Annotated in this window: 58 protein-coding genes (2 of these 58 only partly in view); 22 read left to right on the top strand and 36 right to left on the bottom strand. The window is 37.0% G+C overall.

Annotated elements, in window-relative coordinates:
* The 3 genes in view from ACLBWE_RS01130 to ACLBWE_RS01120 are tightly spaced (at most 13 nt apart) and all read right to left on the bottom strand, a layout consistent with a single transcriptional unit that may run on beyond the window.
* A protein-coding gene (locus ACLBWE_RS01130; RefSeq protein WP_447600608.1) for a 2-oxo acid dehydrogenase subunit E2 crosses the window boundary here: on the bottom strand, nt 1-22 show its start. Its footprint begins 1,517 nt before the window's first position; only the first 22 of its 1,539 coding nucleotides appear in the window; it begins with the start codon at nt 20-22; its stop codon lies off the left edge, out of view.
* Between the two features lies 1 nt (nt 23).
* On the bottom strand, nt 24-1,043 hold the full coding sequence (locus tag ACLBWE_RS01125) for an alpha-ketoacid dehydrogenase subunit beta (RefSeq protein ID WP_416657737.1): 1,020 nt from the start codon (nt 1,041-1,043) through the stop codon (nt 24-26).
* 13 nt (nt 1,044-1,056) lie between these two features.
* Nucleotides 1,057-2,019 (bottom strand): thiamine pyrophosphate-dependent dehydrogenase E1 component subunit alpha, encoded by a 963-nt coding sequence (locus ACLBWE_RS01120; protein ID WP_447600606.1) that lies wholly within the window; start codon nt 2,017-2,019, stop codon nt 1,057-1,059.
* Nucleotides 2,020-2,380: 361 nt separating this feature from the next.
* Between ACLBWE_RS01120 and lipA the strand changes: the two genes are divergently transcribed.
* Nucleotides 2,381-3,367: a lipoyl synthase gene (gene lipA, locus ACLBWE_RS01115; protein WP_447600604.1), complete on the top strand. Its 987-nt coding sequence runs from the start codon at nt 2,381-2,383 to the stop codon at nt 3,365-3,367.
* Nucleotides 3,368-3,523: 156 nt separating this feature from the next.
* The gene (locus tag ACLBWE_RS01110) at nt 3,524-4,663 is read left to right on the top strand and encodes a transcriptional regulator (protein WP_424612964.1); all 1,140 of its coding nucleotides are present in this window, start codon (nt 3,524-3,526) and stop codon (nt 4,661-4,663) included.
* A gap of 48 nt (nt 4,664-4,711) precedes the next feature.
* Here ACLBWE_RS01110 and ACLBWE_RS01105 read toward each other — a convergent pair whose 3' ends face one another.
* A complete protein-coding gene (locus tag ACLBWE_RS01105) occupies nt 4,712-5,464 on the bottom strand; it encodes a TenA family transcriptional regulator (protein ID WP_003651630.1) in 753 nt (250 codons plus the stop codon).
* A 319-nt stretch (nt 5,465-5,783) separates the two neighbouring features.
* Between ACLBWE_RS01105 and ACLBWE_RS01100 the strand changes: the two genes are divergently transcribed.
* Entirely contained in the window at nt 5,784-7,013 is a 1,230-nt protein-coding gene (locus ACLBWE_RS01100) for a GGDEF domain-containing protein (protein ID WP_348949323.1), read from the top strand.
* 302 nt (nt 7,014-7,315) lie between these two features.
* Here ACLBWE_RS01100 and ACLBWE_RS01095 read toward each other — a convergent pair whose 3' ends face one another.
* The 8 genes from ACLBWE_RS01095 to ACLBWE_RS01060 form a co-directional block, all read right to left on the bottom strand.
* Nucleotides 7,316-8,041, bottom strand: a complete 726-nt coding sequence (locus ACLBWE_RS01095) for a hypothetical protein (RefSeq protein ID WP_004642725.1) — start codon at nt 8,039-8,041, stop codon at nt 7,316-7,318.
* Nucleotides 8,042-8,373: 332 nt separating this feature from the next.
* Complete coding sequence (gene aroC / locus ACLBWE_RS01090) at nt 8,374-9,465, bottom strand: chorismate synthase (protein ID WP_017389561.1); 1,092 nt, start codon at nt 9,463-9,465, stop codon at nt 8,374-8,376.
* A 12-nt stretch (nt 9,466-9,477) separates the two neighbouring features.
* Nucleotides 9,478-10,482 (bottom strand): 50S ribosomal protein L3 N(5)-glutamine methyltransferase, encoded by a 1,005-nt coding sequence (gene prmB / locus ACLBWE_RS01085; protein ID WP_003651622.1) that lies wholly within the window; start codon nt 10,480-10,482, stop codon nt 9,478-9,480.
* 237 nt (nt 10,483-10,719) lie between these two features.
* Nucleotides 10,720-11,925 (bottom strand): tryptophan synthase subunit beta, encoded by a 1,206-nt coding sequence (gene trpB / locus ACLBWE_RS01080; protein ID WP_447600599.1) that lies wholly within the window; start codon nt 11,923-11,925, stop codon nt 10,720-10,722.
* 37 nt (nt 11,926-11,962) lie between these two features.
* A complete protein-coding gene (locus ACLBWE_RS01075; protein WP_045432574.1) occupies nt 11,963-13,150 on the bottom strand; it encodes a vWA domain-containing protein in 1,188 nt (395 codons plus the stop codon).
* 15 nt (nt 13,151-13,165) lie between these two features.
* Nucleotides 13,166-14,017, bottom strand: coding sequence for an AAA family ATPase (locus tag ACLBWE_RS01070; protein WP_004642719.1), 852 nt, complete (start codon nt 14,015-14,017; stop codon nt 13,166-13,168).
* A 29-nt stretch (nt 14,018-14,046) separates the two neighbouring features.
* Entirely contained in the window at nt 14,047-14,433 is a 387-nt protein-coding gene (locus ACLBWE_RS01065) for a hypothetical protein (RefSeq protein ID WP_003651617.1), read from the bottom strand.
* On the bottom strand, nt 14,426-14,731 hold the full coding sequence (locus tag ACLBWE_RS01060) for a YcgL domain-containing protein (RefSeq protein WP_003651616.1): 306 nt from the start codon (nt 14,729-14,731) through the stop codon (nt 14,426-14,428). Before ACLBWE_RS01060 ends, ACLBWE_RS01065 begins: the two co-directional genes overlap by 8 nt.
* A gap of 471 nt (nt 14,732-15,202) precedes the next feature.
* Here ACLBWE_RS01060 and ACLBWE_RS01055 point away from each other — a divergent pair, with 471 nt between their 5' ends.
* On the top strand, nt 15,203-15,367 hold the full coding sequence (locus ACLBWE_RS01055; RefSeq protein ID WP_002113596.1) for a hypothetical protein: 165 nt from the start codon (nt 15,203-15,205) through the stop codon (nt 15,365-15,367).
* A 68-nt stretch (nt 15,368-15,435) separates the two neighbouring features.
* Here ACLBWE_RS01055 and ACLBWE_RS01050 read toward each other — a convergent pair whose 3' ends face one another.
* From ACLBWE_RS01050 to ACLBWE_RS01040, 3 genes are all read right to left on the bottom strand, one after another.
* Entirely contained in the window at nt 15,436-15,771 is a 336-nt protein-coding gene (locus tag ACLBWE_RS01050) for a hypothetical protein (RefSeq protein ID WP_447600595.1), read from the bottom strand.
* A 158-nt stretch (nt 15,772-15,929) separates the two neighbouring features.
* Nucleotides 15,930-16,196 (bottom strand): hypothetical protein, encoded by a 267-nt coding sequence (locus ACLBWE_RS01045; RefSeq protein ID WP_004642715.1) that lies wholly within the window; start codon nt 16,194-16,196, stop codon nt 15,930-15,932.
* A gap of 96 nt (nt 16,197-16,292) precedes the next feature.
* A complete protein-coding gene (locus ACLBWE_RS01040) occupies nt 16,293-17,144 on the bottom strand; it encodes a LysR family transcriptional regulator (protein WP_447600593.1) in 852 nt (283 codons plus the stop codon).
* A 118-nt stretch (nt 17,145-17,262) separates the two neighbouring features.
* Here ACLBWE_RS01040 and ACLBWE_RS01035 point away from each other — a divergent pair, with 118 nt between their 5' ends.
* Nucleotides 17,263-17,946, top strand: a complete 684-nt coding sequence (locus ACLBWE_RS01035; RefSeq protein WP_447600591.1) for an FMN-dependent NADH-azoreductase — start codon at nt 17,263-17,265, stop codon at nt 17,944-17,946.
* Between the two features lie 454 nt (nt 17,947-18,400).
* Here the strand turns inward: ACLBWE_RS01035 and ACLBWE_RS01030 are convergent, their stop codons facing one another.
* The 5 genes from ACLBWE_RS01030 to ACLBWE_RS01010 form a co-directional block, all read right to left on the bottom strand.
* Nucleotides 18,401-19,525 (bottom strand): ribonuclease D, encoded by a 1,125-nt coding sequence (locus ACLBWE_RS01030; protein WP_004642712.1) that lies wholly within the window; start codon nt 19,523-19,525, stop codon nt 18,401-18,403.
* A gap of 328 nt (nt 19,526-19,853) precedes the next feature.
* Nucleotides 19,854-20,450 carry a recombination mediator RecR gene (gene recR, locus ACLBWE_RS01025; RefSeq protein ID WP_017390620.1) on the bottom strand — a complete coding sequence of 199 codons (597 nt, stop codon included), beginning with the start codon at nt 20,448-20,450 and terminating at the stop codon, nt 19,854-19,856.
* Between the two features lie 9 nt (nt 20,451-20,459).
* Nucleotides 20,460-20,789, bottom strand: coding sequence for a YbaB/EbfC family nucleoid-associated protein (locus ACLBWE_RS01020; protein ID WP_004642711.1), 330 nt, complete (start codon nt 20,787-20,789; stop codon nt 20,460-20,462).
* 281 nt (nt 20,790-21,070) lie between these two features.
* The gene (locus ACLBWE_RS01015; protein ID WP_017390619.1) at nt 21,071-21,304 is read right to left on the bottom strand and encodes a hypothetical protein; all 234 of its coding nucleotides are present in this window, start codon (nt 21,302-21,304) and stop codon (nt 21,071-21,073) included.
* Nucleotides 21,305-21,498: 194 nt separating this feature from the next.
* Nucleotides 21,499-22,686 carry an O-succinylhomoserine sulfhydrylase gene (locus ACLBWE_RS01010; RefSeq protein WP_347018331.1) on the bottom strand — a complete coding sequence of 396 codons (1,188 nt, stop codon included), beginning with the start codon at nt 22,684-22,686 and terminating at the stop codon, nt 21,499-21,501.
* A gap of 135 nt (nt 22,687-22,821) precedes the next feature.
* Between ACLBWE_RS01010 and ACLBWE_RS01005 the strand changes: the two genes are divergently transcribed.
* The 5 genes from ACLBWE_RS01005 (at nt 22,822) to ACLBWE_RS00985 (ending at nt 27,573) form a co-directional block, all read left to right on the top strand.
* Nucleotides 22,822-23,907 (top strand): alpha/beta fold hydrolase, encoded by a 1,086-nt coding sequence (locus ACLBWE_RS01005; protein WP_005040948.1) that lies wholly within the window; start codon nt 22,822-22,824, stop codon nt 23,905-23,907.
* A 10-nt stretch (nt 23,908-23,917) separates the two neighbouring features.
* Nucleotides 23,918-24,790 (top strand): NAD(P)-dependent oxidoreductase, encoded by an 873-nt coding sequence (locus ACLBWE_RS01000; protein ID WP_447600587.1) that lies wholly within the window; start codon nt 23,918-23,920, stop codon nt 24,788-24,790.
* A 719-nt stretch (nt 24,791-25,509) separates the two neighbouring features.
* Entirely contained in the window at nt 25,510-25,779 is a 270-nt protein-coding gene (locus ACLBWE_RS00995) for a YARHG domain-containing protein (protein WP_003651599.1), read from the top strand.
* Between the two features lie 18 nt (nt 25,780-25,797).
* A complete protein-coding gene (locus ACLBWE_RS00990) occupies nt 25,798-26,211 on the top strand; it encodes an HIT family protein (RefSeq protein ID WP_004642705.1) in 414 nt (137 codons plus the stop codon).
* Nucleotides 26,212-26,466: 255 nt separating this feature from the next.
* Entirely contained in the window at nt 26,467-27,573 is a 1,107-nt protein-coding gene (locus tag ACLBWE_RS00985; RefSeq protein ID WP_447600584.1) for a porin, read from the top strand.
* Nucleotides 27,574-27,681: 108 nt separating this feature from the next.
* Here ACLBWE_RS00985 and ACLBWE_RS00980 read toward each other — a convergent pair whose 3' ends face one another.
* Together ACLBWE_RS00980 and ACLBWE_RS00975 are read right to left on the bottom strand one after the other, a co-directional pair.
* The gene (locus tag ACLBWE_RS00980) at nt 27,682-28,272 is read right to left on the bottom strand and encodes a YidB family protein (RefSeq protein ID WP_424611996.1); all 591 of its coding nucleotides are present in this window, start codon (nt 28,270-28,272) and stop codon (nt 27,682-27,684) included.
* Between the two features lie 99 nt (nt 28,273-28,371).
* Entirely contained in the window at nt 28,372-28,833 is a 462-nt protein-coding gene (locus ACLBWE_RS00975) for a DUF6231 family protein (protein WP_045432601.1), read from the bottom strand.
* A 39-nt stretch (nt 28,834-28,872) separates the two neighbouring features.
* Here ACLBWE_RS00975 and ACLBWE_RS00970 point away from each other — a divergent pair, with 39 nt between their 5' ends.
* Nucleotides 28,873-29,742 carry a DUF2797 domain-containing protein gene (locus tag ACLBWE_RS00970; protein ID WP_198078578.1) on the top strand — a complete coding sequence of 290 codons (870 nt, stop codon included), beginning with the start codon at nt 28,873-28,875 and terminating at the stop codon, nt 29,740-29,742.
* A 44-nt stretch (nt 29,743-29,786) separates the two neighbouring features.
* Here ACLBWE_RS00970 and ACLBWE_RS00965 read toward each other — a convergent pair whose 3' ends face one another.
* From ACLBWE_RS00965 to ACLBWE_RS00950, 4 genes are read right to left on the bottom strand one after another with little or no spacing between them, the layout of a single operon-like run.
* Nucleotides 29,787-30,905, bottom strand: coding sequence for an ABC transporter permease (locus ACLBWE_RS00965; RefSeq protein WP_447600581.1), 1,119 nt, complete (start codon nt 30,903-30,905; stop codon nt 29,787-29,789).
* A gap of 4 nt (nt 30,906-30,909) precedes the next feature.
* Nucleotides 30,910-32,034: an ABC transporter permease gene (locus ACLBWE_RS00960; protein ID WP_447600579.1), complete on the bottom strand. Its 1,125-nt coding sequence runs from the start codon at nt 32,032-32,034 to the stop codon at nt 30,910-30,912.
* 10 nt (nt 32,035-32,044) lie between these two features.
* Nucleotides 32,045-33,808 (bottom strand): ATP-binding cassette domain-containing protein, encoded by a 1,764-nt coding sequence (locus ACLBWE_RS00955; RefSeq protein ID WP_447600577.1) that lies wholly within the window; start codon nt 33,806-33,808, stop codon nt 32,045-32,047.
* Nucleotides 33,798-34,817: an HlyD family efflux transporter periplasmic adaptor subunit gene (locus ACLBWE_RS00950; protein WP_348949354.1), complete on the bottom strand. Its 1,020-nt coding sequence runs from the start codon at nt 34,815-34,817 to the stop codon at nt 33,798-33,800. Before ACLBWE_RS00950 ends, ACLBWE_RS00955 begins: the two co-directional genes overlap by 11 nt.
* Before the next feature lie 118 nt (nt 34,818-34,935).
* Between ACLBWE_RS00950 and ACLBWE_RS00945 the strand changes: the two genes are divergently transcribed.
* Nucleotides 34,936-35,583: a CerR family C-terminal domain-containing protein gene (locus ACLBWE_RS00945; protein ID WP_348949356.1), complete on the top strand. Its 648-nt coding sequence runs from the start codon at nt 34,936-34,938 to the stop codon at nt 35,581-35,583.
* Here the strand turns inward: ACLBWE_RS00945 and lpxB are convergent.
* Complete coding sequence (lpxB, locus tag ACLBWE_RS00940) at nt 35,580-36,755, bottom strand: lipid-A-disaccharide synthase (protein WP_348949358.1); 1,176 nt, start codon at nt 36,753-36,755, stop codon at nt 35,580-35,582. The two genes, ACLBWE_RS00945 and lpxB, sit on opposite strands and share 4 nt — an antisense overlap.
* Before the next feature lie 221 nt (nt 36,756-36,976).
* Here lpxB and ACLBWE_RS00935 point away from each other — a divergent pair, with 221 nt between their 5' ends.
* The 6 genes from ACLBWE_RS00935 to ACLBWE_RS00910 all read left to right on the top strand — a co-directional run bounded on the left by ACLBWE_RS00935 (nt 36,977) and on the right by ACLBWE_RS00910 (nt 43,555).
* The gene (locus ACLBWE_RS00935; protein WP_348949360.1) at nt 36,977-39,115 is read left to right on the top strand and encodes a TonB-dependent siderophore receptor; all 2,139 of its coding nucleotides are present in this window, start codon (nt 36,977-36,979) and stop codon (nt 39,113-39,115) included.
* A gap of 66 nt (nt 39,116-39,181) precedes the next feature.
* Complete coding sequence (locus ACLBWE_RS00930) at nt 39,182-39,481, top strand: hypothetical protein (protein ID WP_348949362.1); 300 nt, start codon at nt 39,182-39,184, stop codon at nt 39,479-39,481.
* Nucleotides 39,474-41,030, top strand: a complete 1,557-nt coding sequence (locus ACLBWE_RS00925; RefSeq protein WP_348949364.1) for a PepSY-associated TM helix domain-containing protein — start codon at nt 39,474-39,476, stop codon at nt 41,028-41,030. The genes ACLBWE_RS00930 and ACLBWE_RS00925 overlap by 8 nt, the downstream gene beginning before the upstream one ends.
* Nucleotides 41,027-41,308 (top strand): DUF1634 domain-containing protein, encoded by a 282-nt coding sequence (locus ACLBWE_RS00920; protein WP_348949366.1) that lies wholly within the window; start codon nt 41,027-41,029, stop codon nt 41,306-41,308. The genes ACLBWE_RS00925 and ACLBWE_RS00920 overlap by 4 nt, the downstream gene beginning before the upstream one ends.
* 153 nt (nt 41,309-41,461) lie before the next feature.
* Nucleotides 41,462-42,349 (top strand): sulfite exporter TauE/SafE family protein, encoded by an 888-nt coding sequence (locus tag ACLBWE_RS00915; RefSeq protein WP_347018347.1) that lies wholly within the window; start codon nt 41,462-41,464, stop codon nt 42,347-42,349.
* A gap of 117 nt (nt 42,350-42,466) precedes the next feature.
* The gene (locus ACLBWE_RS00910; RefSeq protein ID WP_447600572.1) at nt 42,467-43,555 is read left to right on the top strand and encodes a 3-deoxy-7-phosphoheptulonate synthase; all 1,089 of its coding nucleotides are present in this window, start codon (nt 42,467-42,469) and stop codon (nt 43,553-43,555) included.
* A gap of 101 nt (nt 43,556-43,656) precedes the next feature.
* Here ACLBWE_RS00910 and ACLBWE_RS00905 read toward each other — a convergent pair whose 3' ends face one another.
* The 8 genes from ACLBWE_RS00905 to ybaK all read right to left on the bottom strand — a co-directional run bounded on the left by ACLBWE_RS00905 (nt 43,657) and on the right by ybaK (nt 52,353).
* Nucleotides 43,657-44,397: an adenosylcobinamide-GDP ribazoletransferase gene (locus ACLBWE_RS00905; RefSeq protein ID WP_447600570.1), complete on the bottom strand. Its 741-nt coding sequence runs from the start codon at nt 44,395-44,397 to the stop codon at nt 43,657-43,659.
* A gap of 108 nt (nt 44,398-44,505) precedes the next feature.
* Nucleotides 44,506-46,077, bottom strand: a complete 1,572-nt coding sequence (locus ACLBWE_RS00900) for a histidine-type phosphatase (protein ID WP_447600568.1) — start codon at nt 46,075-46,077, stop codon at nt 44,506-44,508.
* 124 nt (nt 46,078-46,201) lie between these two features.
* Complete coding sequence (locus tag ACLBWE_RS00895; protein ID WP_447600566.1) at nt 46,202-46,801, bottom strand: histidine phosphatase family protein; 600 nt, start codon at nt 46,799-46,801, stop codon at nt 46,202-46,204.
* Nucleotides 46,794-47,849 carry a nicotinate-nucleotide--dimethylbenzimidazole phosphoribosyltransferase gene (gene cobT / locus ACLBWE_RS00890; protein ID WP_447600564.1) on the bottom strand — a complete coding sequence of 352 codons (1,056 nt, stop codon included), beginning with the start codon at nt 47,847-47,849 and terminating at the stop codon, nt 46,794-46,796. Before cobT ends, ACLBWE_RS00895 begins: the two co-directional genes overlap by 8 nt.
* Nucleotide 47,850: 1 nt before the next feature.
* On the bottom strand, nt 47,851-48,369 hold the full coding sequence (cobU, locus tag ACLBWE_RS00885) for a bifunctional adenosylcobinamide kinase/adenosylcobinamide-phosphate guanylyltransferase (RefSeq protein WP_447600562.1): 519 nt from the start codon (nt 48,367-48,369) through the stop codon (nt 47,851-47,853).
* Entirely contained in the window at nt 48,357-48,983 is a 627-nt protein-coding gene (locus tag ACLBWE_RS00880; protein WP_447600560.1) for a 2'-5' RNA ligase family protein, read from the bottom strand. Before ACLBWE_RS00880 ends, cobU begins: the two co-directional genes overlap by 13 nt.
* Nucleotides 48,984-49,088: 105 nt before the next feature.
* Nucleotides 49,089-51,236, bottom strand: a complete 2,148-nt coding sequence (gene mtlD, locus ACLBWE_RS00875; protein WP_447600558.1) for a bifunctional mannitol-1-phosphate dehydrogenase/phosphatase — start codon at nt 51,234-51,236, stop codon at nt 49,089-49,091.
* A 649-nt stretch (nt 51,237-51,885) separates the two neighbouring features.
* Nucleotides 51,886-52,353, bottom strand: coding sequence for a Cys-tRNA(Pro) deacylase (gene ybaK / locus ACLBWE_RS00870; RefSeq protein ID WP_004642683.1), 468 nt, complete (start codon nt 52,351-52,353; stop codon nt 51,886-51,888).
* 190 nt (nt 52,354-52,543) lie between these two features.
* Between ybaK and ACLBWE_RS00865 the strand changes: the two genes are divergently transcribed.
* From ACLBWE_RS00865 to ACLBWE_RS00850, 4 genes are all read left to right on the top strand, one after another.
* Nucleotides 52,544-52,846: a hypothetical protein gene (locus ACLBWE_RS00865; protein ID WP_447600555.1), complete on the top strand. Its 303-nt coding sequence runs from the start codon at nt 52,544-52,546 to the stop codon at nt 52,844-52,846.
* A 232-nt stretch (nt 52,847-53,078) separates the two neighbouring features.
* The gene (locus ACLBWE_RS00860) at nt 53,079-54,452 is read left to right on the top strand and encodes an ABC1 kinase family protein (protein ID WP_045432626.1); all 1,374 of its coding nucleotides are present in this window, start codon (nt 53,079-53,081) and stop codon (nt 54,450-54,452) included.
* A gap of 229 nt (nt 54,453-54,681) precedes the next feature.
* Nucleotides 54,682-55,965 (top strand): acyl-CoA dehydrogenase family protein, encoded by a 1,284-nt coding sequence (locus tag ACLBWE_RS00855; protein WP_447600960.1) that lies wholly within the window; start codon nt 54,682-54,684, stop codon nt 55,963-55,965.
* Nucleotides 55,966-55,988: 23 nt separating this feature from the next.
* Entirely contained in the window at nt 55,989-57,194 is a 1,206-nt protein-coding gene (locus ACLBWE_RS00850; protein WP_447600553.1) for an acyl-CoA dehydrogenase family protein, read from the top strand.
* A gap of 110 nt (nt 57,195-57,304) precedes the next feature.
* On the opposite strand, the gene ACLBWE_RS00845 is transcribed toward ACLBWE_RS00850, so the two are convergent.
* A protein-coding gene (locus tag ACLBWE_RS00845) for an alkane 1-monooxygenase (RefSeq protein ID WP_198078600.1) crosses the window boundary here: on the bottom strand, nt 57,305-57,671 show its 3' end. Its footprint extends 857 nt past the window's final position; 367 of the gene's 1,224 nt are visible here — the last part of the coding sequence; the start codon falls outside the window, past its right edge; the stop codon is at nt 57,305-57,307.

The following is a 57,671-nucleotide window of genomic DNA, read 5'->3' as shown; positions in this document are numbered from 1 at the left end:
CCAGCGTTTTAATTTCGCTCATCCTAAGCCTCCAATGTTTTTCGCACAGCTTGCTCAATACGCTCTACACTTGGAATCCATTCTTTTTCTAAAACTGGTGAGAATGGAACAGGCGTATGTGGTGGCGTTACGAGTTCAACAGGTGCTTTTAAATAATGGAAACCTTTCTGTGCAACTAATGCAGCAACATCATGACCAAAACCACAGCGTGCCGCTGACTCATCCACAATCACAACACGCCCTGTCGATGCCACAGACTCTAAAATTCCTTCTTCATCAAGAGGAGAAATTGTTCGAGGGTCTACTACTTCAACCGAAATACCATCTTTTGCTAGCTTATCTGCTACTTCATTAGCGCGGTGTACCATCAAACCTAAAGCAATAATGGTTACGTCTGTACCTTCACGGGTGTAATTTGCTACCCCAAAAGGAATGGTATAGGCTTCATCAGGAACATCACCTTTAATGTCATAGAGCATTTTGTGCTCACAGAAAACGACAGGGTCATCATCTCGAATAGCCTGAATTAAAAGTCCTTTCACATCATATGGGCTAGATGGGACCACAACTTTTAAACCTGGAACTGCGGCAAATACGTTATATGGTGACTGAGAGTGCTGAGCTGCTGCAGAAAAACCTGCACCAATCATACCTCGCACCACCATTGGCGCTTTTGCTTTTCCACCAAACATGTAACGGAATTTAGCGGCTTGGTTATAAAGCATGTCATGACACACGCCATAAAAATCCATAAACATTAGATCGGCAACAGGACGTAAACCAGTTGCAGCAGCGCCAGCCGCCATACCAATAATTGCAGATTCAGTAATTGGTGTATCAATAACACGCTCCGAACCAAATTCTGTCCACAAACCTTTAGTTACACCCAGCACACCACCGAAACCTTCAAGCTGGTTATCTTCGGTATTTTTACCGCCATGTCCACCGCGTACATCTTCCCCCAACACGAACACAGTTGGGTCACGACGCATTTCTGATTCAATGGCTTCTTTAATCGCATTACGAAAACTTTTATTTGGCATCTTTACTATTCCTTTAGTAAGAGACATAGACGTCGGTAAGGAGTTGTTCTGGTTTTGGATATGCCGCAGCACGAGCTTTAGCAACTGCATCATCAACGTTTGCCTTAGACACTGCATCAATCTCCTCTAATTTAGCTTCATCAATTTTGCCTTTAACTTTTTCTCGGAAAATTTTCAAAGGGTCTTTATTTTCTTTAACAAAGTCGACTTCCTCTTTTGAGCGAATGAGCCCTGGATCACCTTCAAAATGTCCATAAAAACGGTTAGTAATGGTTTCAATAACACTTGGCCCTTCACCACGGCGTGCACGTTCAATGGCAGTTTGAGCCGCTTCATATACAGCAAAGAAATCGGTACCATCGACTTTAACTGCCGGCAAACCAAAACCTGCTGCACGCCCAGCAATGTCTTTACTACCTACCGCGTAGTCATGACCTGTACCCTCACCAAACCCATTATTCTCAAAGACAAAAATCACAGGAAGTTTAAGTACGACAGCCATGTTCATCGCTTCAAAGGTAAGCCCCTGATTTGAACCACCATCACCTGTAAAAGAAAGCCCAACACCGCCTGTCTTTAATGTTTTAGCTGTTAGTGCAGCACCAATTGCCAAAGGAGGTCCACCACCCACAATCCCGTTGGCGCCCAGCATGCCTTTATCTAAATCGGCAATATGCATAGAACCGCCTTTTCCTCGGCACAGCCCATCATCTTTACCGAAAATTTCCAGCATCATGCCGTGAATATCACAGCCTTTTGCAATACAGTGTCCATGGCCACGATGGGTTGAAGTGATGTAGTCTTTATCTGTTAAATTCTCACAAATACCGACTGCTACAGCCTCTTCACCACTATATAAGTGAATAAAGCCGGGAATATCACCATTGGTATTTTCTTCGTGAAGTCGATCTTCAAATTCACGAATATCACGCATGCTTTTATATGCTGCGAGTAATTGCTCTTCCGTTAATTGCATATCCTTTTCCTTTATTATCTTGATTTTAAAAATCAACCAAGTTTCAAGCGAAAATACTAATTCGCTATAAATACTTAAACTCAAATTCAATAATTGATCTATTAGACCAAAAAGTTTTTATTTAAAATATTTCCAATTAAATTATTAATTTCAAAAACTTAACAACTCAAAATAAATTTAAAAAAATTTTATAATTTTCATTAGCTTGTAAAACAAACCTTTAACCAACCTTTGTTATTTTATAATACTCGCCACACCCTGTGTTTATAATTAATTGTGACTTATTAAGGAAATTTAAATTAGTCTTTAAATTAAATAGGCAGGAGTTTAAGTAAGTTTTAAATAAAATGGAATTATTAATATGGATTTTAAAAGACAAGTGGAAACTGGTATTAAATTACGGGGAGCTGATAAAGTCGCCCGTATTCCAATTAAGGTTTTACCAACAGAAGAGTTGCCAAATAAACCTGAGTGGATTAGAGCAAAAATTACAGATTTTGAAGAAATTAAACGTATAAAAAACCTTTTACGTCAGCAAAAGTTACATAGCGTTTGCGAAGAAGCGGCATGTCCGAATTTACCGGAATGCTTTGGTGGAGGTACAGCAACGTTTATGATTATGGGTGATATCTGCACCAGACGTTGTCCATTCTGTGATGTCGCTCATGGTCGCCCAAAACCCCTAGATGAAGATGAACCTAAACATTTGGCCGAAACGGTCGCAAACTTAAACTTAAAATATGTAGTGATTACCTCTGTAGACCGTGATGATCTACATGATGGTGGCGCTGCTCATTTTGTAAAGTGCATTGAAGAGATCAGAAAACGCTGCCCAGAAACTTTAATTGAAATTTTGGTACCCGATTTTCGCGGTCGTTTAGAGACAGCTCTTTCAACTTTGAGTTTATCTCCTCCCGATGTCTTTAATCACAATATTGAAACTGTTCCGCGTTTATATAAAGCAATGCGCCCAGGCTCAGACTATCAGCACTCATTGGAACTACTAAAATGCTTTAAAGCATATTGTCCAGATATCAAAACCAAATCTGGTTTAATGGTTGGATTAGGAGAAATTGAAGCAGAAGTACTTGCCCTACTGAACGACTTAAAAGATTATCAAGTAGACCTTATTACCATTGGACAATACTTACAGCCTTCAAAATCACATGCACCTATTCATCGTTTTGTAAGTTTACAAGAATTTGAAAGATATACGCGACATGGCAAACGGCTAGGTTTTAAAAATATCTGGAGTGCTCCTATGGTCCGTTCAAGCTACTTTGCTGACCGACAATATTTTGGAGAAGAAGTACCAAAGCCTTTTAGTCGAAAAGATGTCTTATCTTAAAGATCATGTAATTAACAAAACTTATCCAATAGGCTAATGGTCAAGACTTATAAAAGTATTTAATGTAAGGAGATAACGAGGAAATAGTCACAATAAAAAAGTTATAACGGTTGAGCGGCTACGGATACGCCATTTCAATGATAAAGGAATTTCGATATGGATATGTCAGAACAATTATCATCGCCTCTTATAGATACTACGCCGTCTTTATTTCGGCCAGAAAAGTCATCTCATTCTCAATATTTAGGAAAAAAGCCATCAGTTGACCTTGAAGCGGCTCCGTTATTTGACCTAACCGAAGAATGGGAACATTCACTATTCGGACGTTCTATTCATGAGTGTCACCGAAACTTAATGCACATTGCCGAAGATGCCGATATGGCAATTGGTGTGACCGACCCACATGGCACTCTACTTTGGACATGGAGCAGTCATCCAATGCGCTCTTCGGCAGAGCAAGTTCATTTTGTTGAAGGCGGCCAATGGTCTACTCAGGCAGTAGGACAAAATGCAATTGGTTTAGCATTAAATACTCATTCAGCTAACTGCGTTTACTCACACGAAAACCAAATGAATAGTGTAAGAGATTGGGTCTGCTATGCAGCGCCGATTACCGATGCAAACACAGGCCAGTTTTATGGGATTATGAATTTATCGACTAAATATCAAAAGCATAACTCATTGGGAATTTTAGCCGTTGAGAGATGTGCGGACATTGTGAAACAAGCAATTCAGCTTCACCAAAAAAATATTTTATACATTAAGGCCTTTGGAACTCCAAAAGTTCAATATAACCAACGCAGCCTAACTTTAACTCAACGTCAAATTGAGATTCTGTGCATTCTGACACTGTGCCCTGAAGGAATTAATCTTGAAGAGCTTCACTATTCTTTATATGGCGATCGGCCTGTAAGTACGACCACTTTAAAAGCAGAACTTTCTCAACTCAGAAACTTAATTCCCGATGTGATCGAGTCTCGTCCTTACCGACTGAACTGTGAAATTCAATGTGATTTTTTAATGGCGGAGCAAGCATTAAATTTGGGTTTCACATCGACAACACTAACGCTTTATAGAGGGAGTTTTTTAGCTAAATCGGAAAGTCCATTTTTGTGTGCATGGAGAGACTGTTTTGATGCCCGTTTAAGTCACGTAATCTATCAGATTGAAGATGTTGATCAATTATTACGAGTGGTAAGCCGTGTTCCTGACCGTGTCGATGCAGTGGAACGTTTGCTAGAGTTATTACCCGAAGAAACGCCTTATCGAACAAAACTGTTAAAACTACTCGAATAAAATAAAAGGGAGAATATCCATACGATATCCTCCCTTTTTAAGATAAGATCAAGCAGAGGCTTGAAGCTGTACCTTATAACAATCGTCTAAGGCTAATTCATAATACCGCAGCCCTTCTTCCGCAGCATGAAAAGCTTTTTGCTGCCAGTCGGGACGATCATTACATAAACGCTTAATCAGCTCCATGGCTTCATAAGGATGAAGATCATCATAGTGAGCATGCGCACGCAACCAAGCTAAAGAACGTTTATCAATCGTTACTTCAGGATGATCAGTATAGGTATGAATACCCTTATAGACCTGAATCGACCAATCCCCAGTTGCCCATTCAATTGCCAGATTTGTTGCAGCAAGGCATTCTGCTAAATTACCGCGATGACTCATATTCCATAAGAAATGATTCACCGCATTCATCGCAGCTGGCGGTCGTACATGATCAAGCTCATCAACAGTTAAGCCAAAACCTCCAGCCCAGTCGCGATACCATTTTAAGTGTCGCTCTTCTACCTTAATATTCTGGATTAACCAATCTCGTGCTTCTGTAACGCCAGGTTCAGAAAACCCCGTTGCTTTGCCTAACGCCCCTGCCATATATGACGGGAAATGCGCGACTAATGGATAGAAATTAAGTAAAGCATAACGGAAACTATCTAGGCTCAATCCCCCATTGGCCATTTCCGAAAAAAACGGATGTTTACTCACCCGTTCTTTCGCTGGTAGCAGGTCATCCCAGAACTGCTGTGACCATCCATTATGCGGTGTAATTTCTAAATGCATTCCATATTGATTTAGAGCAGTCATTGCTAATTTTCCTATTTATATGACAGCAATCATCTGTATTTCACGGTATAAGTCTATCCGAAAATGATAAAGATACAATCGTTAATCGACCATTTGTAACTTTTTTCGATGGATTGTGAATCTTTAGATAATTGTTACGCTAATCGTTGAAATGTCGTGATTTTTATCACATTTAACTCAGATAAAAATCATTACTTTTTTAAAAAAACTGTATTATTATTTTGAATAAATCACACATTATATAATCAATATTTTTAGATGGAACTTTACTAAAATAAGTCTCATTTTATGACAACTTCCAATATAGTGAGCATTAATTATGAAGTTGCAGGGTTCCAATATATTGGGACAGGAACAAATAGATTTATTAACCACACGAGGATTAAATTTCGTATGGTTTCCAAAGCAGCTTGAAACGATTTATCGTTTTCAATACCAAAATGGTGCTGCCTATGAGTTCCGCTATAGAGCGCCTATTATTTTAATATTATATATATTTTTAAGCTTTGGTATATATCAAGTTTTACCAACTGAGCAAGTTTTACCCTGGTTTAGCTATTATTCTTGGGTAGGTATAATCATTCTTATCGCCTGGATTTTATCATTTATTAAAAAATTAAATCAGTATTTTGATTATTATGTAGGAGTCGGTTCAGCTTTAGCTGTGGCAATTACCTTTATTTTAATTAACGTAATTGAAAATGGCCAAGATAATGTTCTTTTTCATGCAGCGATGATGTATGCGATTGTGATTATCTATGGTGCGGTAGGTATGCGCTTTTATACCGCCATATTTGCTGGATGGATGGGCGGGGTTGTTGGAATTTTGGCAAGTAATTACTTAAATGGGGTAATCGACTGGACCTTCTTGAACCGGACTTACACCTTCAGTAGTTTTTTAGGAATGACCCTTGCCTATGCAACAGACCGTCAACATAGAGAAAACTATTTACAAAACTGCATGATTGAGCTGAATCGTATTGAACTGATGCAGCAAGCACAGCAATTATCTTTACTTTCACAACAAGACGCACTCACCGGTTTAGCCAATCGACGCTATCTAGATGAAACACTTGATAATGAATGGCGTCGTGCTTTACGGCATGAAATGCCCCTTACCATCATGATGGTCGATATCGACTATTTTAAATCTTACAATGACACATTAGGACATCTAAAGGGTGATGAATGCTTAAAAGAAATCGCAATTGCTATTTCTTCTATTGCTGCCCGTAGTGGGGATTTAGTTGCTCGTTATGGAGGTGAAGAATTTTTACTATTATTTCCAATGACAAATGCTCAGCAAGCCTTGATCCAAGTTGAACGTTTAATGAATGCTGTTGATAAAATTGCAATTGAGCACCCATGCAGTGATGTTTCACCACATGTCACCATTAGTGTTGGAGTTGCAACCACAATTCCTCGTCTAAACGATTCAATTTCTGCTTTTGTAGCTCGTGCTGACCATGCTTTGTATAAAGCAAAAACCAATGGGCGTAATCAATATAAGATTGCTGTAAACGAAGAACAAATTGTAGATTTAACTTAAAGTCAGACTTCTATTCAAAATGACTTTTGACTAATTATTATCTCTCTTAACTTCTTTTATAGTTCCTTTCCCAATTAAAATGACTCGAAATAAACAATTAGCTTTTCCATCCGTGGAAAAGCTAAAATGTAATTTAGAACCAGTACGTACCAAAACCTCTTTTATTTAAGTTTAAACCATCTGTTAAAAATGACTTATATAAACTTAATAAATTTAGCGACTTTCAATACATCAAAATCCTGTTTTTATATAATGAAAATTACTAGATTCAGATAATCTAATATAGAAAAAATTCCATTTAATTAGAGCTCGCCTTTCAACCTCTTCCAAAATTTAATTAAAAAATAAAATAGTGAATTTTGTTCTATTCTTTGCGGTACTGTGGAAATAGCTTCAGTTGAAAATGGTAAAATCGAAACAATATTCTCATGTATTGTTTCATAATTTGGATAGGCTTCTTTTTTTATTATTTCTATAATTTTTTGTATTTCATCAATAGATAAATTCAAAAACCTCTTAATTTCTTGGGCTGTTTTTGACTCAATAGATAATAAAGCACAAACTCTAGTAACATTAACAATCTGCTCGGCATGAATGTTTTTAAAGTTTGGATAACAGACAAGCTTATAAAGAATTTTTGTTTCTAAATGATCTTTAGACACTATATTCTCATTATTTATTATACGTTCTTGGTGACTTGTTTTAAAATATTCATTCTTCTCAATATCTTGTAAAATATTGAGAAGTTCCTGATATCTTATTGGTCTCTTCAAACCATACTGATAGCCCTTTAAAAGCTCAGGATTATTACTTAATACGATCTTAATTTTTTTTGGAATAAGAATATTGGTATAACCACTATCTAAATCAATAATATGTATATCAGGATTGTCTTCACTATATATCCAATTCCCCACAAGATGAGATGACAAAGATAAGTCATGAATAACTTTTATCATTGCCTCTAAATTTTTAGGCAATAGCCTATCCTTTGACATACAGCCAATTCTATATGTACACTGATTCATTGATATTTCCCCAATTTCAATGATGACTTTGAAAATTCTTTGTTTAAAGTAATAAAAATTTAAATATGTAATAAACTTATATAAAAGCAATTTGAGTAAATTAACTTTCAGTGATAAATATAGATATCGGGTGCAGTAAAAATTAACAATATTTAATTGCCAAGTTCTACAGATGAATATACTCAAAAATAATTCGCAGAATATTATATTTATATAAATATTATAAGACAAGAAAATAATTTAAAATTTAATCAAACTTAATGGAATAAAAATTTAAAACCCCATATTTAATTTAAATATGGGGTTTTATTTACTTTAGTCAAAAATTATGACTATGGTTCGATTGGAGCAAATGGTGGAATAACATCTGCATTTTGTGCGCGATGGCGTAAGAAGTGATCCATCAAAACAATTGCTAACATTGCTTCAGCAATTGGAGTTGCTCGAACACCTACGCAAGGATCATGACGGCCTTTAGTCAACACATCAGTATCTTCACGATTTAAATTAATCGTTTTACCTAGTGTCGTAATGCTTGCTGTTGGTTTTAGTGCAATAGCGACTCGAATGGTCTGACCACTTGAGATACCACCCAAAATACCACCTGCATGATTCGCTAAAAAGCCATTACTGGTCATTTCATCACGTGTTTCATGACCAAACTGTCCAGCAACTGCAAAGCCATCACCAATTTCAACACCTTTAACCGCATTAATACTCATCATCGCGTGAGCAATGTCAGCATCTAAACGGTCAAAAACAGGTTCGCCCCATCCCACAGGAACTTTTTCAGCTAAAATTTCTAGCTTTGCACCGCAGCTTGTTCCTTGTTCACGTAAAGAAGTCACCAAGGCTTCAAAACGCGAAACAGCGTCTACATCACCACAGAAAAATGGATTATTCGAAACTTCATTCCAATCCAGTTTTTCGGCAACTTCATTACCAATTTGTGTCACATGACCACGAATCAAAACGCCAAATTTTTCTGCTAAATATTTTTTAGCAATTGCACCTGCTGCAACACGCATAGCAGTTTCACGAGCACTTGAACGGCCACCGCCACGATAGTCACGGAAACCGTATTTTTGCGTATATGTATAGTCGGCATGGCCAGGTCTAAAAGTTTGGGCAATATTGCCATAATCTTTCGATTTTTGGTCAGTATTACGAATCAATAAACCGATTGGTGTACCAGTGGTTTTACCCTCAAATACACCTGAAATAATTTCAACTTGATCAGGCTCTTTGCGTTGAGTCGCAAATTTTGATGTACCTGGCTTACGACGGTCTAGATCTTTTTGTAGATCTTCTTCGGTTAACGCAAGGCCCGGTGGCACACCATCAACAATTGCCATTAAGCCAACGCCATGAGACTCACCACAAGTAGTTACACGAAAGAGTTGTCCAATACTATTCCCTGCCATATGCCCAACTCCTTATATTTGCTCTTCAAATAGTTTTCTATAACGGCGACATTGTTCAGCAGTCAAAGCAAAAATACCTGAACCACCTTTTTGGAAAGTGAGCCAGTTGAAATCAATCGTATTAAAGTTCTGACGCATTGACCATTCAGAATTACCTACTTCAATGACAATGAGGCCATCTTCAGTTAAGTAGTCTGCCGCTTGTGCAAGCATTTTACGAACTAAGTCTAAACCATCTTGGCCCGCTGCCAATGCAAGTTCAGGTTCATGTAAAAATTCTTCTGGTAAGTCGGCCATATCTTCAGCATCAACGTACGGTGGATTACTTACAATCAAATCATATTGATTTTCAGCTGGAATCTTGGCGAATAGATCCGACTCAAGCAATGCAACTTGATATTGCTTATTGTGGTGCTCAGTATTAATTGAAGCAACTTCTAAAGCTTCTTTAGAGATGTCAGTTGCATCTATTTCAGCGTCTGGATAAGCATAAGCCAAAGCAACTGCAATACATCCAGAACCTGTACACATATCTAAAATACGGTGCGGAGTTTTAGGCTTTGCATTTTCTGGCAAATTATTGAGAGCTTCGCGCATTTGACCATTTTCATCTAAACAATATGGTGCAAAACGTTGCTCAATTAATTCTGCAATTGGTGAACGTGGAATCAATACACGCTCATCTACATAGAATGGCTTATTAAAGAAATAAGCAAGGTTTAATAAATAAGATGTTGGAATACGATCATTGATACGGCGTTCCAATAAGCTTAAAAATTCTGCTTTCTCGCTTGGTAATAACTTCGCATCTAGAATTTCTGCGTCTGCTGACCATTCAAGAGATAAGGTTTGTAAAACTAATGCAGAACTTTCTGCAAAATAATCTTCAGTACCTTGTCCTAAATGTGCATCATGTTGACGTAATGCTGATACCCCAAAACGAATAAAATCTCGAATTGTTGATAAATTTTCAGCCGCTTCCTGTAAATTTTCAGGGCTAATCGTCGGTCGCTCCACTTAGGCGTCTCCAAAGGCAAATTTTGCAAAGTGACTATTCTACTGAGTGAGGTACAGCAAAGCAACGCTTTGCCTTGTGAACCGGAGTTTTACACGCCTATCTCGAACAATCACACGTTAAAATCAGAATACTTTGTTTTAATTATAAAATGATGAACTTTAATTAAATTTTAATTTAGATATTCAAAATAAAAAGCGGTCCTTAAATTCTGGACCGCTTTTATAGTTTAATGGGTTTTAAAGCTTAAGCTTTTCAGAGACATAATCAGAATCTTTATCTCCTCGCCCAGATAGATTCACTACAATCATGGTTTCTTTTGCTAATTTAGGAGCTTCACGAATTGCCCATGCAACAGCATGTGAACTTTCAAGCGCAGGAACAATACCTTCAACACGAGAAAGCGTCATAAAAGCATCTAAGCACTCTTGGTCAGTTGCAGTGCTATATTCAACACGACCTAAATCTTTTAAAAAACTGTGTTGTGGACCAACACCTGGGTAGTCAAGTCCTGAAGCAATAGAATGCACTGGTGAAGGCTCACCGTTCTCATTTTCAAGGACATAACAGGCCATACCATGAATTTGACTTGGCTTACCTAAAGTTAGTGTTGCTGAATGCATATTGGTGTCTAAACCATGTCCAGCTGGTTCAACGCCTACCAGTTTTACGTCTGAGTCATTTAAAAATGCAGTAAATGCGCCTATTGCATTTGAACCGCCGCCGACGCATGCCACAACATAATCCGGATTTTTTCCAAAACGATGATGTGTTTGTTCTTTAATTTCTGTACCAATAATCGATTGAAAATCACGAACCATTTTAGGGAATGGATGTGGACCCACCACGGAACCAATCGCATATATAAAGTTTTTTGGGTCTTTTAAATATTCTTCAAATGCACTATCTACAGCATCTTTTAATGTTGCTGTACCACGTGTTACTGCGACCAAATGAGCACCCAAAATTTTCATTTTGACAACATTAGGATGCTCTTTTTCGATATCGACTTGCCCCATATGAATTTCACATGGAATCCCCACTAAAGCACAAGCTGTTGCCAAAGCAACCCCATGCTGACCAGCACCTGTTTCAGCAATTACTTTCTTTTTACCCATATACTTGGCAAGTAAAGCTTCACCTAAACAGTGATTGATTTTATGTGCACCCGTATGATTTAAGTCTTCACGCTTTAAATAAATTTGTGCACCGCCTAACTGTTCAGAAAGACGCTTCGCATGAAATAAAGGACTTGGACGGCCTACATAATTCGTAAAGAGATCTGCTAATTCATTTTTAAATTCAGGGGTATGGCGAATCTCTTCATAAGCAACATTAATCTCATCCATTGCCTCTTTTAAATGTGGAGGAATGAACTGTCCGCCATATTCACCAAAAAATCCTTGTTCATTCGGCAAAGCAATACCGTTAATTTGATGTTGCATGTCATCTCTCTTTTTTAAATTATTAAAGTTATTAAGCTTATCGAGAAAGGTAGCGAGTCATATCTTCAATGCCCTTTAGCGTCATTGGATACATATGATTTTCAAAAATTTCTTTAATCCAGCCAATGGTTTGAGTGTAATGCCAATACCCTTCAGTTTCAGGATTTAACCAAGCTGTTTTATCGAAATGTTGACGTAAGCGGCGTAACCAAACCTCACCAGTCTCATCATTCATATATTCAACCGAGCCACCCACCGATTTCAACTCATACGGTGCCATACTGGCATCACCCACTACAATTACACGATAGTCGCGTCCATAAGTGTGAAATAGATCCCATGTATTCATACGGGTAGCTGTGCGGCGATGGTTATCTTTCCAAACATAGTCATAGAGACAATTATGGAAATAAAAGTACTCAAGTGTCTTAAACTCAGTTTTAGCGGCACTAAAGAGTTTCTCGCATTGGGCAATATGAGCGTCCATAGAACCGCCTACATCGAACAACATAAGCACTTTTATTCGATTTCGACGCTCTGGTACCATTTGAACATCAAGAATACCTTGCTTGGCTGTTTCACGGATTGTACCGTCAACATCCAACTCTTCAGCTGCACCTTGACGTGCAAATTTACGCAAACGGCGCAAAGCAATTTGCATCTGACGAGTACCAAGAACTTGGTCGTCATCTAGATTTTGATATTTACGCTGTTCCCATACTTTAACAGCCGAACGTTTACGACCCGGCCCACCAATCCGTACTCCCTCAGGATGATCACCAAAAGCCCCAAAAGGTGAAGTACCACCTGTACCCACCATGCGGTTGCCGCCTTGATGTTTCTTATGCTGTTCGCGTAACCGCTCTTCCAGCATTTTCATCAGTTCTTCTAAGGAACCTGCTTTTTGGAGTTCTGCTCTTTGTTCAGGAGTTAAATGTTTTTCTAGAAGCTCTAAATCGAACCAGTCTTTTGGTAGTTTATGAACTTGCTTAAGCAACTCATCCAAATCAAAGGTTTCAATACCGTCAAAGTAGTCTTTTATGGCACGGTCAAACTTGTCAAAAAAGCGTTCATCTTTAACTAAAATAGTTTTAGCAAGTTGATAGAACTCTTCTTGATCGGCAAAAACTAAACCTTCACTTACAGCACGGTTTAAGTCAATAAGCTCACGAGTTGTAACTGGAACACCGTATTTACGTAAGGTGTAAAATAACCGCACAAACATGGGTTATTCCCTCCTTTAACGTCGAGACATGAAAGCCAAACGTTCGAGGAGTTGCACATCCTGCTCGTTTTTGATGAGAGCGCCATATAACGGTGGAATAGCTTTAGATGTATCTCGATTACGCAATACATCTTCAGGCATATCATCTGCCATGAGCAAGCTTAACCAATCAATTAATTCGGAAGTTGATGGTGGCTTCTTCAAATTAGGAATTTCACGTAGTTTAAAGAAAACCTGTAAAGCTTCGTTGACGAGTGTTGCAGAAATATTCGGGAAATGAACATCGATAATTTCTCGCATGGTCACTTCATCTGGAAACTCAATGTAATGAAAGAAACAACGACGCAAGAAAGCATCTGGTAACTCTTTCTCATTATTCGAGGTAATAATTACAATTGGGCGTTGTGTTGCCGTAATGGTTTCACTTGTTTCATAAACATAAAAAGACATTTTATCGAGTTCATGCAACAAGTCATTTGGAAACTCAATATCTGCTTTGTCAATTTCATCAATTAACAAGACACAACGCTCTTCACTGGTGAAAGCTTCCCACAATTTACCGGGTTTAATATAGTTCTTAATATCGTAAACACGGTCATCACCTAACTGGCTGTCTCGCAAACGAGAAACAGCATCATATTCATACAACCCTTGCTGTGCTTTGGTTGTCGATTTGATATGCCAAGTAATGAGTTTTAAGCCCAAACTTTCTGCTACTTGTTCAGCAAGTAAAGTTTTACCCGTACCAGGTTCACCTTTAACCAGTAAAGGCTTTTGTAAAGCACGGGCTGCTTTTACAGCGAGCTTAAGACTGTCAGTCGCGATATATTGATCTGTACCGGTAAAATGTTGGGTATCAGCAGACATGTGAAGACCTTATTTTTCTATTTCAATGGTTAGATGGAACGCATGCTTTTGTTTGTTGAATATTTTGACCAACAATAGCCAATAACCAAACCTAGACCAACTACAAACAGAATTAAAGATAAATTTGACCAGATTAGAGGACTATCTTTAGTTAAAACACCAAAAAGTAGTCCAAAAATAGCAGGTGCTACCGATGCATTTGGACCTTCAGACACTGTTGGTGTGACTAAAATAGCAAATACAATAAGCCAGCTAATCGCACCAAAAGTTGTAGGAAGACGGCGCATTAATCGCCACCAACACCACAAAGCAATAATAGCGCCTATTCCATAAGCTGTTAAAGCAATAGCATCTTCAGGAATAAAATCCAAAAAAGAGAATAATTGATTCATTATTCCAGTTTGATTTTCACGCACCACGTAAGCCCTCTGGTTCAACCGCATTCGGGTTAATTAACCCTTCTGGTGGCATCTGAATAAAGAAACCTTTTGTTTGTAATGAGTCTAAAACATGTAAAACATTAGCACGCGCCAATTTACGTGTTGGAGCTAATTCTAAATGCATGACAAACGTTGCACGGCCAAACGCTTGTAGAACAGCTTCAGGAACATTTTCAAACGGATCAGCTTGTTCCGCATCGTCAGGATAGTTTGGACGAGCAATATAAATGTACATTTCATCTTTTTTGCTCGATCTATAAATATCACAGTGCATTTCAAATCAACTCTTGAACTAAGGACAGCATACATGAAAAAAAACGACTCACCCACGCAGGTTTGTTTACGCATCAGTCGTTTTTTTAATTCTTGGGAAATATTAACCCACAACGTTGATTAAGGTCGATAATAACTTTGTTCTAGACTAAAGCCAGCTTACATACAAATAAAATAAGTTGCTGATTTTAAACATTAAATACAATTATCCATTTTAATAAAATAAAAACAATTTTAGAAAAAAATAAGAAATGGTTCGTTACTAAGTACTTTTTGTGATCTGTTTTTAATAATTTTACCCTTTAATACTATGAAATTTATCGTATTAAAATTAGCTATTACCTTTTTAAATTCACATTTAAGTAAAACTTCTAACCACTTAACAAACATTAGCAGACATTACTTAACTGGTTTAAATTCTCAACATGTTTCAATAATAAGTATCTTAATAATAGATGTGGAGGATGAACTTATGCCTCGTGGCGATAAAACAGCTTACACAGCAAAGCAAAAACGACAGGCTAAACATATTGTTGAGAGTGAAGTAGACAGAGGTCATTCTCAAGAAGAAGCTGAACGAATCGCATGGTCTACCGTCAATAAACAAGATGGCGGCGGTAAGAAAAAGTCCCATTAATACAAACTTTGAATACTTCTTTAGCCCAAGCTAAAGAAGTATTTTTTACCAGTACAAATTAATGATATTTAAAAGGCTCGAGAACTCTTTATATAGTTATCAGTTACTTGATTTAAGGCATTCAAAATAGCACTATCATCTTGACTTAATAGAGCTTCATTGAGGCATTCCATGTAGCCTATGAGCGTAGTCTTAGACACCTTGGCAAATTCAGTTGTGACTGCTTCATCTTCATATAAAATCACGTAGCTACGTGCAAAACCATAGATCAAATAGACTGCTGCTTTTTCTTTTGTATTTTTAGATTCTTTAAGAGACTGTTCACAAGCATTTTTTAAATCTTTAAATGCATCTGTACCAGTAGATTGATTTTTGAAAGATAAAAGTATTGTTTGGAAGTTCATATCCATATTCCACTCAAAAAGTAAAGCTACAGAAGATGGTAGAACCTGTCAAATAAAATCATGATTAACATACGTTTAAATGTAAATAAATTTATCTTCTTTTTTAATACGATATAAAAGACCGCCTTTAAAAGAGCGGTCTAACAAAAAATCGATATTTAAAAGCTTATTTCTATCGTTATGGTAGTACCAGAGTGTTCAATATTGGTTGATACATTGAAGCCTCTACCCCTAAGTTCCTCTTCTACTTGTGTGAGGTGATCAGGACTTACAGCATCAATCGGAAACAGGAAAGTTGCTTTTCGCTTCCCTGCTTTAGAATCAGTTTCAGTGCCTGTTAAAATTTTTTCCAGCATGGCCTCTTGATTGATTTTAAAATTTTTAGCATTTTGACGCGCTTGTTCAGCACTAAAGTTATTAAGCATATTTATCTCTCTAATTATTAATTTATCTCATTTTATAGCATAAAAAGCTTATATAGTTTTGGTGTTGTGTAGTTAATTCCAATCAAAAATATAAGCTTATTGATTAAATAATCTTTCTATCCATTCAATAAATTTTCTGGCATTTCTATTTTTAAAATCTTCCTTATTAGGGATGTAATAGCACAGCTCAGATTGAACTGATTTAGTTTTAAGAGATTGTATAAGATTCGCTTTAATAAATCTCTGGGCAAGTGTAGAAGAACAAAATACGAGTCCATTGGACGATAATGCCTCATGTATTCCAAAAATTTCCTGATCAAACTTCTTAATTGTTATTTGCGTTCGGTCCCATCCATTCAGCTCAAGCCAAGTCTCTAGTGGCGGACTTGGTAATGCTTTATTTTTCCATTCTGTGGTAAATAGTGTTATTGGCTCACTAGAATGTTCTAGTGGATCAAATTTAGATGTACCAAATAGATTAAAAGACTCATATTTAAGAATATCGTTAGAAGGTACTAAAGATACATCACCATATCGAATAGGTAATGTATATAAGTGACTTTCTAAAACTTCACCTGTAGAAAATTCAACTGAGATATCAGGATGTAATTGATAAAATTCATTTATTAAGGGAATTAACAACATTGCTGCGAATGAGGATGTGGTAGCTACTCTGAGTGTATTTCCATTTACTGTTATTTCATCTAGCGCATCTTCAATTTTACGAAATCCTTCAGAAATCGCTACTGCTAGCCTATCACCTGTCGTTGTAAGCGTTATTTTTCTTACCTGTCGATGAAATAAATCAACATTTAACCTGCTTTCAAGATTGGCAATATGATGTGAAATTGCAGTCGGTGTTAGCGAAAGCTCTTCAGCAGCCAATTTAAAACTGCCTAGTCGAGCAGCTGATTCAAATGCCCTAAGTGCTTGCAATGAGACTTGCATGCTTTCTCCTGAATCACAGTTATAGGTGATTTAAAATCATCTATAGCTGTAATTTTCTCGTTTGTCTACTTCTCATTTAAAACTCAGAATAAATTAACTCCTAACCCTTATGGAATTTATGATGAGCAAAATGTTACATATAGATGCCAGCGTACGAGCTGCAATTAACCCCAATCCAAATCATAATTCTATTTCAAAAAGTATTGCCAGCCGATTGGTCAGTTTGTGGAAAAATAAAAGGCCTATGGATGAGTATATTTATCGGGATGTGGGAATGAATCCGCCTTCATTTATTACTCAGGACTGGATTGATGCTGTATTCACACCTGAAAATAAAAGAACACAAACTCAATGCGATGTCTTATCAATATCCGATCAGTTAATAGCGGAGGTTTCGAGTTCAGATATCATTCTAATTTCTTCTCCTATGTACAATTACGGTATGCCTGCTCAACTAAAAGCATGGTTTGACCAAATTATTCGAATTAATAAAACATTTGATTTTGACCTTGCTCGAGGAGAATTCCCTTTACAACCTCTTTTATCTGGAAAAATTTTAATCATTATCACGTCTAGTGGAGAGTTTGGTTTTGAGAAAGATGGAATTCGTCACAAGATGAATCATCTTGTACCTCACCTGCGTACACTCAGTAAATATTTAGGTGTAGAGAAAATTTATGAAATTGCCTCAGAATATCAAGAGTTTGGAGATGAACGACATATAAATTCATTAGAAAATGCTTTTCAAAAAGCTGAAGAACTTGTAGCTAAACTTGCTGCTTCATTCACAAAAAATCCATAGAAGATTAATACTTAACTTTTAAAATTTAATAACCTACTGACATTTTAACTGAGCTATATCATTAAAAAATAAAAAGCCGACCCAATTGGGTCGGCTTTCTTATTTCTGCACTGAAACAAACTTATAGTTATATATTATTCATATTGAAATTGTTTTTCTTGTCTTCAAGAATATACAGACCTGTATGTTTAATCAATTGAATTTTTCTCATTGAATCGGTTAATTTAATTCATTATCACTTTTACAAATTAAAACCCATCCAATTCATCACTTTACTAGCTTTTTAAAATAAGTTAATTGTTTAATATAATTATTTATTTTATTAACTATTACCGTAAAATATCTATTATTTTAAATAAAAACTACTCAATTTAAACTTTAAGCCATTCACTATCCTTAATAAAAAAAGCCCATCACGAAGATGAGCCTTTTAAATTTTAACTATCAACTCATTTTAAATTGATAGACTTTCTTTTTCTTCTTGAAATAAATGAATTAATGGTTGAGTTAATAACTCATAACGCCAACCCAAAAGATAATCAGGTAAATCTTGTTCATCCCCTTGAGAAAGAACATGTTGATGAATTGCATTTAGCCATTTTTTTCTAAGTAATACTTCTTTAGGAATAGAAGTTTCACTTATTGCATGGGCAAGTACCATATCCATTTTATTTAAAGTTTCTTTAGATGTTACTTTAAAAGGTTTGGCAATTCTTGTTGGCCATTCACTTTCATTAGGTAAATCTTTCAGTAATTCTAGAATCGTTTTTCCATATTCACGAACTACATTTGGGCGAATATCTTTAACTTGCGAGAGTTGAAAACTATTACGTGGATTCTTTTCAACCATATCAATCATGGTTGAGTTTCTAAGAATAAAACTACGTGGCTGATTCGTCGCTTTAACAATGTAATCACGCCATTCGCTTAAATTTTGCAATTGCATCAATTGACGGCGCGAATGACGATAATTACCAACATCGGTATAGAGTAACTCTTTAGGCGTTTCACTAATAATTTCTTTAGTTAAACTACTACAATCTTCAAGAACATAGTCATAAAGCCCTTTCTGCTTAAGTTGTTCTTGAATATGATGAGCTAACTTCATTATATATAGAACATCATTGGCTGCATAACAGAGTTGCTGAGGCGATAAAGGCCTTGCCAACCAATCAGATCTTGTTTGATCTTTTTCAATGTCAATATCGAGACAAAGCTTTAAAGCGCCTTGGTAACTCACTTGTAGTCCGTGACCTAAGAAAGAAAGACCTACTTGAGTATCAAACACATTAAGCAAATCTTCTTGATCAGCGTAATGATAGATTAAATCGATGTCTTCCCCACATGCATGAAAAATATTTTGCTGTGCGAGAAATATTTTTTTCCAAAACTGACTTAGATCTAATGAAACACCATCCAACAGATAGACATTACCATTTACATTGACTTGGCATACCCCAAGTTTAGGCCAGAGTGTGTCAACCTTAATAAATTCTGTATCAAGTCCATATATCGAACATTGATCCATTTTTTGAAGAACATCAACCAATTCGGTTTGCTGTTGGATAAACTGAAACATGCTTTCTCAAGTAAATGCAAAGAGTGCTTAGAACTCTGGTATATATAACATAGAAGTAGGAAATTACCACTTAAACCTTTATGAATACTCTATTTTTGAACAATTTTTCGAAAATAGATAATTTTTTGATCTTTTATTTATACTTTTAAAGTTAACTCCAAATATTCATTCTTTAAAATCTCTAAGATCTTTTTCATTCTTATGTGCTTTCATATTTTATTTAAACGATTTTTTCTAATTAAAGACAGAATAATATTTGCCTTTAATAGCTAAATTAATAAATTTAATTCAATTTTATATCGCATCAAAGAAATAAGCATCGAAATGCTTATTTCATTCTCATACGGTTATGAACTGCCTGACTTAAGGTATGGCTATCTACATACTCAAGTTCACCACCTTGCGGTACACCTTGAGCAATACGCGTCATGTGTATAGGTAAGTGCTTAGTCGCCTCTACCAAATAATGAGCGGTTGCCTGTCCCTCTACAGTCGCATTAGTTGCCAAAATCACTTCTTCAATAGTGCCTTGACTTAAGCGCTGAATCAGATAAGGAATACCAATTTCTTCTGGGCCAATACCATCCAAAGGAGAAAGATGTCCCCCTAAAACATGGTATTTACCTCGAAAACTACCACTTTGCTCAATCGCCATGACATCTGCTGGTGATTCAACTACACACAATAGTTGATCTTCTCGCTCAGTTGAGGCACAAATATCACAAATTTCATTTTCAGTTAGAGAATGGCAAACGCTGCACTCATGAATATAACTTGAAGCCTCATGTAAAGCATGAGCTAATGCGAACGCACCTTCTCGATTTTTCATCAAAAGATGTAATGCCATACGTTGAGCCGATTTCGGACCAACGCTAGGCAATATACGTAAAGCTTGAACGAGTTGTTCAAATCTATCACTAAACACAGAACTTCCTTAGAACATGCCCGCTAAGCCAGGTGGCAAGCCCATACCAGAATTCGCTTTTTGCATTTTTTCTTCTGAAATAACTTCTGCTTGACGCACAGCATCATTTACCGCTGCAGCAATCAAATCTTCAATCATATCTGGTTCATCTTGAAGTAATTCAGGGTTAATTTCGATACGTTTTACAAGATAGCGACCATTCATGGTTACTTTAACCAAACCACCACCAGCTTCTGCTTGGACTTCAGTTTGGGCAAGCTCTTCTTTCGCCTTTTTTATATTTGTTTCCATATCTTTTTGCATGCGCTGCGCTTGCTGCATGAGCATATTGATATTCATAACTTTACTCCGTATCTCTATCAAATCTTTAAAGTATTATTGGTTATCTGGTAATACTTTATAAAAACTTAATCTCATTGAACCAACCTATGCGATTAAAATACATACAGATTAGTGCGTTGAACTCAAATTAATCCGTAATTCTGACACAATAGACTAATGTTTTCTATCAGTATCTCTCGCTCTATTTCACATAGCTACATGAGTAACATGCTCATATTTAGGTACACTTCCTAAATATTTAGATGACATACGTTAAAGTCTTATAAAAACTCATAGCACTATTGAGATGCCTGTAGACCTTTATCAATTGTTTTATATTCGCTTAAGGGAACTTTCTTAAAGGAGGTATTTGCTTCTTGAATAGATTTATCTGCTTCTTGCACCGACTTCTCTGCATTGTTAATCAATAAGGTTGTTTCATTTACTGGGTGTTGATGCGGTTTGGTCAGCAATTTGTATCCAACTACCCCGATTACCCCCACCACAACAACAATAGCAATAGGCTTAAGCATTTTAAAACTCGCATTTCTTTTAATTAAATTTAAAGTCTTTATACCTTGTACTCTTAGCCCTCATTTAAACAAAAATGTAGGTTTTTTATTGCGATTCTGAAATTTGAGTAACATTTAAATATAAAAAACCATCTCGATTAAAGAGATGGTTTCATGAACAAAATAACCAAAGAGTGTTATTTCGATAGAATTAATTAGATCAGATCCAGACCACGTGAGATATCACGGATAATATCATTAATATCTTCTAAGCCTACCGATACACGTATTAGACCCTCTTGGATACCCGCAGCAGCTTTTGCTTCAGCAGAAAGTTTGCCATGTGTAGTCGTTGCAGGATGTGTAATTGTTGACTTCACATCGCCCAAGTTACCAGTAATTGAAATAAACTTAGTATTATCAATAACCTTCCAAGCACCTTCGCGTTCGCCTTTAACTACGAAAGAAACGATCCCGCCAAAACCATTTTGCTGTTTGGCAGCAAGCTCATGACCTTCATGACTTGGCAAACCAGCGTAGTAAACTTTTTCTACTTTTTCATGAGTAGATAACCATTCTGCAAGAATTTGAGCACTCTCGCAGTGTGCTTTCATACGCAAACGTAAAGTCTCTAAGCCTTTTAAGAAAACCCATGCATTAAATGGACTCATTGATGGTCCAAGCGTACGGACAACACCAAAAACTTCTTCTAATAACTGATGATTACCGACAACAGCACCACCTAATGCGCGCCCTTGCCCATCTAAATATTTAGTCGCCGAGTAAATTACAAGGTCTGCCCCAAACTTTAATGGTTGCTGTAAAACAGGCGTACAGAAACTGTTATCAACCGCAAGTAATGCACCATTAGCATGGGCAATATCTGCAAGCGCTTGAATATCTGCGATCTCAGCTAGAGGATTAGACGGTGACTCAACAAATAAGAGTTTGGTTTCTGGACGTACTGCCTTTTTCCAATCGTCTAAATCACATAAATCGACAAATGTAATATCTACACCAAACTTGGCAATATATTTTTCAAATAAGGCAACAACTGAACCAAAAACTGCTCTTGAGCAAATAACATGATCACCCGCTTTGAGATATGCCATAGTAACTGACAAAATCGCGCCCATTCCAGAGCTTGTCGCAACAGCACGTTCAGCACCATCTAAAGCTGCTAAACGTTTTTCGAACATCGATACAGTCGGATTGGTAAAACGAGAATAGATATTTCCTTGAACTTGACCAGAAAATTTTGCTGCAGCTTCTTCTGCATTTTCATATACAAAAGATGATGTCAAAAAAATCGGTTCGCCATGCTCACCTTCAAAACTACGAGTATGTCCGGTACGAATGGCTAAGGTATCAAGTTGGTATTCTAAATCATCAGACTGGTTCATTAAATGTTCGCCTTTACTGGTCATGTACTAAAAACTATCATCATTTTGAGTGTCTAATGTATTTAAGGTCAAGGTAAACCTTAAAATTATCGCTTAGACTTTATTCAATCTTTAGTAAATAGTTGGTAAAGCAAGATGAAACGCTTAAAGTCCCTTGTCTCTGAACAAAGTCAAATGAAGCATCTTTCTGCCCGACTATTTCACCCAAAAACATTGGTTCTGTCACAAAGCACTCCCTATGAAGTCATTGGCGAGTTCAATCAAACCCGTATTCGCTATTACGCAGCAACACAAAAAAGATTTAAAGAGCCTTTAGTATTTGTTGCCCCACTCGCGATTAATATGGCGATATATGATTTATATCCTTATCGCTCTCTTATTAAATATTTCCAAAATGCTGGTTTCGATGTCTATTTGGTCGATTGGGGAAGTTTAAAGTTTAAAGATAGACATCTTAACTTTTTATCATTTATTGAAGATTTCATTCCTAAAGCGATAGAAATTGTCCGCACACATTCAGGAAGTGAACAAATCTCACTCCATGGATGGAGTATGGCTGGCATATTCGTCACTTTATATACTGCGCTTAACCAACCTAACTATATTAAAAACCTGATTGTTCTTGGTAGTCCAATAGATAGTTATGCTTCTGGCTATATTGGCAAACTCTACCGAAACATGAATCATCTTATTGGTCGTAACAAAAAAATTCAGGACCGTATTTATTCCGGATTGCCAAAACGCCTGATTCATAGTCCCGGAATTTTAAATTCATTAGGCTTTAAAATTCTTGATCCTAAAGGCTGGTTTGATGGACATGTTCAATTGCTAAAAAATCTTGATGACCTGCAATTTGTACAAGAGCATGCAACTTTAAGTAGCTTTTTAAATAATATGATTGATTACCCAGGTGGGATTAATCAGGACATGTTGTTTAATGTCTGGCTGCAAAATCCACTAAAACGTGGCTTTATTCAGTTAAAAGATAAGAAAATCGAATTAAAAAATATAGATTGCTCTCTCTTAGTTGGCGCGGGTCGTAGTGATCAGTTGGTGACTGCTGATGCTGCTTCTCCATTAAGTCAATTGACAAGCAGCCAAGATGTCACGTTTACTCTCATCCCCGGCGGTCATTTAGGCCTAATGTCGAGTCAGGCCAGTGCTCTGGAGTTTTGGCCACAACTGGCAAAATGGCTGACCGAACGTTCAACACAAATTTAAGGACAAGGTCATGAGTCAATCTGTTGCATTTATTGGTTTGGGTGCAATGGGCTACCGTATGGCAGCACATTTACCGAAACACTTCGATACTGTCTATGTATGGAATCGAAATTTCGAAAAAGCCAAACAACATGCAATAGCATATGGCACAAAGGCTGCCTCATTAGAGCAAGCGGTACAAGCAGATATTATCTTTTCATGTTTACCGACAAGCACTGATGTAGAAGTACTTATTAATAATGTACAAATTAAATCTGGGGCAATCTGGATAGACTGTACAAGTGGGGTTCCTGACTCTGCCCGCGCATTAGCAAGCTCATTAAAACAATTGAATGTTGATTTTCTGGATGCTCCAGTAAGTGGTCAAACAATAGGTGCTGAAAATGCAACTTTAACTGTAATGGTCGGTGGTGATGTAGCAGCTTTCGAACGCGCATTACCAGCTCTACAAGCGGTAGGACAATTAATTAAACATGTCGGTGAGTCTGGCGCTGGATTTGCAGTAAAAGCAGTTAATAATATGCTACTCGCGGTCAATCTTTGGTCTGTTGCAGAAGGTTTTAGTGCTTTAAAAGCGCATGGGGTAAGCTTGAACGAAGCTTTAGAGTGTATTAACGCTTCAAGTGGTAAAAGTTTGGTAACAGAGACTATATTCCCGCAGCGTGTATTGAGTCGTGAATTTCCAGTGACCTTTGGCTTACCTCTTCTGGCCAAAGATACAGGAATTGCTTTAGATTTAGTCCATCAAGCTAAGCTTCCTGCCCCACTTTTATCACTAACACAAAGTTTAATCCAAGCTGCTCATTTAACTGCTGAAGACAATAGTGACTTCTCTGCGGCAGTTAAAATGTATGAAGCATGGACCAAGATTACATTGGAATAAATTTAATCTTTTAGATGGCAGCTTATTAAAGATGCTTAATTTTAATAAGCTGCATAATGAATATTAAAAAGACTTAAAAAAAAACCCATTTCAATTTTAGAAATGGGTTACAAAAACAAAAAACTATCAAACGCAGCAATTAAGGATCACATAATAGAAGCTAAAACATGTAAAATCAATACATCTTTCAGTTGGATTGTAAACTAAGATCAATTTTGGCTTATTTATATTTTAGATATCAAAAGAAAAAGCCCATTTCCGTCTAAATTAAAATGGGCCCTGTGAATTCCACTTAATCCTAAAATACAAAAATGTGATAATTATCACGCTTTGTATTTTTATAATGTCATTGATATATTTGTTTTTCATTGACCCAATTTCAAACTCAAGCCGTCTATTTAGCAAATGAAAAGCTATAAAATCTCATCTTTTCCTACAATTTTTTATATATTATCAACCGAGCCAGAAGTATATTTTTCTCTGTTTAATAACAGTTAAAGTAGATTAAAACGAGAATCAAATTCTGGAAATATATATATAATTTTCCTTAAGTTTATGTTTTTATTTGATTTTTATAAATATTTGATATATAAAGTTTTTATTTATATTGTGAACAAATTATCAACCAAAATGACACTTGAGTAATTAATAGTCATTGAAATATTGGTAATAAACCTTATATTGAGTACAGGTTCATACCTTTAACTGAGGAAACGCTCATGAATAAATTTATGGTTGCAGTCTTTACTGGCATGGTGAGCATTGCTGGTTTAAACGTTCAAGCTGCAACGCCTGAGCAAGAATGTCAGAAATTGCAAGACGATTATAATTTGATTTATGCATCAAAAGGCTTTTGTTTTAAAGATCCTGATGCAAAAGAAAAATATGGTAATGAAAACTGTCATACGACAAAACCAAAGTTTTCTGACAAAGAGCAACAACGTCTTGATGCTATTAAAGAGCGTCAGAAAGAATTGAAATGTAAATAATTTTTAAAGGAATAATACATGGCATACGATGATCAAAATATCTTCGCAAAAATTTTACGTGATGAACTTCCAGCGATAAAAATCTATGAAGATGATCAAGTTCTAGCTTTTATGGATATTATGCCTCAAGCCGATGGTCATACATTAGTTATTCCAAAAACACCTGCTGTAACGCTCCTTGATTTACCTCCAGAAGCAGCCGCATATACCATACAAATTGTTCAAAAAATTGCGAAAGCAATGGAAAAAGCCCTCAATTTAGAAGGTATTGTCTTGATGCAACTTTCTGGAGCAGCGGCAGGACAAACTGTTCCGCATGTTCATTTTCACCTTATTCCTACAAATGTGCATCAACTTGGACGCCATGCTGTAGAATTAGGCGATCAAGAAAAAATTAAAGGATTAGCTGAGAAAATTAAAGCAGCTCTTTGATTTTTAATTCATTAAAGCGGAGTTTTGACTCCGCTTTTTTTCGTCTAAAAACTATAAAAAATTAAAATAATTAATTTATTTCTAAATTTTAACCGTCATAAAACTGTCATTTATTTTTCACGCCCCTGTCACAAAGTTTGCCGATACTGCTTAGCAAGTTGGTGAGCTTTTGTAACTTTTTGTACATAAGTCAACTACAAAATAAATAGTTAACTAGGCATACGCCATTTTTAAAAACTTTTTGGAGAAATCTCAATGAAGAAATTGCTACTCGCTGCCGCAGTTGCAACTTTGAGCATAAACGCGGTGCAAGCAGCGCCAACTTTGTATGGCAAACTGAATGTTTCTATTAACCAAGTTGACAATAAAAATTTCGATGGAAAAAGTGACGTTACTGAAGTTAACTCAAACTCTTCTCGCATTGGGGTAAAAGGCGAAGAGAAATTAACTGACAAGCTATCTGCTGTTTATTTAGCTGAATGGGCAATTTCTACTGATGGTTCAGGTTCTGATAGTGATCTTAGCGCCCGTAACCGTTTTATCGGTTTAAAAACTGAAGGTGTTGGTACATTAAAAGTAGGTAAATACGATTCTTACTTTAAAACCGCTGCTGGCGGTAACCAAGACATCTTTAATGACGATACACGTTTAGATATTACCAACATCATGTACGGCGAAAACCGCTTAGACAACGTGGTTGGTTTTGAATTAGACCCTAAATTATTAGCTGGTTTAACATTCAATATCATGGCTCAAACTGGCGAAAGCACCTCAGATAGCAAACAAGGTGAAACTGGTAAAGACAGCAAAAATGACAGCTTTGACTCTGTGTCTACTGCGCTTGGTTATGAAAACAAAGACCTTGGATTAGCAGTAGCTGCCGCTGGTGACTTTGGTATTAAAGGTAAATATGCTGCTTACGGTCTGAAAGATGTTTATACAGATGCTTACCGTGTAACGGGTTCTTATGACATCGCAAAATCAGGTTTTGTTGTAGGTGCTTTATGGCAACATGCTGAACCTACTGATGAATTGACTGCATATGGTCAATCATATAAATCAGATGGTGCAGTTGACAAAGCTGGTAAAGCTTACCGCGGTTTAGAGGAACAAGCTTATGCTGTTACAGCGGCGTATAAAATTCCAAATACTAAACTTAAAGTGAAAGCTGAATACGCTTCTGCTGAAACACAAGTAAGTGGTCAAGCAGATCGTAAAATTGACTTGTACGGTTTAGGTCTTGATTATCAAATCAACAAGCAAGCTCGTTTCTACGGTATTGTTGCTCAACAAAAACGCGACTGGTTGAATGATGATGACAAGCAAACTGTTGTAGGTACAGGTATCGAATATAACTTCTAATTAGTTATCTTTGATTCATATCTAAAATAAAAGGGCTAATGCCCTTTTATTTTATTGTGCAGATTAAAAAAGCCGATATTTTTATACCGGCTTTTTTTACTTTGTAGCTTACTTTAAGAAACCACTTACAAGATTCATAACATTTTGAATGTCTTGGTTTGCTTCTTGATGATCGGTACTGTCACCCTGAGGTGTTAATGAGTCAATGACTTGAGGTAAGACTGACGCAATTGCACCGTAAACTTGCTCTTTTGGAGCTTGAGCTTGCGCAGCAACCTGCTCAATGTCAGCTGGATTAAATAAACTCTGCAATTGTTGAGTAGGAACTTCGCTATTACTTTGATTTGGATCAACCCAGCTTTGAACTTGGTTACCTAAACCCGCACCTTTTAACTTTTCTAAAGCAGCCTGCAAACCACCTTGTTGCTGAACCCAACCTAAAATTAAAGGCACAACCGCAATTAATAAACTTTGTACACCACCACCTGCTTGAGGTGCATTATTATTGCCAGTCACTTGACCCAATACAGAACCTAATACTCCACCAAGGCCCCCTTGAGCGCCAGAAGAAGTATTACCCCCCATTTGTCCAAGTACTGAACCTAAAATTCCGCCCAAACCGCCTTGACCTGATGCTTGCTGGTTCCCACCTAAAGCCTGCTGAGCCAAAACTTCAACAATGCTGCTTAAATTTGTCATGTGTAACTCTTATGTATGGTTTATACATCAGCATACGCGGATTCTTATTCAGACAGCAAAAGCCAAATTGTTAAATTTTGAAAGAGATTTAATGCTCTTTTACCAACGGAATTTATTCCAGTTTTCTGGGTTTGCCCAAAACTTTGAATTAAACCAATCTGGAACATGTTTATAGGTCAATATATTAAATTGCCATAAAGCAAAATCACTATCATGTGAAGTCTTATCAATGAGTTGAGTAAAACCTAGGGAACGTAATAACTGTTCATCACTTCGTTTGCTCACCACAACAATTCGTTTTGCTAATAAATCTCTTAGTTTTACTAATAATTGTGATTTTTGAATATCACTGATGTTATGCATTTCATCGGTATCAAATAATACAAAACCCAAATCATAACGCTGAGTAAAAGGCAGACTTAAAAGCTCAGTTACGCTAAAATAGTGCCATTGAATTGCGTTATTCTGGTCAATTTTCTGGCCAATACAAAGTGCAGTATGAATGGGCTGTTCTTTTGATAAATCGTCTAGCATAGAAGCGATGACATTTTGTTCAGCCATGACTGCAACCCTTAATTGAAAGATGTGAGTTTAAACTTTATGGAACTACAAGGCATTTGCCATAAAATGCATGCAGGCCTAAAAGATGCTAGTGTAACTGATCAACAGACAACCAAGGCAAATGTTGAATACAAATTTGTATTAGACCGTTCAGAAATTGATCTTCCTTTTAATTTAGGACAAGAACTAGAAATCGAATGGACAGGTAATATTTATTGCACCTCTTGTGGCACTAAAACACCAAAATCTTATTCTCAAGGTCACTGCTTTAAATGTTTTAAAACGAAAGCGGAATGTGACCTCTGCATTATGAAACCAGAAACATGCCATTACCACTTAGGTACATGTCGTGAAGATGACTTTGCCCACAATGTTTGTTTTCAACCTCATATTGTTTATTTAGCAAATTCTAGCGCTTTGAAAGTTGGCATTACCCGTGTTAGTCATATGCCAGGTCGTTGGTTAGATCAAGGTGCAACTCAGGCCTTACCAATTATGAAAGTTGGATCACGTCGTTTATCTGGTCAACTTGAAACAATGTTTGGTTCTTTAGTTGCTGACAAAACTGATTGGCGTAAACTCCTTAAGGGAGAAGCTGAACCTCTAAAACTAACTGAGCAACGTGATCAGTTAATCGAAGAGTTTGCACCTAAAATTCAAACGATTCGTGAGGAATTTAGCCAAAATCTTGAATTTAACGAAACCGTTGAATTATTAGAAGATGAACTACCACGTGAGTTTGTTTACCCTGTTGAGCAGTACCCTGAAAAGATTAAGTCTCTAAATTTGGATAAAACTCCAAAAATTCGTGGTGTATTACAGGGCATTAAAGGTCAATATTTAATTTTTGATATTGGTGTTATTAACATCCGTAAATATACAGGTTACCAACTGATTATACGTGCCTAAGTAAGTTTTAAAGCCCCTAAAATGGGGCTTTTTAATTAAAATGATTAAGATAATCTGTTCCTAAATAGCCAAGCAGCTAAGGGTAAAGTCACTACTCCAAGTATGATCATTGGAATAAAGTTGAATTTGACTTGTGCAAAGCTCGCACCTTCCAAATAAACCCGTTGTACCAAGTTAATTCCAAACCTTAAGGGGTTTGCGTAAGTTGCTATTTGTAGTACTTTCGGCATGTTTTCTACTGGTGTAAGTAAACCTGAAAGCAACATCAAAGGCATAATCAATAAAAATGTAAAAAGCATGGCTTGTTGCATATTTAAAGATAAGGCCGAAATTGATAGGCCCACTCCGACTACAGCCACATTAAAACTTAATAAACCAAAATAAAGCAGCCCAAGAGAGCCATTCATTGGAATTTTAAACCAGAACAAAATGATCAATAAAATAATGGTTGATTGCATCAATCCTACAAAAATTGGAGGTAAGGCCTTACCAATCATAATTTGTAATGGTGTATACGGCGTAACTAATAACTGATCGAATGTACCCTGCTCTCGTTCACGTGCTACAGATAAAGCAGATAGAAGCAATGTCTGCATCATACTTAAAGCCGCAATTAATGAAGGCATTAAGCTCCATCGAGACTCTTGATTTGGGTTGTACCATGTTCTTGTTTCAAGGCTAATCGGTAAGGCTGAGTTAAATTTTTGCTGATTAAACTGACCAATAATTTTATTTAGATATGAACCAGCCACAACAGCGGTTGATGAGTTTCTGCCATCAACAATGACCTGTATAGGAGAGCTTTGGTTATTATTTAATTTGCTCTCGAAGTCTGAAGGAATCGTAATCACGACCAATGCCTGACGACTATCAATTACCTGTTTGATTTGATCTGTATATTGAAGTGTTGCAATCCGCTTAAAAATACCAGAGCCATCGAGTTTTGAGATCAATTCATGCGAAACTTGCCCATTACTTTGATCTAAAATTGCATAGTCCACACGGTTAACATCATAAGTTGCAGCATAACCAAACAAAAGTGCCTGCATGAGGGCTGGTACAAATAGAATGACTCTATTTGCAGGGTCACTAAAAATGGTCAGGAATTCCTTTTTGACTAAAAAACTTAAATGTTTTAGCCAAATCAACAGTTGCTGCCACATAACTTTATCTCAACCGTTTTTTCAGTGAAAAGTTCACAGCACATATCAAAACAACGATATATCCCAATAAAATACCGCATTCTTTAAACCATAACTTCCAATCATCACCTCCCATAAATAGGGTTTTAATTAAAATCATAAAATGCGTAGCTGGAAGTAATTGGCTAACAATTTGTACAACCAAGGGTAAATTTCGTGTATCGAAAACAAAACCTGAAAGCATGAGTGCAGGCATAAAACTTGCCAATAAAGCAATTTGACTCGCCTGAAACTGGCTTTGAGCAAAGCCTGATATGGTTAAACCAAGTAATAACGAAACAATTAAATATAAAAATGAAGCTGATAAAATTGAGAATAATGAACCACGCATGGGTACTTCAAAAATAAAATACGCAGCAATAATACAGATCACGATATCAATCATGCCGACCACAACATAGGGAATGAGCTTTGCTAATACAATTTCAAATGGCCGTACAGGCGTCACAAATAAGGCCTCTAGTGTTCCCCGTTCCCTTTCACGGGCAATGAGTAACCCCGTTAAAAATGCACCGATTAAAGTTAAGATTAATACCATTAAGCCTGGGACTAAAAACCAAGTACTGTTAGCAGATTCGTTAAACCATATTCGTTGTTCAATATTAACGGTGCTTGAAGTTGCTAATATTGGACTACGGTCAACTTGTATAGACGGCGCGGTAGCCAAAGCACCTGTGACATATCCTTCCAAAGCTGTTGCTATGGTGGTAGACGTACCATTTAATAACAGTTGAGCCTTTGCGTTACCTTGTTGTGCCTGACTCGCGAAATCTGAAGGGAAATGCAAAATGGCATCAATCTCGCCATCTCGAATGGCCTGCTCTGCTTCAGGAAAATTATGAAATTGCTGACTCGTTAAATATTGCGAGCCATTTAAACCCGCTAAAACCTGATTGATCTGTGGTGAAGACTGATCAACTACAACACCAACTCGTGCTTGATTTAAGTCAAAGGAAAGTCCATAGCCAAATAGTAAAATTAAGATGATAGGTAAAACCAGACCAATCCCGAGGCTGCTTTTATCACGAATGAGCTGCTTAGTTTCTTTACGAACTAGCGCTGTCAATCGATTCCAAAATGCAAAACTCATTGTAGCCCCCCTAAACAGCATGCCTTAATGCACGTGCTTGCTCCACAATTGCTATAAAAGCCTCATTCATGTCACTAATATATCTATCTTTACTTGCTAATTCGCGTACTTGTTGGGGTGAACCTAAGGCTAACAACTTTCCTGCATCTTGTATGGCAATCCGGTCACAATATTCCGCTTCTTCCATAAAGTGCGTAGTGATAATGATGGTAATACCCTGATTTGCCAGCTCACCAATGCTGTACCAAAATGAACGCCGTGCAAGCGGGTCAATGCCACTAGTGGGTTCATCTAAAAATAAAATTTCCGGTTCATGTAGCAATGCAGCAGCCATAGATAAACGTTGTTTATAGCCACCTGGTAAATCACCACTTTTAATATGAGTTTTTAAATCGTATTGCTGTAACGCTTTATCAATTTGTTGTTTTAGCTTTTCGCCCGATAAACCATAGGCTCCACCAAAAAATTTGAGATTCTCTAAAACAGTTAAATTACTATAAAGTGCAAATTTCTGAGAGACATAACCTACGTTAGCCCTAGCTTCAGCACGAGCTGTCCGTAAGTTTTTACCAGCAACTTCCAAATACCCACTACTTGCTGGTAACAATCCACACAGCATTCGAAATGTCGTTGTTTTCCCAGCTCCATTAGGTCCAAGTAATCCAAAGATTTCACCGCGCTGCACATCAAATGAAGTGTTAGCGACAGCAGTAAAATCTCCAAAAGTTCTGACTAAATCTTTGACCACAATGATAGGTTGGTCTGATTCCAACTCATGATTTTGCAGTGAATCAAAAGCTCTTTCAGAAATAGATATTTGTTTTCGTTGCTTTTGATTCTGTTGTAATAACATCATAAAAGCATCTTCAAGTTCAGGTTCTCGTGTATTTGCTATTAGCCCCTGAGGTAAAGCACCGGCTGATAATTCTTTCTGGCGACTAATAAAACGTACTTGTTCACCTTTTAGAACAGCATCAATAATCTCTAGATGATTATCAAGTAATTGGGCTTGTACAGTCCGCGCCTTAATATTTGCAGGAGGTTCTACTTGCCATGTTTGCCCACGTGCTATTTCTTTTAATTGCTCTGGAGAGCCCTTCTTTAAAATTTTCCCCTCGTGCATGATATAAACTTGTGCACATTTTTCTGCTTCATCCATATAAGCAGTACTTATAATTACACTTAGGTTTTCTTCCTGAACAAGCTGTTCAATAATGATCCATAAGTCCCGTCTTGATAAAGGGTCTACCCCAACACTAGGCTCATCGAGCAATAGTAACTCTGGGGAACGAACTAAAGTACATGCTAGCCCTAGTTTTTGTTTCATGCCGCCAGAAAGTTGACCCGCTAAACGTTGCGTAAATTGAGCAAGGTCTGTTATTTCCAATAAACGTTTAAATCGTTGATAACGAATTTCTTTTGGAACATCGTGTAAATCGGCATATAAATCAAGATTTTCTTGTACGCTTAAATCTTCATATAGTCCAAAACGTTGCGGCATATAGCTAATACGGTCTTGCACAGCTTGTGGATTTTTACTCACGTCAATTCCAAGTACATTTAATGAACCCGAAGTGGCTTTATATAATCCTGCCATTAATCGTAATAAAGTTGTTTTCCCCGAACCATCTGGACCTACTAAAGCGGTAAGTTCTCCTTTATTGATTTGCATGTTTAAATGATCAATTGCAGTAATATCTGCTGCCTTTTTACTATCAGCTTTAAAAGTCATGACCAAATCATGCACATAAACCACTGTATTTTCATCGGTCATGGGCATTCTCACCTGAAGCAAGTGGAACTTTAACAGTAACAGGTTGCCCCATTTTTAATTGATCATTCGGATCATTTACATACACTCGGACTTCATAAACCAGTGTTGTTCTAATCTCTTCGGTCTGCACTGTTTTAGGGGTGAACTCTGCAACTGAAGATATATAACCAATTTTTCCATGAATAGGTTGATTAGAAGAATCACGAATGACTTGGGCAGTATCTCCCATCTTAATGGAACTCAGATCTTGTTCATTGACATATACACGTACCCATTTCGGATCAGTCAGTGCCAATGTATAAACGGCCTTTTGAGCAGTTGTCATATCGCCAATTTCTTGTAGACGTGCTCGGACCACTGCTTTTACAGGAGATTTTAGTTCAGTCTGGGTAAGGTTATAATTAATTAAATCTAAATTAGCCTGAGCGACTTCATATTGTGCTTTGGTCGCTTCACGATCTTCTTGTCTAGCGCCTTTAATTAGTAATTCTAAATTGGCCTGTCTTTCCCGCACCACTGCTTGAGCACTTTGCTGATTACTTTTGGCATAGTCCAACTCTTGTTGGCTAATTGCCCGACCATCGGTGCTACTCACCAAAATTTGTAACCGTTGTAAGTTTTTATCCGTTTTATCTAGCTCTGCTTGAGCAGAAGCTAATTGTGCTTTTGCTTGGGTAATTTCTTCAGGGCGAGCTCCGACCTCTTGTTTAATAATTGCCTCTTGTTGCGCTTTGAGCTGTGCTTGTGCCTGCTTTGCCTGAATTTGTAATGCATTGGTATTAAGAGTAGCAAGTAACTGGCCTGCTTGAATTTTATCGCCCTCTTGGACCATGAGTTTCTGAATACGGCCAGACTGTTCAAATGCAAGCGAAACTTGGCGAATATCAACATTTCCATGCAAAGTTAAAAAACTATCTGATTGTTCTTTATTATTATATTTCCAAGCCCAAAAGCCGATTAGAGCCACAGCTATAATAACTAAAACACCGGCAATCACTTTTTTATTCATCTTATTGGCCTTTTTATTAAATTCAAATTTTCATAGTTTAAATTCAATTTAAATTTAAATTACCTTACTCTTTGAATAAAAGATATACTTTTATGGTGAATTAAAATTAGGTTTAAACATGTCCAGATCTAGACGAAGTGATGGTGATTTAACCAAGTCTAAAATTATTGAGGCTGCGGGACCTTTGATAGCCCAATATGGTTTTGCAAAGACAGCAAACAAAGCAATTGCCAAAGCAGCAAATGTAGATTTAGCTGCGATTAACTATCACTTTGATGGTCGAGATGGTTTATATCAAGCAGTTTTATTGGAAGCTCATGCCCACTATCTGGATGAAACCTACCTACTAGAACTTGTTGAAAGCGCTCACTCTCCAGAAGGAAAATTAAACTTATTACTTGAGACTTTATTGCATAAATTAACTGAAAAAGATGTCTGGCATGGCAAAGTCTTTATTCGTGAGCTGTTTTCACCTTCAGAGCATTTATTAAGTTTTATTGAATTTGCAGGAATGCGAAAATTTTTTCTTATTCGCAAGTTGATTAGCCAAGTGGCTGGTTTAAATGAAAATGATCCGGCTGTTTTACCCTGCATTTTAAGTGTTATGACACCCTGCATGATGCTCATTATTGCCGGACCGAATGCTCAAGCACCCGAGCCTCTTAAGAATATCGCCCAGATGCCATTACACAATTTAGTTGAACATTTTAAGAAATTTTCATTGGCTGGGTTAAAAGCAATTAGCCAATCAAATCTTAAAAATTAGCTATCCAAACATTGCAAAATTGCCTGTACCGGATCTTCTGTATTTCCAGAAATAAGCTGTTTATGCATGGTTAAATGTTGCATCACTTGAATTTGTGCCTTTTCAACATTCATCAGTTTTTCTATTTCAGCTGCTAAATTTTCTGGTGTTGCATCTGCCTGAATCAGCTCTTCAATTACTTTCTTACCAGCAATAATATTTGGCAAAGAGTAGTAAGGAATTTTGACCAAAAACTTAGCAATTAAATAAGTTAACCAATGCAATTTATAAAAAGTAACCATAGGTCTATGCATTAACATTGCTTCTAATGTCGCTGTTCCAGAAGCTAAAGCAATGATGTCACTTGCATTCATGACCATACGACCAACTTTTGATTCAGTATCTGTATTTTCTAAAATATGAATTGCAGCTTTTAAATGAGGTGCTAATTGTTCAACACCCTGCTCAATCTGTTGTTTACGTGCATCGTTAATTGCGGGAATCAAAAATTGAATATCTGGATATTTGGTATGCAAAATATTGGCAGCGCCCAGCAACATAGGAAGAAGTCGCTCTACTTCACCTTTTCGGCTACCTGGCAACAAAGCAATATGTTTTTGATTTTCATCAATACCTAATTGTTGTTTAGCAATTTGAATTGGATTTTCAAGTGGTAATTGTTTCGCTAATGGATGGCCTACAAATGCCGCCGGAACTTCATATCGCTCATAGAAGACTTTTTCAAACGGAAATAAACAAAGAACTAGATCTATACTCTGTTTAATGCCATGAACACGCCCCTGACGCCATGCCCAAACTGAAGGACTCACATATTGAACTGTTTTTATTGGAAGATTCTTTTCTTTAATACTTTTTGAAAGTCTGAGGTTAAAATCTGGTGCATCAATACCAATAAAAATATCAACGGGATGCTCAGTCCATTGGTTAATTAAGCCATCACGTACCGCAAATAGTTTTTTTAGGTCTTTTAATACTTCAACAATCCCCATTACCGACAAAGTTTCCATCGGGTAATAGCTTTTAAAACCTTCAGCAATCATTTGAGGTCCACCTATTCCCTCAAATTCAGCATCGATTCCCTGCTCACGAAAACTACGCATGAGCTTAACGCCAAGCGTATCTCCTGAAACTTCCCCAACTACAATGCCTATTTTAAGTTTTCGGTTTGCCAAGGCGATTTACCCAAGAATTTGAAATAATGCATTCTAGCATAGAGGTTTATCAATCTTGAACTTGATCGATACGTACTCACGGAAAGTAGCCAAGGGGCTTGGCTATCTAAAATTACATTCACTTACTATCTTTTAATCTAAATTAACAATGCAATTTGAATTGTAGCTTACATTTACAAACAATAAAATAAATGAGAATTATTTACATTATCTTTACTCTTATGAATATCCCACCTCGACCATTTAAGCTTACCGTAATCGCCTGCGCGATTTGTTATGCGAACCTCTCTTATGCTCAAGATACAGCTGCTGTGCAAGCTTTACAGACCATTCAAGTTAAAGCCACAAGTGCTGAGCAGTCTTCTGAACAGACCAAAGCATACAATGTTAAAAACTCAAGTAGTGCAACCAAACTTAATATTGAGGCTAAAGAAACTCCTCAAACTATTAACGTAGTTACTCGTCAGCAAATTGAAGATTTCGGACTTACCAGTACGAGAGATGTTCTAAAAAATACTCCAGGAGTAACTGTAAGCAATCAGGAAACCGAACGTACTTCGTACATGGCTCGTGGTTTTGAGATTTCAAATATTTTGACTGACGGCGTAGGCTTTCCCCTCTCAGGTTATAACTACAACAACACTAACCCTGATACCTACTTTTACGATCGTGTAGAAATAGTTAAAGGTGCAGATTCTTTAACTAACGCATTTGGTGATCCAAGTGCAACAATCAACAATATTCGTAAGCGACCAACTCAAGAATTCCAAGCAAGTGGTGGTGTAAGTTATGGTTCGTGGGATACTCAACGTTATGAAGCTGACGTATCAGGCTCAATTACCTCTAGTGGAAAAGTACGTGGCCGTATCATGGGCTATGAGCAAACCGGTGATTCTTACATTGACCGATATTCTTCAGAAAAAAATGGTTTCGCAGGTATTGTTGAAGCTGATTTAACAGATAGTACTTTACTCACCGTAGGCTATAGCCAAGAACAAAATAAACCGAATGCAAATAACTGGGGTGCTCTGCCCTTACTCGATGCAAATGGCAAGCAAATTTCGTACGACCGCTCATATAATCCAAACCCTGATTGGGCACACTGGGATAATGAAACACAAAATGCTTTTGTCGAATTAAAGCAAAAAATTAATGAGCAATGGGCAGCGAAGCTAACCTATAACTATCTTGATACTAAGCACAATAGTCGCCTCCTTTACTATTATGGTTATCCAAAAGCTGATGGTTCAGGGGTATCTTTAACTCCTTGGGGAGGTCAAGAGCATCAAGAGAAACATGCTGTAGATTTTAACCTCGAAGGGACCTATAAACTTTTTAACAGAGAACATGAAGCAACTCTCGGTTATAGCTATGTGCGTAGTCGTCAGCAAGATAAACAATCTACAGGAACGATTAACGATAGTAATGTTATCAATTCGACAACTACAGACTGGGCAAGCTGGACACCTCAATCTATAACTTGGTCAGATTTCACAGAAGCGGCTAACTATACGCAAAACATTGACTCGATCTATGCCGCGACTCGCTTACATCTCAATGAAGATTTAAAACTTTTACTTGGTGCAAACTATGTCAGAGCTGAGAGCAAAGGCGAAAGCTATGGCTCACCAATGTCATATAGTGAAAGTAAAGTCTCACCCTATGTTGGACTCACCTATAACTTCACACCTGAATATACAGGTTATATGAGTTATACCTCTATTTTCCGCCCGCAAACAGGTATTGATAAAGACACGAATCAGGCTTTAAAACCTATTGACGGTAAAAGCTATGAAATGGGCGTAAAAAGCTCATGGCTAGATGACCGTTTAACAGGAACACTTTCAGTATTTAAAACTGAGCAAAATAATTATCCATTACGTAACTCTGATGGAAATCCACTTAATCGAAAAGTACCAACCAGTGATTTAGAGTCACAAGGTGTAGAAGTCGGCCTATCAGGTCAAATCACAGATAATGTGAATCTTTCTTTCGGTTATGCTCAATTTAGTATTAAAGATATTAAGAATGGTGGCGAGGCAAGAACTTATAATCCGAACCAGACACTTAATTTGCTGACGACCTATACGCCGTCAGTTTTACCTAAGCTGAAAGTTGGTGCAGGCTTACAATGGCAAGATGGTGTGAAGCTATATGATTCAACTGTAAACAGTACTATCACACAAGATGCTTATGCCTTAGTCAACTTAATGGCGAGCTATGAAGTAAATAAGCATATTACGCTTCAAGCGAATGGTAATAACATTTTCGATAAGAAGTATCTATATAGCTTCCCTGATGGCCAAGGATTTTATGGTCCTTCTGCCAACTATACAGTTGCTGTAAAGTTTAAATATTAATATCGTAGCCAATCCCAATTTAGGGATTGGCTTTTCTTATTACTCTTTGTTTATGTGTCATTAAAGATGTCCAAAACTGTAAATCTCCCTGTGTCATATCGCATAAAAGTTTTCTATCGATTCTTGCTGGTTTTCGGTATGGGTTTTGCCTGTATGGCGTATTTAAGTCTTGGACTCACTGGAATTTTCCTTTTGACCTTAGACAAAGCTGAAGCCATATATCTCGCATCATTTATAGCAATTCTATTTTACGTAGTGTTCGTGATTATAGGTTTTTGCATTCAATCACTTTTGAAACTCACTGGGCTATCAGTCGTTCTATGTGCTCTTTTCTTTTTTGCAACGCGTATGGTGGGTTATGCATAAAGGTATACGCCAATCTATGGCATGGCTACACTCATGGACTGGCTTAATTTTTGGATGGCTCGTATTTGCCATTTTCTTAATGGGAAGTTTGTCTTATTACCGCCACGAAATTAATTTATGGATGCAGCCTCCACTTGCGCAATATGAAGTAAAGCAAGATATTGCTATTAAAACAGCCTATCAATACTTACAAGACCATGTTCCAGATGCCAAATCTTGGTATTTAAATGTTGCAACATCTGAGAGTCCGGTAAACACCATGTATTGGGAAAAACCAGACGGCGGTTATGGAAATGCAACTCTGGATGCAAACACAGGCCAAGAGCTTAAACTTTCGGCAACTCTAGGTGGCGACTTTTTTTACCGATTCCACTACCAACTTTTTGGTATTCCAATATTCATCGGGCGATTATTAGTCTGTATCGCGGCATTTATTATGTTGATTGCCTTGGTTTCAGGCATTATTACCCATAAAAAAATATTCACCGACTTTTTTACTTTGCGTACATTTAAGTCTCAGCGTTCATGGTTAGACTTTCATAATATTTCTTCGGTGATTGCCCTACCTTTCTTTTTAACCATTACATTTACAGGCTTAGCTATTTTCTTTTATTTATATCTGCCTTGGGGCATGCAAAAGCTCTATCCTGAAAATCCATATCAATATTTTACCGAAATACGTACAAAGACTGTGCTTGAGAATCAATCGATACAGCCAGCTCAGAACTTATCTATCGAAAAGTTATTAAACCAAGTGCAACAACGTTGGGGAAATCAAACTTTATCGACAATTAGTGTAAAAAATCCAAATACCAATCAGGCGCAAATTACCTTTATTCAAAATGAAGATCATTCAATTACCCGGAATCAGGCTCAAATTACATTGAATGCTTCAACAGGCAAAGTCTTAGCAGACACACGTAATAATAGTGCTATTGCAACACTGAATGCGGGAGTTTACGGTCTACACATGGCAACATTTGCCCAACCTTTACTTCGCTTAGGTTTCTTCTTCTCTGGCATTTTAGGTTGTGTCATGATTGCCTCTGGTTTGCTACTCTGGAGCCTTAAACGCCAAATTCAAAATAAGAACAGTAAGTTTCACTTTGGACACTATTTAGTTGACCGTTTAAATGTCGCAACTTTTGTAGGACTGCCGTGTGCAACTGTCGCCTATTTAAGTGCAAATCGATTATTTACAGTCACTTCAACCACCATCAATTATGAAATTTATAGTTTTTTCTTAGTTTGGCTAATCAGCTTAATCATTGCTTTAGTCACTAAAAAACAATATTTATGGCGAACTCAACTGAGTATTTTTATTCTGCTTTGTATGGCGCTTCCAATCTTAAATTTAAGCTATTTACTTCAACATGACTATATTCAAAGCTTCAACAACTATTGGACATTTGCCCGTATAGATGTATTTTTGTGGATATTTGCAGGCTTAGCGATTTTTATATTCTGCAAAATTCAACCTATTCAGCATAAAGCTGTAGAAAAAATTCAAAAGAAGCTGAATAAATTAAATACTGAGGTGAGCTCATGATCTTTATAGCTTTCATCTTAATTTTATTAGGAATGTATTTGTTATTTATGGCGAGTGAAAAATATCGATCACCAAAATCAACAAGTCATTTCAAATCATTAGCTCAAAAATATTACCAGCACTTTAAGATAGCTGCATTCATATTGTTTGTTTTATGCGCATATATTCTGATTCGACATTATAATTTTTCAATTGGTTTTGTCAGTTGGTGGATCTTTGCAACGCCGTTAACTTTTGGTCTCATACTTCTACTTAACCCATTAAAACCATCAAAATAATCTTAGATCCTAATAATTTGATGAAAAATAGCTCAAGCTAAGCAATATTTTGATTGCTTAGCTTTTTTTTGCATAAGTAAATCATTATTCATGACAACTGTTTATCTCTAAAAGGAATAAGATATGGGCGTTTCGTGATAAGTGGCGATAAAGATGTCTGGTGCTTTTGAATTTATCTTAGCGGGTATGTTAGTTGGTTTCTGTGTAGGGATTACAGGAGTTGGTGGTGGATCATTAATGACACCAATTTTAATTAGTCTTTTTAGAATTGAACCTCATATCGCAATTGGTACCGATTTACTTTATGCCGCAATCTCAAAGTTCTGTGGATCAATGGTTCATGCTAAGAAACTCAACATTGTCTGGCCAATTGTTTTATGGCTTGCAGTGGGTAGTATTCCAGCATCTTTCGCTACCACTTGGGTACTTGAACACTATTTAAGTCAGTCAACTCACTATAAAGCTGTGTTAACCATGGTTTTAGGTTTTATGCTAACACTGACTGGTGTTTCAATTATCTTTCGTTCACGTATTGAAAAATTCTTTAATCGTTTTAGAAGTAAAGACGTGACCCAAACAGAAAATGAGCAATTGGCTATTCACCATAAACGCCTCTACATCATTATTATGGGTATTATTTTAGGCGTATTCGTAACGCTTTCATCTGTCGGCGCTGGTGCATTTGGCATTATGGCACTCGTGATCATGTTCCCTAACTTGCCAATGATTCGAATTATTGGTTCAGATGTGGTACATGCTGTATTGCTTACTTTAGTGGCCGGCCTTGGACACATGAGTGCTGGTAACGTCGACTTTACGCTTCTTATGTGGTTATTGGTGGGTTCGATTCCAGCAATTATTGTGGGTACGCTCATTAGTTCCCGCATGCCTGAACGTTTAATCCGAAAAATTTTAGGGATTACCCTATTTGCTCTCGGTGTTAATTTTATGGTTAACCCGGTCAAAGCAAAACCAAAAGCTCCTGTGGTACAACAACAAGCAGTGATTGCTGAAAAAACAAGCAATCCAACTGAAAGATAGCAAAATCAATAAGATTTTTCCAAACTGAAATACCATGAGATGTAGGATTTTCATAATTATTTCATGGTATATTCAGTACACAAAACAACCTTTAGTATGATCGAACCAGTGACAGCAATGAATACAAATTCAAAATCCGTTTCCAAGCCCGATATCGACGACGTTAATATTAAAAGCATTCAAACTCTTGTAACACCAGCTGAGCTTAAATCAGAGTTGCCTTTATCTGATGTTGCTTCACAAACCGTTCTAAAAGGTCGCGAAACTATTCGTAATATTTTAGATGGTTCAGATAAACGTTTGTTTGTCGTTATTGGTCCTTGCTCTATTCACGACCCTAAAGCTGCTCACGAATATGCCGAACGCTTAAAAGTGCTAAGCGAAAAAGTTAAAGATTCATTGTATTTAGTTATGCGTGTTTATTTTGAAAAACCACGTACGACAATTGGTTGGAAAGGTCTAATCAATGACCCTGATATGAATGACTCATTTAACATCGAAAAAGGTTTACGTATTGGTCGTAAACTCTTGCTTGAGTTAAATGAAAAAGGTTTGCCATGTGCAACTGAAGCACTTGACCCTAACTCTCCACAATACTACCAAGACTTAATTTCATGGTCTGCAATTGGTGCACGTACAACCGAAAGCCAAACTCACCGTGAAATGTCTTCTGGTCTATCATCACCAGTTGGTTTTAAAAATGGTACAGACGGCGGTTTAACTGTTGCCACCAATGCCATGCAGTCTGTTAAATATGGTCATAGCTTCTTAGGCCTTAACGAAGACGGTCAGGTTTCAATTATTAATACAAATGGTAACCCTTATGCACACGTTGTATTACGTGGTGGTAATGGTAAGCCTAACTATGATGCTGGCTCTGTTGAAGAAGCAGAAAATGCTTTAGCGAAAGCAAAAGTTAGTAATAAAATCATGATTGATGCGAGTCACGCGAACTCAAATAAAGACCCGTACTTACAGCCACTTGTTCTTAAAAATATTACTGAACAAATTTTAGATGGTAATAAGTCAATTGTTGGCCTTATGGTTGAAAGTCACTTAAAAGGTGGCCGCCAAGATATTCCTGAAAACCTTTGTGACCTAGAATATGGTAAATCAGTGACTGATGGCTGTATTGACTGGGAAACCACTGAAAAAACATTGCTTGAAATGCATGAAGCTTTAAAAGGCGTTTTACCAAATCGTTAATTCATCTTTTTAAGAATATCGATTAAGCCCTCATTTTTGAGGGCTTTTTATTTTAATGAAATTTCTAGATAAGCCGTAATAGCGTTTAAAAGTTTTACTATTTATAAATAAAAATAACTTACGATAAAAGCAAAAAGCAGCACAGTTTCGCTAAGCTCAATCGCGGCCCCCACAGTGTCGCCTGTAATACCATCAATACGTTTTATAAACAGATGTCTTAAATAAACAAGGCTCATTAAAAAGCCAATCACGGCAATTAGACCCTGCCATTCCCAATATAAAGGTAGCAGCAAAACTAACCCAGTTATTATCCAAGACGCTGTTTTAGGTAAATGATCAGTCAGAGAGCGGCCTAAACCTTTTTCTCGAACATATGGCGTAGTTAAAAACAAAATTGATGGCACAAGGCGCCCAAGTGCGGGAACTAATATTAAGAATAGCGCTTGATGCTGTTCAATCAATACATAAACCAGTGCGAACTTGAGTAAACAGATAACAACTAAACTCAGTACTCCAATGGGGCCACAACTTGGATCCTTCATAATTTGTAAAGTACGTAGCTTGTCTCCAAAACCACCTACCCACGCATCTGCCGTATCTGCCAGCCCATCTAAATGCAATCCTCCTGTTAGCCAAATCCATAAAGTCATTATGATGGCGGCAAGTAGAAGAATTGGTAATTTTGCGAACAAACATGCAATAAGAAAAAGGATTCCACCAATAATGAGTCCAACCAATGGATAAAACAAAATAGCTCGACCATTTTGTTGCGCCGTAGGCATTGTCTTTAAGTCGATCGGCAGAACAGTTAAAAATTGCAATGCGATCCAAAATGGTGTCATGTCCAAATCTCTAACTGATCTATATTTAAAAAACAGTTTGAATTATGAAGAAATAAAAATGGGAATAGCAATCCCTATTCCCATTAAAGACTTCAGAAAACTGAAAATCTATTGTATTTGATAGCACTGTTTCAATTTTATGTAGTCGTAGTAGAAACTAGTTGGGCTATAGCGCGCATAGTTACATGCAGACTTAAACAAAGTTTCTTTTTCGTTATAAAGCATTTTTACCAAAGTATTGCCTTGGCCATTTTGATAAATATCCCACTGTACATTGGCAGCCATAGGTGAAACTACTTCTCCACGCCATGAGCTGGTTGAGTAATTATACGTCTGGCGTAGAGGTAAAGGCTGCATCATATTATGTAAGTCTAGGCTGGTGGCCAGAGGAATAATAATTTCAGCATGGGCAAAACGTAAAACCGCTTTGTAAGGTTGGGCTTTATTCACAACAGCATCAACTTGTTGGAACATATCTTGTTTTAAGCCTTGTGCAATTTCACTGGTGACTAGATTTGACTCTGTGAAACTTGGGCCTTTTTCGTAAAAATCATTGGCATCATTAAATTCAGCATAGAATTTTGCGGCTTCAACAGGCATATACTTATCAAAATCGATACCTTTTAGCTCATCTTTCATACCACCAGAAATCGAATAGAGCTCATACACATAAGCTGCTGCATCAACTGCACTAGCGATAGTGTTTTTACCCTTACCTTTTTCCGTAATTTGCTCACCTTTAGGCGAAGTTACGGTAAAAGCCCCTGTATTACTAAAGCTATAACCCGCTGTACCCAATTTTTTAATAAAGTCTGCTTTAAAAATCGGGTTGAGTACAGTCTGAGCAGTTTTTTCAGCCTGAGTATTTTTTGATAACTCTTCCAGCTTTTGTGCTAAGTCATTATTATTTTCTTCAAAATCTTGATAGGCCTGACTTGCATCATAAATTTTCTGCTGACTAGCACTGAGTGGCTGTGTTAAGTCTTCATCTGCATTCAAGCTATGGAAATAAAGTTTAAAACGGTTAACTCCGCCATCTATAACACTTGGAATGCTTGCACTAGATAAACTGGTGTAAGAAGTTGGAACAATTTTATCTTTGAGCTGCGGTTGTTGTTTAATAAGTTCAGCAGTGAAAAATTTAGCACTATCTACCGCACGATCGACGCCTGAACTTTGTACTGATATAGAGGCTTGCGGATTTAAAAGATTGGGTAAGCGTTGTAATAACCGATCTGCAATACCACGGTGCTCTAAAATACCAGTCATAGTTTCATTCCCATAACCATACTGGCGAATGCCTTCGACCCCATAACCTAACAGAATATTGGCTTTCATCATTGCTTCTAAATCAGCACCTAATTGCTCACCTAACGGCGTTAAGGCATTTTCTGCTTTTGCCTGCTTCCATAAATTATAAAGTGCTAAATCATATTTGAGACTTGATAAACCTCTTGAACCATGACGCGCCACTAACTCTGTAAAAACTGGCTGGAATCCATTTGGTGCCTGTTCATAGCTTTTTAAATCTTGTTGTGGTTGGTAAGGCGTTTTGGTTTGATAATACTTTGATTGGGTTGTAGGTGGTGTCGTTGATTGATCATCTTGATCGTCATTATTGTTGCAGGCCACAAGCAATAATGACGCAGCAAGCATCGTCGTTTTAAATAAAATATTCATAAGTCTGATAAGTTATTAATAAGAAATGCCCATAGCATAATTTTTAGCAATGACAGTACGATTACATGACTTCAAATATCTTTATAAAAATAATAACTTACAAGTGTATAAAAATATAAATTTGCTATCTCAGCATAAAAGTTAATTGACCATCCATTTCAGAAAATTCGAGGGAATATAATTTCCCAAGCTCCGCTGGCATTTTAAGTAAGTCATCTAAAGGTTGTTGCTTGGCTAAACAAGCCAATAGCTTAATCACACCACCGTGGGTAACAACTAAAGCATGTTGCCAGTTTTGTTTTTGCATATTTTCAAGCAAATCTTGAAAACCTTTCAGGACTCGCATTTGAAATTGCATTAATGTTTCTGCCCCAGGCGGGCAATATTGACTCGGTTTTTGCCAAAAATTTGCCAGCAATTCTGGTGAAGTTTCATAAATTTGCTGAGTTGAAATGCCTTCCCAGTCTCCAAAATACATTTCTTTTAAGTCATGATTTAAAAGCAAAGGCAGTTCAGTTGTTTTAGCAAGTTGCTCCGCAAAGCATGCACACCGTTTTAACGAAGAACTTACAATGACATCCCATTTCTGACCTAAAGCTTGCTCAATGGTTGACTGCATTTGCTGCCAACCTTTTGGTGTTAGGTCATCATCTAAATGCCCACGTAAAGTATGGCTAAACTGACTTTCTCCATGTCTGAGTAAATCAATTTTCAATTTACTCAATTTTGTCTCCACTTACAGCAGCTTGAGCAAAGGTAGCCATTTGGTTGTGTAATACACATGCCATTTTAACCAATGCCAAAGCAGCACCTGCTCCACTACCTTCACCTAAACGCAAATTCATCTTTAAAATTGGCTCAGCATTGAGTTCTTGCAAAATACGTCGGTGACCATATTCCGCCGATTGATGACCAAATAACATCCAGTCACGTACTTTAGGGTTCATTCGTACCGCACATAAAGCGGCTACCGAACTAATAAAACCATCCACAATGATAGGTAAGCCAATTTGAGCACATCGAATGTAAGCACCAGTTATCGCCGCAATTTCCAAGCCGCCTACAGCACTTAGGGTTTTAAACGCATCCCCAATCACATGTTGATAGTGACGCTCTATTGCCTGCTCAATCACTTCAATTTTATGTCTTAACTGATCCGCACCAATTCCTGTACCTACACCAGTTAATTGCTCAGCCGTATCATTTAATAAAAGACATGCTAAAGCAGAAGCAGAACAGGTATTTCCAATTCCCATTTCACCCGCAATATAAATATCTGCGCCGTCGGCTTTAGCTGTATCTACGCTCTTTTTCCCTAACTCTAAAGCAGCACGACATTCTTCAGCATTCATTGCCACTTGTTTGGCAAAATTTGCCGTCCCAGCACGAATACAATGACGTTCAACACCGACATATTCGTATGCTCCGCCTACTGTGCCACAATCAATGACTTGCAAACGAGCTTGATGATATTTAGCAATTACACTAATTGCTGCACCACCAGTTGTGAAGTTTTGCAACATTTGGCGTGTGACAGCTTGAGGATATGCAGAGATATTTTCTTCAACCACGCCATGATCGCCTGCAAAAACTGTGATCCATGGATAATTAACTTGAGGATGAGCGTTGGACTGTAAACTGGCAAGTGTAATTGCAATCTGCTCTAAATCACCTAATGCACCTGTAGGTTTGGTGAGTTGGAGTTGATGTTGCTCAGCTTGTTGTTTTGCTTCCAGATTAGGTTGCTGTACAGATTCTAACCACCAGTTCATTTTACTTCTCACCTTTTAAAATCATTGGAAAACCAGCCACACAAAACATAACCTTATCTGCAATTTGTCCTAAAGCTTGATGCAGTCTTCCTGCTTCATCTACAAAACGACGGCTAATCTCGCCTAATGGCACAACGCCAAGACCAGTTTCATTACTTACTAAAATAATTTCTGACTGGAGCTTAGGCAAAATATCTACTAGTTGCTCACACTCAAACTCTTGAACGTTTTGATCTTCTAAAAGTAATAAATTCGTTAGCCAAAGCGTTAAGCAATCCACCAAAATAATTTGGTTAGGTCGATCAATTTTTTGCAGAACTTCTGCTAAATATAATGGCTCTTCAACTAAGGACCAGTGAGCAGGACGCTGATTTTGATGGTGTGCAATTCGGCTTTGCATTTCTGAATCAAGCGCTTGCGCAGTCGCGACATAAGTCACAGCTAATTGCATAGATATTGCCGTTTGTTCAGCCAATCGACTTTTACCAGAACGAGCACCACCCAAAATTAGTTGCAACATGAATCACCTAAAAATAAATGCTGATATGGATATAACTTACCTTGTAAAGTTTGAGCCTGGTAATAACCAAACGTCAAATGCTCAATTTTAAGTTCAAATTCAGCGTACTTATATTGTACAGGTAATTCAGAAATTTTTTGCAAAATCAAATCACTATTATAATTTTCTTTATATAGACCCAAGGTGATATGTGGGCAATAATCTAAAGCCGCAATTTCATTAGAAACCGTGCCTAGCTTTTGTCGTATTAGAGATAAGATATTTCCGGCATCTTGAATTTCTACAAATAAAGCACTACTAAAACTATCAACTGCTCCAATTTTTAAATGAAATGGAGCAAAATCCTCTTTTCTTAAAATTTCTCTCTGTTGCTCAAACTCACTAAAACTAAAATCATCTTTGTAAAGTTTAGATTCATCAGTCAAAAAACCACATATAAACAATGTGACATGATATTGGCGGCTATTAGGTTCTAATAAAAAATTTGAAAAATGCCTGCGCAATCCATCTAAATAATCAACTAATTTTTGATCATTAATTTCCAGATACCATAAAGCATAATTTTGACGCCCAAGGTGCCATTCCAGATAGTCCCGTATAGATGTTGGCACCATGGATGTAGAAGGTTTTAGCAGCACAGCTTTAATTCAAAATGATTCAATTTTTGTATTAAAGCATGTTTGCCTTTTAATTGTAGAGTCTTAATTCATTGAACGAATTTAAGCATATTGAGTGCGCGTAGTTTTGGAGTTAATAATATTCATGTTCAAAGGTTGCTTGCCTTGTTCAGAAAATAAATATTGAATTAATTGTGCCAACTCAACTTCCAGCTGTCTTTTCTGAACTGTACTCATGTCCAAGTTCTGAATTTGTTGCTGCAAATGTTTAATCGCATCAGTCTCATCAATTTCTAAAAATTGAATTGCATAGGCATAACCTAAAGCGGCGCCTTTTAATAAGTTTTTATAGGGTAAATCATGATTAATATTCACCATAATTGAAGCTATTACCCGTTCATTGTGACCCAGTTTACGTAGCGGATCTCGCGCTACACGCTGACATGGATCTTTAAATGCATATTCACATGAATCTAGAAAACTCTGCGCGAGTCGATCTAGATCTTTTGCATAGTTAGGTAATACGATTGCAAGTCCTTGCTTTACTTCTGTAATTAAATTTTCTGCAAATGCTTTAACAGAATTATCGCCCATGGCAACACCAATAGAATCATAACCCAGTAAAGATGCATACCAAGCAAGCATCGCGTGTACGCCGTTCCACAGTCGGTTTTTGATTAATTGAATATCTGTAATCTGCTCAACCAATACAACTTGGCGCAATTTTTCGAGTAAAGGGCTACCTTTTTCTACATAAATTGGCATATCAGTTTCGCTATGGAACAAGATTAGATCCATGCTTTGTAATATATGTCCCGGCTGAAAATTACGACGCATATTATCTACATATAAAGATGCCTGATTTTGCTGATCTTGAGTCAGTTTATTGCAATCTTCAATTTCGACCTGCTCCTCTTGTTCTACATCAGATAAATGCTGTTCAAGAAAGTGATGCTTAATACGAAGTTGACGATATAGATTTTGATTAGACAATTTTGAAACCATACGGTTTACAACGGTGTCGCAAAAGTAATGTTCTTTTAAAATATGCTCCGTCACGTCCTCATCATTAGTTAGTTCTAAAAGTGCTTCTCTAAGATGCTTCATCACCAAATATTTTGCGCCAACTTTATTTAAAATAATTAAGAAAGTTAACGGTTCTATACATGTTTCAAGTGCCGAGTTAAAACGAGCGTATAAACCTTTTGCAATCGTTTTTGACTCAACTTCAATAGCTTGCTCAGGCAAACATAGTGCAATCAAACTTGAATGGGTATACATCTCTAACATTTGCTGTTCATTGTCAGAATCAACAATTGTCATATTTTCAATGCGTTCATCATACGAAAACTGTCCATAGCGAATGCTATAAGTTCCAAACGCATTTACAGCTTCACGGAATAGACTATTACGTGTAGAAGCAATAATACGTCTTGGTTTTGTGTATCCATCCCAGTGTGACAAGATTTGCGCTATATATCCGCCGCCAATAGCACCAAAACCGTGTATACCAACGGTAAGTTGATTTAGGCTTTGCGGAAAAGACTCTTGTCCTTGTGGCATATCCATAACAGGAATAAATTGGTCGAGATCTGTTAAGAAGTCATACATCTGATCGTAATAAAAATCGGCTTTTGCCAACATTTCATCGTTTGGTTCTTTAATATCTTTTAATAAAATTGTTAGACCTTCCGATGAGTGAGCTGACGTTAAGCCATTTTCAGAATCTTCAAACATTAAACATTGGTTAGCATCTAAATGAAGCTGACTTGCTGCTTTTAGGAATATTTCAGGATGAGGCTTTCCATTTTGTACTTCATCCCCACAAGTAATTACATCAAAAAATTTATAAACATTCGCGTTAATTAAATATTCTTCGGCAATTGCTCTACGACTTGAAGTAGCCACAGCCATTCTTAAACCTGATTTTCTTAAACGTTCTAAAACTTGAACTAAACCCTTCTTGATAGGAACGCCGTGTTTTCGTATATGTTCAAGCTCCATCTCATCGGCTCTTTTTCTTATCTCTTTATATGGAACATTCACACCATACAAACGTTGAGCCAATTGTTCAGCAGTAGTTGCACTTAACCCTAAACATTGCATTAAATATTCGTGTGAAAACTCCTGTCCAATGAGTTCTTGAGATGCTTGTTGCAATGTTTGAAACCGCAACCTCTCAGTATCAAACATTGTCCCATCCATATCAAAAATTGCTCCATGAACAGGTTTTCCATGAAAAATAAGCACGCTTTTACCTCTTTTTTTGATCATGTTTTATTCAGGGTATACAAAAAATTGGCTAAAAAGGCATGATGTTAATAAATGAAACACTAGTGATTATTTTTTAATCAAAAATATAAGTAATCTGTTACTGAGCAGAGTTAAAACTCTAAAAAGGTTGAACAATATAAATAAGTATGAAACTAACTTTAAATGCAAGAGTAGCAAGCCATCCTCGCTTGCTACTCTTGGTTTATTCTTTTTATTGCGCTGATAGTATTTATTTTTCTTAGTTCCATTTACCGCTGCTTGAACCCGCATATTTTTATAATGTCTCGCAGGTGTCACATACCAGAGATCAACTCGCCTTTCCTGTTCTTCTTATTTGAGCTTCTGGTATAACTCTAAATTTCATTAGAAAATGAGCATAAACTTAGAACATGGGCTTTATATTGCAATCAATCTCCTCCCCCTAATCGGAACTAGGACTATATCGCCATTAACAATAATGATAATCATTTTCATTTAATGATTCAAGCTTTTTTGCAATTATTTATGCTTATCTCTTTTTGAAAAATAAAGAAGTATCTACAATGAGCTATACCTCTCAACAAAGTATTTTCTCAATGTAGATAAAAATAATGATTAGTTCTTAGAGTATTCCTCTAAACTTTTCTTACTGATCAAGCACATCAACAAATTGAGCATTTAAAAGCTGTGCTAAATCTTTAGGATTTAAACCAATATCCAGCCCTCTTTTTCCGCCACTGACATAAATTTTGCTAAAGTTTTGAGCCGATGCATCAATGACAGTTTTTAAACGTTTTTTTTGGCCTAAAGGGCTAATCCCTCCTACCAAATATCCCGTTAAACGTTCAGCATCTTTAGGATTAGCCATTTGTAACTTTTTACATCCAAACGCCGTAGCTACTTTTTTTAAATTTAATTGGTGATTAACCGGCAAGACAGCAACGAAATAATTTTTATCATCACTTACCATTAGAGTTTTAAATACTTCTTTTACATCCAAATCTAATTTTTCAGCTGCTTCTAATCCAAAACTTTTGGCATTTGAATCATGTTCATATTCATGAATAGAAAATTCAATTTTATTACTTTTTAACAATCTACATGCAGGAGTCATGATAAGTAGTTTTATAGATGAAATTGTTTAGATTATAGGATTTTTAAAAAAATTTTTAAATTTGCTTAGGCTATTTACAAGAGTTACATAAAAAATCAATCAGCAACTGAAGAAAAAATAATCTCAACTTGATATTCGCTGCTCGACTCCATATATTTTATTTAGATTTGAAGTCTGAGCTGGCAATTTTATGAGTTATAAGCACAACAATCTGATGGCTATGCGTCACCGTTTTTGGGATGAATCTTCAGATTCTGTATTAAACGAAAAGCAGTTTTTGCAGCAGACGTTAATTGAACAAGGTATTTTTAATAATGCAGATCTTGATGATGTTAAGTACTTCTTTTATACCCTGCCTAGCATCATTATTGTAAAAGCTCATGCACTTGGTTTCATGCATGATTCAGTCAAACAGATGTTATTGCAACATATTCAGAATAATCGCCTTCATTTGATGCAGAAATCTGAATTAAAGATTCAATTTAAAATGTAATCCATTTTGTTATCAAAGGTCCATTTTATCTTAATTTTACCCATCTGAATGCTCTTAATTTCTTAAATTTATAAATTGCTTAGGCTATTTAATAGTTAATGAAATAAAGATGGCGATTTCGACCTATCATTCAGTCTGAGAGAACTATTTTAATACGCTCAAAACATGTAATATTCGTTACAATTTTAGATCACAGCGTTTGGCTGCATGATGCGCATAGGATTCTATTTTCATGTCAAATCAGAAAGATAAGCTTAAGAGTTTAAAAACTTCTTCCATGGATCGACGCTTATCAATCGCGAAAGCTTCTTTACTTGCAGGAACACGTTGGGCAACTGCAAGTGCTTCTTCTATTTTTTCTAATGAGGAAGACAAAGAAAAGAAACGTAAAAAAGCGATGAGCGAACAAGCTAATTATCTGGTTTCTGAAATAGGTAAACTTAAGGGTTCTATTGTTAAAATTGGGCAAATGATGGCTCTTTATGGTGAACATTTTTTACCAGAAGAGATTACACAAGCATTAAATACCCTAAATAACCAAACTGTTGCTTTAGATTGGCCTGCAATTAAGCCACATCTACAAGAACAACTGGGCGCTAAGTTAAATGATTTAACAATTGATCATGAACCAATTGGTACTGCCTCTCTCGCACAAGTACACCGTGCAACACGTAAATCAGATGGTTTGGAATTAGTTCTAAAAATTCAATATCCAGGTGTTGCGAACGCCATTGATTCAGATATGAGCTTGTTTAAAAACATGCTTAAACTGACACGTATGGTGCCACAAACCCGTGAATTTGATCAGTGGTTTGATGAAGTGCGTGAGATGATGCATCGTGAGGTTGACTATGATGTTGAAGCTGCCACTACTCGTCGCTTTGGTGAACGCTTAAAAGATGACGAGCGTTATATTGTTCCTACAATTGTAGATGAGTATTGTACCAACCAAGTACTCTGCATGACTTTCGAACGCGGTGTTCCAATCAATAGCCCTGTTATGTTGTCTTTGCCCCAAGAGCGTCGTAATCAGCTTGGTGAAGCTTCATTAGAAATTGCTGTTCGTGAAATTTTTGAATGGGGCGAAATGCAAACCGATCCTAACTTCGGTAACTACCTTGTCCGTTTAGGTAATGGCCAAGATGTTCAGGATAAGATTGTATTATTAGACTTTGGTGCTATCCGTCAGTTTGATGACCACTTGTTATCGGTTGCCCGTAATCTAATTCAGGCAGGTTATCAACATGATAAACAATTAATGATACAAGCCATGACTGGTTATGAATTTTTTGATGCAATGCCGGAAAGCATTAAGCCAGGTATGGCCGATGTTTTTCTATTAGCGACAGAAGCATTTAGCACACCATCAAATAATCCAGATATGCCTGCTGGTCTAATGGATGAACATGAACGTTATGACTGGAAGAAAAGCCAGTTACATAGCCGTGTTATGCAGCAAGCAAGTAAATCAATGGCATCACGTTATTTCTCAGTTCCTCCAAAAGAATTTATGTTTATTAGCCGTAAATTTATTGGGGCATATACGTTTATGACAGTCATCGATGCAAAAACAAATGTACGTCGTATGATTCGTAACTTCGCTTAATTTAGTGAACGGCTAGAATGATTCCATGTCATTCTAGTCAATACCCCTCTAAACACACCACAAAAAAATTATTTTAAATAAATAAAATCATATACTTAAAATACGCTTATTTTTCACCTACCATTTATCCACTCATTTTTTGAATGTCAGTAACGACATAGTCTTTTACTATGATGCGTGTCAGCATAAAACAATAACAACGTGTTAGGACACCATAATCATGACAAGTATGATCAATAAAGCTCAGGGTTTGGGTTTATCGCTGATCACTAAATTGGCTGGAAGCGATGTACTTGATCAACTCAAGTTACGCAAATTTGTTGAAAAATCCCTATATCAAGGTTCAAAAGCTAGTTTTAAAGCATTAAGTCAAACTCAAAAAGCATTTAAACCGAAAAAAATCTCTCAACAGCGATTGCCTCAACAACAAAAAACTCTGTTTGATTTAAGCCTAACTGAAGAACAACAAATGACCTCTGATGCAATGTCTCAATTTGCTCAAGAAGTTTTATTAGGGTTAGCTCATGATGCTGATCAAACTGCCCAGTTTCCAGAAAGCCTTTGGCAATATGTAGAAGATCTAGGTCTTAACTACTATGCACTTCCAGAAGCATTAGGCGGTGTAGCAACTGAACAGAATATTGTAAGTAACTTATTGATTGCTGAAAAATTGGCTGAAGGTGATTTTAGCCTTACAGCAGGATTACTCAGTACATTTAGCGTTATTAATGCAATTACACGTTGGGGTTCTGCTGAAGTTCAGTCGATATACCTACCTTGTTTTGCCGAAGACTCAGACATCACAGCAACCTTTGCTGTACAAGAAGCAACTCCAGCATTTAATCCTTACACTTTAAAAACCAAAGCATCACTTGAAAATGATCAGTTTTTTATAGATGGTGAAAAAACGCTTGTTATTTTAGGTGATCTGGCCGATGTATTTTTAGTAAGTGCGGACTTTAATGGCAAGCCAGATATATTTGTAGTGCAATGCAACGATAGCATTTCTATTAAAAATACGCCTGCTATGGGCCTTAAAGCGACAGAAACAGCAACTTTGCGCTTTAATCACACTCCTGCTCTACGCTTAGGTGCAACAGACTTTGATTACACTGCTTTTCTAGATTTAGGAAATTTAATGTGGTGTGCAATGGCTGTTGGTACTTGTGAAGCTGTAAAAGCCTATTGTATTAAATATGCCAATGAACGAACTGCTTTCGGTGAACCAATTTCTCACCGCCAGAGTGTCGCTTTCATGATTGCAGATATGGCAATTGAAATTGACGCAATGCGTATGCTGGTTTTAAACGCAGCAAGCCTTGCAGAATCAGGCAAGCCATTTCACCGTGAAGCTTATCTAGCCCAACTACTTTGTGCTGAAAAATCCATGAAAATCGGTACAGATGGTGTGCAAATTCTTGGTGGACATGGTTTCACAAAAGAACACCCAGTTGAACGCTGGTATCGTGATTTACGCGCTACCGCAATTTTACAATCTGGCTTACATGCTTAAATGATCAATCAGAGAATACTTTAATGAATTTACAAAATCCTAAAAAATTCAAAATGATGATTGATCAGGCACATGATGTTGCGATCAATGTTTTACGCCCTATTTCTCGTAAATATGATAAAGCTGAGCATGCTTATCCAAAAGAGCTCAATATGTTAGCTTCACTCATTGATGGTATGAATGAAGGTGGCGAAGGTATTAATGCCGGAGCTGCGGGTGCTGGCAAACGTGGCGATACAGACAATGAAGGTATTCGTAACGGAACCAATATGTCTACCGCTCTAGGGATTATTGAGATGTGTTATGGCGATACAGGCTTATTACTAAGTATGCCACGTCAGGGCCTTGGGAACTCAGCCATTGCTGCTGTTGCAAATGATGAGCAATTAGAGCGCTTCAAAGGAACATGGGCTGCAATGGCGATTACCGAGCCAGGTTGCGGCTCTGACTCTGCCGCGATCCGCACCACTGCAACCAAAGATGGTAATGACTATATTTTAAATGGTGAAAAGATTTTTGTGACATCTGGCGAACGTGCAGATTCTGTCGTCGTTTGGGCGACTTTAGATAAAAAACTGGGACGTGCAGCTATTAAATCATTTGTAGTACCAAAAGGTACGCCTGGAATGAAGGTTGAACGACTCGAACATAAATTGGGAATTAAAGCTTCAGATACTGCCGTTATTAGTTTTATTGACTGCCGAGTACCTGCTGAGAACCTTTTGGGAAATGCTGAAGTCGATGTTGCAAAAGGTTTTGCCGGAGTAATGGAAACTTTTGACAACACTCGTCCATTGGTTGCAGCGATGGCGGTTGGTTGTGCTAAAGCTTCTTTAGAACGTATTAAAGAAATTTTTAAAGACCAACTTGATCCAGATTATTCTACCCCTTATCTACATACTTCTAATCTTGCAGCACAAATCTACCGTATGGAAGCTGAGTGGGAAGCAGCTCGCCTGCTTATGTTAAAGTCAACGTGGATGGCAGATAACAAAAAGCCAAACTCTAAAGAAGCTTCTATTGCGAAAGCCAAAGCTGGCCGTGTTGGTAACGAGATTACTTTAAAATGTGTCGAATTGGCAGCAAGTGTTGGTTATAACGAAGATGAGTTACTTGAGAAATGGGCACGCGATTCAAAAATTCTCGATATCTTTGAAGGTACTCAACAAATCCAACAATTGATTATTGCCCGCCGAGAACTTGGTAAATCTTCTAGCGAACTAAAATAATAATTAAGGGAAATTTTTCCCTTCTTTTATTAGCTATTTATGTCAAAACTTAAAAAGCCCTCTAGCTATTAAACTAGAGGGCTTCGTATTTCAGGAATTAATATTTTTATTTATTGGGTAGTTGTACTATCTAACGTTTTATCAACTACACCAAATTTCTTAAAGATTTTTGCACGACGCTTTGATGAAATATTCGCTTTGTTTAAATCACCTTTATAGTGATCAAAAACTCGCTTATCCATGATTTTAAACCACAATGAAGGGATTAATGCTGGTAGTAGCATACTTGCGTAACCGCTTGGTAGCTCTGGTGCCTCATCAAAATGACGTAATGCTTGGAATGGACGAGTTGGATATGCATGATGGTCTGAATGACGCTGCAACTGATACAAGAATAAGTTTGTTACTACGTTATTGTTGTTCCAGCTATGCTCAGGCATTGTGCGCTCATAATTACCATCAGCTTTTTTCTGACGC

The sequence above is a fragment of the Acinetobacter sp. M5A5_2a genome, assembly GCF_053345265.1.
This window is presented reverse-complemented; position numbering and strand designations above follow the sequence as displayed.

What these genes read in the sequence shown, in the direction of transcription:
- ACLBWE_RS00970 (WP_198078578.1), top strand. Translation starts at nt 28,873, where the DNA reads ATGGAACTACAAGGCATTTGCCATAAAATGCATGCAGGCCTAAAAGAT.
- ACLBWE_RS00945 (WP_348949356.1), top strand. Translation starts at nt 34,936, where the DNA reads ATGTCCAGATCTAGACGAAGTGATGGTGATTTAACCAAGTCTAAAATT.
- cobT (WP_447600564.1), bottom strand. Translation starts at nt 47,849, where the DNA reads ATGAACTGGTGGTTAGAATCTGTACAGCAACCTAATCTGGAAGCAAAA.
- trpB (WP_447600599.1), bottom strand. Translation starts at nt 11,925, where the DNA reads ATGCAACATCAAATTAACGGTATTGCTTTGCCGAATGAACAAGGATTT.
- ACLBWE_RS00955 (WP_447600577.1), bottom strand. Translation starts at nt 33,808, where the DNA reads ATGACCGATGAAAATACAGTGGTTTATGTGCATGATTTGGTCATGACT.
- ACLBWE_RS00995 (WP_003651599.1), top strand. Translation starts at nt 25,510, where the DNA reads ATGAATAAATTTATGGTTGCAGTCTTTACTGGCATGGTGAGCATTGCT.
- ACLBWE_RS01050 (WP_447600595.1), bottom strand. Translation starts at nt 15,771, where the DNA reads ATGAACTTCCAAACAATACTTTTATCTTTCAAAAATCAATCTACTGGT.
- ACLBWE_RS00865 (WP_447600555.1), top strand. Translation starts at nt 52,544, where the DNA reads ATGAGTTATAAGCACAACAATCTGATGGCTATGCGTCACCGTTTTTGG.
- ACLBWE_RS00985 (WP_447600584.1), top strand. Translation starts at nt 26,467, where the DNA reads ATGAAGAAATTGCTACTCGCTGCCGCAGTTGCAACTTTGAGCATAAAC.
- ACLBWE_RS01120 (WP_447600606.1), bottom strand. Translation starts at nt 2,019, where the DNA reads ATGCAATTAACGGAAGAGCAATTACTCGCAGCATATAAAAGCATGCGT.
- ACLBWE_RS00975 (WP_045432601.1), bottom strand. Translation starts at nt 28,833, where the DNA reads ATGGCTGAACAAAATGTCATCGCTTCTATGCTAGACGATTTATCAAAA.
- cobU (WP_447600562.1), bottom strand. Translation starts at nt 48,369, where the DNA reads ATGTTGCAACTAATTTTGGGTGGTGCTCGTTCTGGTAAAAGTCGATTG.
- ACLBWE_RS01010 (WP_347018331.1), bottom strand. Translation starts at nt 22,686, where the DNA reads ATGAACCAGTCTGATGATTTAGAATACCAACTTGATACCTTAGCCATT.
- ACLBWE_RS01035 (WP_447600591.1), top strand. Translation starts at nt 17,263, where the DNA reads ATGATGAGCAAAATGTTACATATAGATGCCAGCGTACGAGCTGCAATT.
- ACLBWE_RS01020 (WP_004642711.1), bottom strand. Translation starts at nt 20,789, where the DNA reads ATGAATATCAATATGCTCATGCAGCAAGCGCAGCGCATGCAAAAAGAT.
- ACLBWE_RS01075 (WP_045432574.1), bottom strand. Translation starts at nt 13,150, where the DNA reads ATGTTTGTGCGGTTATTTTACACCTTACGTAAATACGGTGTTCCAGTT.
- ybaK (WP_004642683.1), bottom strand. Translation starts at nt 52,353, where the DNA reads ATGACTCCTGCATGTAGATTGTTAAAAAGTAATAAAATTGAATTTTCT.
- ACLBWE_RS00920 (WP_348949366.1), top strand. Translation starts at nt 41,027, where the DNA reads ATGATCTTTATAGCTTTCATCTTAATTTTATTAGGAATGTATTTGTTA.
- ACLBWE_RS00910 (WP_447600572.1), top strand. Translation starts at nt 42,467, where the DNA reads ATGAATACAAATTCAAAATCCGTTTCCAAGCCCGATATCGACGACGTT.
- ACLBWE_RS01015 (WP_017390619.1), bottom strand. Translation starts at nt 21,304, where the DNA reads ATGCTTAAGCCTATTGCTATTGTTGTTGTGGTGGGGGTAATCGGGGTA.
- ACLBWE_RS01040 (WP_447600593.1), bottom strand. Translation starts at nt 17,144, where the DNA reads ATGCAAGTCTCATTGCAAGCACTTAGGGCATTTGAATCAGCTGCTCGA.
- ACLBWE_RS00980 (WP_424611996.1), bottom strand. Translation starts at nt 28,272, where the DNA reads ATGACAAATTTAAGCAGCATTGTTGAAGTTTTGGCTCAGCAGGCTTTA.
- ACLBWE_RS01070 (WP_004642719.1), bottom strand. Translation starts at nt 14,017, where the DNA reads ATGTCTGCTGATACCCAACATTTTACCGGTACAGATCAATATATCGCG.
- lipA (WP_447600604.1), top strand. Translation starts at nt 2,381, where the DNA reads ATGGATTTTAAAAGACAAGTGGAAACTGGTATTAAATTACGGGGAGCT.
- aroC (WP_017389561.1), bottom strand. Translation starts at nt 9,465, where the DNA reads ATGGCAGGGAATAGTATTGGACAACTCTTTCGTGTAACTACTTGTGGT.
- ACLBWE_RS01000 (WP_447600587.1), top strand. Translation starts at nt 23,918, where the DNA reads ATGAGTCAATCTGTTGCATTTATTGGTTTGGGTGCAATGGGCTACCGT.
- ACLBWE_RS01095 (WP_004642725.1), bottom strand. Translation starts at nt 8,041, where the DNA reads ATGAATCAGTGTACATATAGAATTGGCTGTATGTCAAAGGATAGGCTA.
- ACLBWE_RS01105 (WP_003651630.1), bottom strand. Translation starts at nt 5,464, where the DNA reads ATGACTGCTCTAAATCAATATGGAATGCATTTAGAAATTACACCGCAT.
- ACLBWE_RS00930 (WP_348949362.1), top strand. Translation starts at nt 39,182, where the DNA reads ATGTCCAAAACTGTAAATCTCCCTGTGTCATATCGCATAAAAGTTTTC.
- ACLBWE_RS01055 (WP_002113596.1), top strand. Translation starts at nt 15,203, where the DNA reads ATGCCTCGTGGCGATAAAACAGCTTACACAGCAAAGCAAAAACGACAG.
- ACLBWE_RS00880 (WP_447600560.1), bottom strand. Translation starts at nt 48,983, where the DNA reads ATGGTGCCAACATCTATACGGGACTATCTGGAATGGCACCTTGGGCGT.
- ACLBWE_RS01110 (WP_424612964.1), top strand. Translation starts at nt 3,524, where the DNA reads ATGGATATGTCAGAACAATTATCATCGCCTCTTATAGATACTACGCCG.
- ACLBWE_RS00925 (WP_348949364.1), top strand. Translation starts at nt 39,474, where the DNA reads ATGCATAAAGGTATACGCCAATCTATGGCATGGCTACACTCATGGACT.
- ACLBWE_RS00965 (WP_447600581.1), bottom strand. Translation starts at nt 30,905, where the DNA reads ATGTGGCAGCAACTGTTGATTTGGCTAAAACATTTAAGTTTTTTAGTC.
- ACLBWE_RS00990 (WP_004642705.1), top strand. Translation starts at nt 25,798, where the DNA reads ATGGCATACGATGATCAAAATATCTTCGCAAAAATTTTACGTGATGAA.
- ACLBWE_RS01005 (WP_005040948.1), top strand. Translation starts at nt 22,822, where the DNA reads ATGAAACGCTTAAAGTCCCTTGTCTCTGAACAAAGTCAAATGAAGCAT.
- ACLBWE_RS00915 (WP_347018347.1), top strand. Translation starts at nt 41,462, where the DNA reads ATGTCTGGTGCTTTTGAATTTATCTTAGCGGGTATGTTAGTTGGTTTC.
- ACLBWE_RS00855 (WP_447600960.1), top strand. Translation starts at nt 54,682, where the DNA reads ATGATCAATAAAGCTCAGGGTTTGGGTTTATCGCTGATCACTAAATTG.
- ACLBWE_RS01045 (WP_004642715.1), bottom strand. Translation starts at nt 16,196, where the DNA reads ATGCTTAATAACTTTAGTGCTGAACAAGCGCGTCAAAATGCTAAAAAT.
- ACLBWE_RS01030 (WP_004642712.1), bottom strand. Translation starts at nt 19,525, where the DNA reads ATGTTTCAGTTTATCCAACAGCAAACCGAATTGGTTGATGTTCTTCAA.
- ACLBWE_RS01125 (WP_416657737.1), bottom strand. Translation starts at nt 1,043, where the DNA reads ATGCCAAATAAAAGTTTTCGTAATGCGATTAAAGAAGCCATTGAATCA.
- ACLBWE_RS00960 (WP_447600579.1), bottom strand. Translation starts at nt 32,034, where the DNA reads ATGAGTTTTGCATTTTGGAATCGATTGACAGCGCTAGTTCGTAAAGAA.
- ACLBWE_RS00950 (WP_348949354.1), bottom strand. Translation starts at nt 34,817, where the DNA reads ATGAATAAAAAAGTGATTGCCGGTGTTTTAGTTATTATAGCTGTGGCT.
- ACLBWE_RS00850 (WP_447600553.1), top strand. Translation starts at nt 55,989, where the DNA reads ATGAATTTACAAAATCCTAAAAAATTCAAAATGATGATTGATCAGGCA.
- ACLBWE_RS01060 (WP_003651616.1), bottom strand. Translation starts at nt 14,731, where the DNA reads ATGCACTGTGATATTTATAGATCGAGCAAAAAAGATGAAATGTACATT.
- ACLBWE_RS00900 (WP_447600568.1), bottom strand. Translation starts at nt 46,077, where the DNA reads ATGAATATTTTATTTAAAACGACGATGCTTGCTGCGTCATTATTGCTT.
- ACLBWE_RS00860 (WP_045432626.1), top strand. Translation starts at nt 53,079, where the DNA reads ATGTCAAATCAGAAAGATAAGCTTAAGAGTTTAAAAACTTCTTCCATG.
- ACLBWE_RS00905 (WP_447600570.1), bottom strand. Translation starts at nt 44,397, where the DNA reads ATGACACCATTTTGGATCGCATTGCAATTTTTAACTGTTCTGCCGATC.
- ACLBWE_RS00935 (WP_348949360.1), top strand. Translation starts at nt 36,977, where the DNA reads ATGAATATCCCACCTCGACCATTTAAGCTTACCGTAATCGCCTGCGCG.
- ACLBWE_RS01100 (WP_348949323.1), top strand. Translation starts at nt 5,784, where the DNA reads ATGAAGTTGCAGGGTTCCAATATATTGGGACAGGAACAAATAGATTTA.